The sequence below is a fragment of the Cupriavidus sp. KK10 genome, from assembly GCF_018223725.1.
In the GTDB taxonomy this organism is placed as follows: Bacteria; Pseudomonadota; Gammaproteobacteria; order Burkholderiales; family Burkholderiaceae; genus Cupriavidus; species Cupriavidus necator.
Map to the genome: position 1 here is coordinate 3038196 of NZ_CP073677.1, position 57392 is coordinate 3095587.

Sequence of the window (57392 nt, forward strand, 5' to 3'; positions counted from 1 at the left end):
ACAGGAGCAACGACAATGAGCGCCGCAGACGTCTCTTCCCCGCGCGCCGACGATTTCCAGACGTGGGACAACCCGCTCGGGATCCAGGGCTACGAGTTCATCGAATTTGCCTCGCCCGACCCGGCCGCGCTGGGTCGCACCCTTGAACGTTTCGGCTTCGCCGCCATCGCCCGTCACCGCCACAAGGCCGTGAAGCTGTACCGGCAGGGCGAGATGAATTTCATCGTCGATGCCGAGCCGGATTCGTTCGCGACGCGCTATGCCAGCGAGTACGGCCTGTCGATCTGCGCCATCGGCATCCGCGTGAACGATGCCGCGGCCGCCTTTACCCGCGCGCTGGAAGCTGGCGCATGGCCCTTCGAGGGCGGCACCGTGGGGCCGATGGAGCTCAATATCCCCGCCATCCAGGGCATCGGCCAGTCGATCCTCTACTTCATCGACCGCTGGCGCGGCAAGGAAGGCCGGCCAGGTGACGTGGGCGATATCTCGATCTACGACGTCGATTTTCGCCCGTTGCCGCAGCCCGACAATGCGCCGGACGCGGGGCTGCTGCGCGTCGACCACCTGACCCAGGCCGTCGAGCAAGGCCATCTCGAGGAATGGCTGGACTTCTACCGCAAGGTGCTGGGCTTCCGCGAGCTCCAGCCAGCCAGCGCGGCGCATGCGCTGGTGTCGCCGTGCGGGCGCATTCGCATTCCGCTGTACGAGAAGGGAACGACGCGCCATGACCAGATGCGCCACTACCTGTCGGACCAGCACGGCGAGGGCATCCAGCATATTGCGCTGGCCAGCGCCGACATACTCGCCAGCACTGCTGCGCTGGCCGGCAACGGCGTGCAGTTTGTGCAGCCGCCGGCGGCCTACTACGATTCCGTCGACACGCGCCTGCCCGGCCATGGCCTGGACCTGGCCGCGCTGCAGCGCTACGGCATCCTGGCCGACGGCGCCATGCGTGCCGATCGCACGCAGGAGCGCTTCCTGCAGGCGTTCGTGAGGCGCGAGGCGGGCGAGTTCTTCTTCGAGATCGTCCAGCGCGACGGACATCAGGGCTTCGGCGAGGGCAACCTGCCAGTGCTGGAAGCGCTGTCGGTACGCTGACACGGCCCCCTTCACCAGCATGCAGCCCAGTCAGACCGCGCCCTGCTAAGCGCGCCAGCTCGCGCTTCCTCGCCGCGTCCCTGAGGCGGCGGGCTCGTCACACTTCCCGCCTTATTCGCCAGCGCCGGTGATCTCTCACCGGCGTCCTGCTTGCCTGCCCGGCCCGGGCGCATCCCGATTTCCCCGTCCTCGCAGCGCGTATCAACGCCCGATAAATGGCGCTTACGATACTTCAATCGCATTCTTGTCTCATTTTTTCATTCGTTTCATTCCATAAATCAAAACTTCCTATTGACCAATCGGAGTCTTCCGCCTACATTTCCCCCAACAAGCAATTTTCCGGAACGTCCTGTTCCACTTTATAAGACCCTCATCAGGAGACAACGCCATGCGCGACCTCGATACCACCTCGAATCCCGCCGTTTCCGGTGGCTCGGCCGCCGCGAAGGAGAGCCAGGTCCCGGCCGGCCCGCAGACCATGACCCCGTCGGAAGCCTTCGTTGAAACGCTGGCCGCCAATGGCGTGACCGACATGTTCGGCATCATGGGCTCGGCCTTCATGGATGCGATGGACATCTTCGCGCCGGCGGGCATCCGCCTGATCCCGGTGGTGCACGAACAAGGCGCGGGCCACATGGCCGACGGCTACGCCCGCGTGTCGGGCCGCCACGGAGTGGTGATCGGCCAGAACGGCCCCGGCATCTCCAACTGCGTGACCTCGATCGCCGCTGCCTACTGGGCCCACAGCCCGGTGGTGATCGTCACGCCCGAGGCCGGCACCATGGGCATCGGCCTGGGCGGCTTCCAGGAAGCCAACCAGCTGCCGATGTTCCAGGAGTTCACCAAGTACCAGGGTCATGTCACCAACCCGGCACGCATGGCCGAGTTCACCGCCCGCTGCTTCGACCGCGCCACCGCGGAAATGGGCCCGACCCAGCTGAACATTCCGCGTGACCACTTCTACGGCAAGGTCAACGTCGAGATCCCGCAGCCGCGCCGCCTCGACCGCGGCCCCGGCGGCGAGCAGAGCCTGAACGAAGCGGCCGAGTTGCTGGCCAACGCCAAGTTCCCGGTGATCATCTCGGGCGGCGGCGTGGTGATGGCCGATGCGATCGAAGAGTGCAAGGCCCTGGCCGAGCGCCTGGGCGCGCCGGTGGTCAACAGCTACCTGCACAACGACTCGTTCCCCGCCAGCCATCCGCTGTGGTGCGGCCCGCTGGGCTACCAGGGCTCGAAGGCTGCCATGAAGCTGATCTCGCGCGCCGACGTGGTGATCGCGCTGGGCTCGCGCCTGGGACCGTTCGGCACGCTGCCGCAGCACGGCATGGACTACTGGCCCAAGAACGCCAAGATCATCCAGATCGACGCCGACCACAAGATGCTGGGCCTGGTGAAGAAGATCTCGGTGGGCATCTGCGGCGATGCCAAGGCTGCCGCGGTCGCGCTGAGCCAGCGCCTGGCCGGCCGCACGCTGGCCTGCGACGCGACCCGCGACGCCCGCGCCACCGACATCGCCAGCGAGAAAGCCGCGTGGGAGCAGGAGCTGGACAACTGGACCCATGAGCGCGACCCGTATAGCCTGGACATGATCGAAGAGCAGAAGCAGGAGCGCACGCCCGGCGGCGGCCAGTACCTGCATCCGCGGCAGGTGCTGCGCGAGCTGGAAAAGGCCATGCCGGAAGACGTGATGGTGTCCACCGACATCGGCAACATCAACTCGGTGGCCAACAGCTACCTGCGCTTCGAGAAGCCGCGCAGCTTCTTCGCGGCGATGAGCTGGGGCAACTGCGGCTATGCCTTCCCGACCATCATCGGCGCCAAGGTCGCGGCACCGCACCGCCCGGCCGTGTCGTACGCCGGTGACGGCGCCTGGGGCATGAGCCTGATGGAAACCATGACCTGCGTGCGCCACAATATCCCGGTGACCGCGGTGGTGTTCCACAACCGCCAGTGGGGCGCGGAGAAGAAGAACCAGGTGGACTTCTACAACCGCCGCTTCGTCGCGGGCGAGCTGGACAACCAGAGCTTTGCCGAAATCGCCAAGGCGATGGGTGCCGAAGGCATCGTGGTGGATCGGCTGGAAGATGTCGGCCCGGCACTCAAGCGTGCCATCGACCTGCAGATGAATCATGGCAAGACCACGATCATCGAGATCATGTGCACGCGTGAGCTGGGCGACCCGTTCCGCCGCGATGCGCTGGCCAAGCCGGTGCGTTACCTGGACAAGTACAAGGACTACGTCTGAGTCTGAGCCTGTACAGGCGCCCCGCTTGCGATCGGTTTGCTCCCTCTCCCGCTTGCGGGAGAGGGTTGGGGTGAGGGCGGGGATCTCCACGAAGTTCCGCCTGGTGGCATGCCACCGCCCCCCCCTGCCCCTCTCCCGCACGCGGGAGAGGGGAGCACACCGCAAGCATGACAAGGGCTCCGGCCCTTTTTTCCGTTTCTGAAGCCAACCATCATGAAAGCCATCCTCCGCATCATCGACCGCGCCCGCGCCGCGCCTCGCCGCATCGTGCTGTGCGAGGCCGAAGACACGCGCATCCTGCAGGCCGCGCAGCGCGCCACGCAGGAAGGCATCGCGCGCATCGTGCTGGTCGGCAACACGCGCCAGATCAACGCCGCCGCGGCCATCCACGGCATCGGGCTGGACGGCATGACGCTGGTCGACCCGGCCACCTCGGCGCTCGCGCCCTCGTTCGCGCAGCAGCTCTTTGCGCTGCGCCAGAAGAAAGGCATGACGCTCGATGAAGCCAAGCGCGCCGTGCTCGATCCGCTGTGCTTCGCCAACCTGATGGTGCGCCTCGGCCACGCCGACGGCTCGGTGGCGGGCGCCGACCACACCACCGCCGACGTAGTGCGCAACGCGATCCAGCTGATCGGGCTCGCACCCGGCTTCCGGCTGGTGTCGAGCTTCTTCCTGATGATGCTGTGCGAGCCTTTCCACACGCTCAAGGGCGGGCTGATCTTCTCCGACTGCGGGCTGGTGGTGGATCCGGATGCCGATGCGCTTGCCGGTATCGCCATGGCTGCGGCCGACAGCGCACGCACGTTGCTGATGGAAGAGCCACGCGTGGCCATGCTGTCGTTCTCGACCAGCGGCAGCGCCAGCCATGCGGCGGTGGACAAGGTGGTGTCCGCCACCGAGCGCGTGCGCGCGCAACGCCCGGGCCTGGCCATCGATGGCGACGTGCAGCTCGATGCCGCCATCGTCGCCGAGATCGCCGCGCGCAAGGTCGCGCATTCGCAGGTGAACGGCCACGCCAACGTGCTGGTGTTCCCCAGCCTGGAAGCCGGCAATATCGGCTACAAGCTGGCCGAGCGGGTCGGTGGCGCCAAGGCCATCGGGCCGATGCTGCAGGGGCTGAACAAGCCCGCCAACGACCTCTCGCGCGGCTGCAGCGCGGACGATGTGTTCCATGTCATCGCCGTCACCGTGGTCCAGGCGCAAGCCACCGCGGAACAGGCCGGCAAGGGCGAGCAGGCGGCGGCATGAAGGCAGAACTGTTGTTGCCGCTGCTGGGCCTGCAGGCCCTGCTCGGCGCAGGCACCTATTTCCAGACGGTGACCGGCTTTGGCCTTGGCATGATCGTGATGGGCGTCACCAGCGGACTTGGGCTGGCGCCCGTGGCCACCGTGGCCGCGGTGGTGAGCCTGGTCACGCTGGCCAACAGCGCCTGCGCGCTGCCAGGCAAGCTGCAGCATATCGACTGGCGCGCCGTCGCCGCGGCGGCCATCGGCATCCTGCCGTCGGTAGTGGTCGGCGTGCTGGTGCTGGAGTACCTGAGTTCCAGCGCAGCCACCCTGCTGCAGCTGCTGCTGGGCGCCGTGATCCTGTATGGCGGCCTCAGCGCCGCGCTCAAGCCCGCGCCGCTGGCGCAACGCTCCGGCGACGGCACCTTCTTTGTCAGCGGGGTATTCGGCGGACTGCTGAGCGGCATGTTCGGCGTCTCCGGCCCGCCGCTGATTTTCCAGTTCTACCGGCAGCCGATGAAGCCGGTTGAAATCCGTTGCGCGCTGATTCTGGTCTTTACCGTGACCTCCACCGTGCGCACGCTGTTCTCGGCCTGGCAGGGGCAGCTCGATGCCGCCGTGTGCGTGCAGGCCGCCATTGCCGTGCCGGTGGTGGTGATCGCCACGTTGCTGGGGCGGCGTTTTCCGCCGCCGTTCTCGCCGGCCACGACGCGCAGGGTGGCGTTCGGGGTGTTGATCGGGATCGGGGCCAGCCTGATGCTGCCGGCGATTTCGGCGTGGGTGCTCTAAGGGCGCGCGCGCCCTTAGAGCCGGGACCGGCCTCAGGCGATTGAGCCTGCGGGCTGCGCCAGCGGCGCGGTCTCTTCCTTCTCCCCGCCGCCGCCCGCCTGCCCCAGGTCCATACCGGTAGTCTCGGGCAGCAGCACCGCGGCGACCACTACCATCGCGTAGCCGACTCCCGCCACGATGGCGATCGCGCTCGGCAGCGAGGTGTGCCCCGTACTCAGCCACCCAACCGACAGCGGAAACAGCGAGCCGATCACCCGGCCGGCGTTATACGAAACGCCATACCCCGTTGCCCGGATATCGTTGGGATAAGACTCGGAGATGGTCGCGCCGATGCCCGCGAACACGCCCTGCATCAGTATGCCGAGCGGGAAGCCAAGGAACAGCATCGACGTATTCGACACCGGGATCACCATATAGACCAGCGCGGCCACGAACGCCCCGACCGCGAAGGCGATGTAGGTCAGCCGCCGGCCCCAGCGGTCGGTGGCGTAGGCGCCCGCCACGTAGCCGATCAGTGAGCCGATGATGGTGACCGCCAGGTAAGAACTGGTGCCGAACACCGACAGGCCGCGCTCGGTCTTGAGGAAGGTCGGCAACCACGTAGCGATGGCGTAGTACGCGCCCAGCATCCCGCCCGACAGCAGGCTGCACAGCAAGGTCTTGGACAGCAGGGGCCCACGGAACAGCCGGCCCAGGCCTGCCAGCGCCGCCCCCTGCCGGCCGGCCGCCCGGCTCTTCAGGAAGATTTCCGGCTCTTCCAGGTTGCGGCGCAGGTAGATCACCACCAGCGCCGGCAGGATGCCGAGGAAGAAGCAGACCCGCCACGCCGTCTCCGCCGGCAGCACGCTGAAGGCGATCGCGTACACGATGGCGGCCGCGCCCCAGCCGAAGGAATAGCTGCTGGCGGTAAAGCCCGAGTATTTGCCGCGATGGGCCGGGTTGCGGATCATCTCCGTCACCAGCACCATGCACAGCGACGACTCCCCGCCAAACCCCAGGCCCTGGATCATGCGGAACAGCATCAGCTGCTCCGGCGACTGCGCCAGCCCGCACAGGAAGCAGGCCCCCGCGAACACCACGATGGTCCAGCGCAGCACCCGCACGCGCCCGTAGCGGTCTGCCAGGATGCCGGCGCCGATCGCGCCCACCAGCGACGACACCAGCGTCCAGGTGACGATGGCGCCCGCTGTCGACTTGCTCATGCCCCATTGCCCGAGCAGCGTGGAGATAAGAAACGAATAGATCATGAAGTCGAAGACATCGACCGCATGCCCAAGGAACGCGCCATAGAAGCCCTTGCGCTCCATGCGCGACAAATCACGGAACCAGTCGAACATGATCCCTCCCTGTGGTGTGTGTAGTGTGTGTGGTGTTGTGGCTTAGTTGTTGTGGTCCGCCGGCAAGACAGACGGCCGCGGCGGCGGCCGGAACGCGTAGCCCGCGTCTTCCAGCAGGCTGGCAAAGCGCAGCGCGGTGAGATCCCGGTAGCGGCCGGCGACGATCTGCACGCCGACCGGCAGGCCATTGGTGCCCGGCCCGATCGGCGCCACCGCCGAAGGCAGCCCGCACAGCCCGGAATGGCCGGCCCAGAACAATTGCGTGGTCATCGGCTGCGCGCGGCCGTTGACGGTGAGGCTGCGCTGCCAGGGCTCGCCGGCCTCGTCCAGCGCGAAGGCCGTGGTGGCTGCGGCCGGGCACAGCAGCACGTCATAGGTAGAGAAGAACCGCCGCCACGCGGTGGCAAAGCGTTCGCGGGCCACCTGCAGGCGCAGCCAGTCGCGATGGCTCAGGGTCGCGCCGGTGTACTGGAGGGTGGCGTAGGAATGGTCGTCTGCGGCGGCTGTGGCGGTGCGGTTCAACGCATCGGTATAGGCCGCATCGTCCATGTGCACCGCGGTGGTCGCGCGCAGTAGCGTCACGTAGACGTGCCACAGTTCGGCCGCATCGAAATCCGGCCGCACATGCCAGTCCACGCGCGCGCCCTGCCCGGCCAGCCAGCAGCCCAGTTTTTCGATTCGCGCGGCGACCTCGCCGTCGGCTTCAGCCTGCGCATGGGTGGGCAACACCGCGACGCGGAAGTCGGCCAGCCGTCGGTGCGGACACTCTGGCAGATCAAGGCGGTAGGGCAGCGCCTCGTCGCCGTGCGGGCCGGCAATGGCGCGCAACACCGGTTCCAGGTCGCGCGCGCTGCGGGCCAAGGGGCCGGCGACATTGATGTCCTGTTCGCCGAAGCGCGCCGGCCCCACCCCGTGGCCTGCCAGCGGCACCAGGCCATGGCTGGGCTTGAGCGAGAAGATGCCGCAGTAGTGGGCCGGATTGCGCAGCGAGGAGCCGATATCGGAGCCCACATCGAAATATGACAGGCCGGCGCACACCGCCGCCGCGCTGCCGCCGGACGAGCCGCCCGGCGTGCGCGACGGATCGTGCGGATTGCGGGTGGTGCAGTAGATGGCGTTGTAGCTTTGCCAGTCACGCAGGCCGAGCGGAACGTTGGTCTTGCCGAGCAGGACGGCGCCGGCATTGCGCAGGCGCTGCACTACTGCGGCGTCGCGCTTGGCTGCATGGCCCTGCATGGCCGGATTGCCGCAAGTGGTCGGCCAGCCGGCGACGTCGAACGACTCCTTGACCGAGAACGGCACGCCATCGAGCACGCCGCGCGCTTGCCCTGCCCGGCGCCGCCGGTCGCTTTCCAGCGCGGCGGAGCGGGCGGCATCGAAATCTGACAGCACCAGCGCATTGATGATGCCGTGCCAGTCGTGCCACGCGGCTTCGCAGCCATCCACCAGTTCTACCGCGGAGACTTCGCCGGCGGCGAGCCGCTGTGCCACCTCCCACAACGGCGGAAAACGGCCGGGAGCCCGGTCGGACAGGTTCACATCGACTCCTTGTCATTATCCGAGCCGGCAGCGGCGCGGTGGGGGCGTATAGGACAGGCTTCGGGAAGTACTGCGAATGCGTTGGTATACTATATTCCGTATTGAACGGAGCGCAAGCGAAAGTGTCATGCGCGAGCGCGCTGAAGCACGCCAGCGGTTGAAAAGCGTAGAAGGGGAAGGGTCGGCAGGCAGAACGCCTGCTAGGAGGCAGCGGCGGCGTGCTGACGCCGCCGGGTCAGTCAGGCTGGATCAGCAGTGGCCACGGCGTGGGGCGCGGCCGCCCAGCGCCAGGAAGAAGCGGCCGATATCGCGCAGGCGCAGCGGCAGCAGCGGCGTGGCATGGCGGACGGCATTGCGCGCGGCAAAGTGGTGCAACAGTTGCTGGCCGACGGGTTGCGAAAGATAGCGTTGCTCAGGCGACTGCATGGTAAATCCCTATTGATCTGGAATGCCTACAGTATACCTAAATTGGTGCAATGCGCCATGGCGGCGCATGCAATGCCCAGTTGCCGGGCATGCAACGACATGCTGGAAACGGGAGAGGAAAAACCCGGGGCCCGACGCCCTCAGGCCGCCTCTGCCCTGCCCTGCCCGTCCACCGGCAAGTCTGCCGCCTTGGCGGCACTGTAGACATGGCGCGCGGCCAGCAAGGCGGCAAGGTCGGCATCCCCGGCGATGACTGCCTGCAGGATCTGGGCGTGTTCATCCCAGTTCTGGCGGGCGCGAACCACGTTGGCCGGGCCGAACAGCACCGCGGTGCGCTCGCGCAGCGAACGCATCATTTCCTGCAGCACGCTGTTGGCGGCTATGGTGCCGAGCACCTCATGGAAGCGGGTATTGAGGGCGAGCAACTCATCCGCGCGGCCCTGCGCGGCGGCATCCATGCCCTGGCGCAGCACGGTCTCCAGCTCAGCGACCAGCGCCGGGTCGCGGCGCTGCGCGGCGAGCTTGGCGTTGAGCCCTTCCAGCGTCGCGCGCACCTCCACCATCTCGCGCGCGATCACTGGCGACAGGCTGGCCACGGTTGCGCCGCGGCGCGGCTCGATCACCACCAGGCCTTCGCTGGCCAGCGCGCGCAGCGCCTCGCGCACCGGGATGCGCGACACGCCCAGTTCGGCGGACAGCTTGTTTTCCACCAGCCGTTCGCCTGGCGCGTACTTCCCGTTCAGGATGCCTTCACGCAGCTTGTCGGTGACAAGGGCGAACAGCGGCGAGTGGCTGGCACCGAGGCTCAGCGGCTCGGCGGGCGCGGCAGGAGATGGAGTGAGAGACATGGGTCGGCAAAGGCGTAAGCGGAAAGGCTGGCGTCATTGTATACCAGCCGTTCCCTGTATACCGCCATGTCTTAACAATGCTGGAAGGTGAAGCTGTCCGCATAAATGTGGTCGGTGCTTGCGCCGCTCGCCAGGAAAGCGGCGCGCGCGTCTCGGATCATATTGGGAGAACCGCACAAATAGATGGCGTGCTCGCTCAGGTCACCCAGGTCAGCCAGCGCCGCATCGTGCACGTAACCGCGCCGGCCTTGCCATCCTGCGCCGGCACGGGACAGCACCGGTACGTACTGGAAGTCATACAGCCGTTCGCCCCAGGCGGGGATATCGGTGTGCAGGTACAGGTCTTCCGGCTTCCGCATGCCCCAGTAGAGCGACACCGGCGGGCAGTCGGGATCGTCCATCAGCGATTCGAGGATGGCCTTGATCGGCGCCAGCCCGGTGCCGGTGGCCACCATCAGCAGTGGCCGGTAATCCCTGGCGCGGTAGAAGAAGCTGCCGAGCGGCAGTTCGACGTCAACGGCGTCGCCCGCTTTCATTTGCGGCAGGATGCCGTCGGTGAAGGCGCCGCCCGGGATGCGCCGCACATGCAGGTCGACGTGTCCGTCGCGCGGCACCGAGGCCATCGAGAAGCTGCGCGCGCGCCCGTCCTCGCTCAGCAGCTTCAGGTACTGGCCTGGGCGGTAGTCGAGCGCGCCCGTGTCCGGCACTTCCAGTTCGATATGCAATACGTCAGCCGACAACGGCCGCACCGCCTGCACTAGCGCCCGATAACGCGCCGGCTCGGCGCACGCCTCATCCTCGCGCGCCGTGCTGATGACCAGGTCGCCCAGCGGCTGCGCCTGGCAGGCCAGCGCAAAGCCGGCGGCGGCCTCGTCCGGTGCGAGCCCGAACGGCTCCTCGTCATACCGCACCTGCCCGTCAAGCAGCCGGATGCGGCAGGTGCCGCAGCCACCCAGCTGGCAGTCGTGGGGCAAGGCGATACTGGCGCGCCCGGCGGCCTGCAGCAGGGTCTCGCCGCGTTCGACAAAAAAGACCTGCTGCGTTTCGGCGATCTGGATGCGGTACGACATGGAACCTCCTACTTCTTGATATCGGCCTGCACCAGCACCTTGAGGTCCTGCGGCGCCAGCAGCTCGGCCAGCGCCTGCAGCGCGGCCAGCCCGGCCTGCGTGTCCTGCTCGCCGTTGCCGCCGGACAGGCCGATGCCGCCGATCACCTCGTCGTTGACCACGATCGGGAAGCCGCCCACGAACGCGGCGAACTTGCCCTCGAAGCTCCACTGGATGCCGAAGGCCTCGTTGCCCGGCAGCGCCGGCCCGTTGGGCGGCGTGGTGAACAGGTGCGTGGAGCGCTTGTGGCCCGCGGCCGTGAACGCCTTGTTCCATGCGATCTGCGGCCCGGTGATGCGGGCGCCGTCCATGCGCTCGAGCGCGAGCGGGTAGCCGCCCTCGTCGACCACGCAGATCGACTCCAGCACGCCGATTTCCTCCGAGCGCCGGATCGCGGCGGCAACCATATGGCGCGCTTCGCGCAGTTCCAGCTTGATGGCTTTCTTCATGTCTCTATGACTCCTTGTGACGGCGGGCTCAGGCGCCGCGGTAGACCGTCTTGACCTGCGTATAGAACTCCAGCCCGGTGCGCCCCGACTCGCGGAAGGTCGAGGTGCTCGAGCGCTTCACCCCGCCGAACGGCGCGTTGACCAGGTTGCCGGTGGTGGTGCGGTTGACCTTGACCGTGCCCGCCTCGATGTCCGTGGCGAAGTGGTGGATGTAGCGCGGGTTGCTGGTGACGATCGCAGCCGCCAGCCCGTACTCGGTGTCGTTGGCTTTGGCGATAGCGTCGGCGTAGTCCGTGAAGCCCAGGATGGCGATCACCGGCCCGAAGATCTCCTCGCGCGCGATCCGCATCTGCTGCGTCACGTCGGTGAACACCGTCGGCGCCACGTAGTAGCCCTTGTCGAAGTCGCCGCCGGTCAGGCGCGCGCCGCCACACAGCAGCGTTGCCTCGGACTTGCCGATATCGATATAGCGCAGCACCGTTTCCAGCTGCTTGTGCGAAGCCAGCGGCCCCAGGTCCATCCCGGCTGTCATGCCGCTACCGACCTTGAGCGTGGCGACCTTTGCCAGCAGGCGTTCGGTGTACGCCGCCTTGACCGACTCGGCCACCAGCACGCGGCTGGTCCCGGTGCACGCCTGGCCCGACAGCGAGAAGCCGCCCTTGATGGTCAGGTCGACGGCGCGATCGAGGTCGGCGTCTTCCATCACGATCAGCGGATTCTTGCCGCCCAGCTCCATCTGCGTGCGCGTGGTCAGCGGCACGGCGCGGTGGATCTGCTCGCCGGCACGCGACGAGCCGGTGAACGAGATGGCACGCACGGCCGGCGCCTCGGTGATGGCCGCGCCGATTTCCGCCGCGCTGCCGGTGATGAAATTCAGCACGCCCTTGGGCAGGCCGGCCTTGACCAGCACCTCGGCCAGCCGATAGCCCGACAGCGGTGCCTCGGACGACGGCTTGAACACCACCGTGTTGCCGGTCACCAGCGCGGGGGCGATCTTGCGGGCCGGGATCGATACCGGGAAATTCCACGGCGCGATCACCGTCACCACGCCCAGCGGCTCACGCTGGCTGTAGACGAGCTGGTCGGGGTCGTCGTTCGGGTACACCTCGCCGGTGAAGGTCTGCCCTTCCACTGCATAGAAGCGCAGCGTCTGGGCCGAGCGCAGCACCTCGTCGCGGGCCAGCGTCAGCGCCTTGCCTTCCTCGCGGGTCAGCTCGGCGGCGATGCTGTCGGCGTTGGCCTCGAGATGGTCGGCGGCACGGTTGAGAATGGCGGCGCGCTTGCCGACCGGGGTCTTTTTCCAGCCGGCGAACGCAGCCGCCGCGGCGGCGACGGCCGCCTGCGCGTCCACCGCGGAAGACGCCTGGAAGCGCCCCACGATGTCGGCGGTGTCGGCCGGGTTGACGTTGTCGAAGGTGCGGCCCGACTGGCAGGCCGCCCATTCGCCGTCGATATGGTTGAGGAATACGGTCATCGTCGATCCGGTTGCGCTGCGGCGCTCAGGCGGCCATGTCGAGTTCGGGCAGCGGCAGCTCTTTCTCGACGTAGTCGTGATAGAGCGCCGTCGTGTACAGCAGCCGCATCTGCGCGCCGATCTCGCAGATCTTCAGGCAGCGCTGCTGCAGTTCCGGCGTGTTGGCGTGCTCCAGCACGATCTGGTAGCCGCGCTCGCCGTGGATCTCGTCCGAGACGATATGCAGGTCGAAGAATTCGACTTCCTCGTCGGTGAACTGGTACTTGTCGCGCAGCGTGGGGGTCTGCTTGCGGTAGATCGAAGGCACCTGCGACTCCAGCCCGACCACCAGGCCGGCTACCGCGACGATGGGGTCTTCACGCATGGCCACCGCATAGCACCAGCTCTGCAGGCCACGGGTGGTGGGCGACATGTTGTCCGGGTCGATCACGCGCTCGCGGGTGGTGCCGCAGGCTTCAGCGAAGCGGATCAGCAGGTCGGTATGGCGGTCGCCGCCGATCTCTTCCTCATACATATTGGCGAGCAGGAAATCCTTGGCTTCGGTATAGCGGTCCGGGGTGCGAGCGTAGATGTAGCCCAAGTAATCCGCGAACGGGCCGACGTAGTGATAGTGGTTCTCGGCCCAGCGTGCGAGATGGGCGCGGGTCAGCTTGCCGCTGGCCCAGGCCACGCTGAACGGCGCCTTGTTGGCGCTCTTGCCTTTGATGGCTTCTTCGAGGGCGGCACGGAATTCTTCGCGGTTCATCAGTTCGGCCATGGCGGAGGCTCCTGGTTGGCGATGTGGGGCGATTGAGTGGGTTGGATGCCGGGGTCGCTTCGTAAATCGATCAGCCCTTGCATTGTTGTATACTATATACAGTGAGGCAGCGACGACAAGGGCTTCGTTGACTAATCACGTAAGTGTTTACCCGTCGGTGGCGCGTGCGATGGCGCTCAGGCGACGCGACGCTCCGCCGCGCCGGCGATGCGGGACCAGGCGAAGCCCGCCAGCGCCACGTCCTCCAGCCCCACGCCGACTGACTTGTAGATCACGATGTCGTCGTCTCGCTGGCGCGGCGACACCTTGCCCAGGACCACGTCGCCCAGTTCGACGATCTTCTCGCGCGGAAGGGCCTGCGGATCGGCCAGCACGATGTCGCCCGCCTCGCGCACGGACTGCGGGCGCCACTCGACCACAATGGCAGCGGCGCGGCGCAGCGCGCTGTCGTCCAGTTCACGCGTATGCGGCAGGCTGGAACCAATGGCGGCGACAAAGGCGCCAGGTCGGAGCGACGCGCCCGCGAACAGCGGCGTGGTCGCGCGCGAGGCGGTGACGACGATATCGGCCTCCGCCACGGCAGCATCGGGCTCCGCCAGTGTGACCGGGATGCCGCACAGCGCCGACAGCCGCGCCGGCATGCCTTCATCGGCGTGCGGATCGGACACCAGGATGCGCGCCAGCCCGAGCGTCTCGCTGAGCTGGCGCGCGTGCTGCACACCCTGCATGCCGGCGCCGAACAGCGCCAGCGTGCGCGCGCCGGGCCGGGCCAGCCGCTGCGCCGCCAGCGTGGTACAGGCGGCCGTGCGCAGGCGCGTGATGGCGCCGGCGTCGAACGACGCGAGCGGCCGGCCGTCGTCGGTCGAGAAGATCAGGATGACAAAGGAGAACTGGCCGTTGATGGTGGTGTAGACCTTGGCGCCCGCCACACCCTGCTGCGGGATCACCGCGCCCAGCGTGGACAGCTTGACGCCTCCCGCCTCGGTGCGAATGCGCTCCTGCATCGCGGCGTCGCCGCGCCCGAAGCTGGAAAACGCTGCTTCCATGACTTGCCGGGCATCCTCCGGACTGACGTGGGCATCGACCATCTCATCTGTGATGTGCTGCATGGGAACTCCGCTGATTGGATTGGCAGGGAAAGACAGGAAAACGCGCGGGCAACCGCGCGCAGAAATCGTCAGGCAAACGCCGTGCGTCCGAGCACGCCAAGCGCCCCGGCTGCGCACAGTCCCAGCAACAGGCGGCGCACGACGCCGGGCGAGACGTGCCCACGCAGGCGGTTCGAGAGCGCGAAGCCGGCCAGCAGGAACGGCGCAAGCGCCGCTGCCAGCATCAGCTGCGGCAGGCCGAAGCGCCCCGCCAGCGCGAGCATGGCCAGCGACAGCACTGCGCCGCCGGACAGGATGGTGCCCATGGTCGCGCGCATCGGCGCCGGCGCCATGTGCTGCATGACCAGCGCGAACGGCGGCGCGCCGGCCGAGGTGATGGTGCCCATGAAGCCCGACAGGGTGCCGGCAATGGCCACGTTGCGCGAACTCGGCAGCAGGCGCCAGCCCAGCAGGCTCAGCGCCACGGCGGCGAGTATCGACACCGAGAACAGCACCCCCAGCGGGCCCGGCGCCAGCCACGCCAGGGTCAGCACCGCCGCCGCCCCGCCGAGCGCGCGCCCGATCAGGGCGAAGCCTGCGATGCGCCACGCGATCGCCTCCCGCTCGCGCAGCGCGCCCATTAAAGAGAGACAGCAGCCCATCGCCAGCAGCGGTCCCGGCACGAGGTCGGGAAAGAAGATTGCGCCCAGCGGCGCCGACAGCATCGCGAAGCCGATCCCGCCCACGCCTTGCAGGCAGGCGCCCACGAGAATGAGTGCCCCCATCCATAGATATGTGGGGACGGAGAGTCCGGCTGGAAGCAGGGAGAGCAAGGTGGCGGGCAAGGCAGAGGCCATGGCGGCAGGTCGTAAAAGCGGCTTGGAAGGCGCGAAGGAAGCGCGTCGGACGGACGGCCTCTTGGGGGCATGCCTCCTGCAAGTCGCCGCACACGGTATACAGTCTACATGTCGCAGCGCAGTCGGGCAAACTTGCCGATCCGCCTGTGCACCACTTAAAGGACGCTTCGCATCGCCGCAAGCCCAATAAATGTGCGGCGTTCGGGCAACTTGCACCACTCCGGTATAGGCGTAAGTCCGGATGAAAAACCTGTTGTCGCGAGATGGCACTGGAATATAGTATACCGACACTGGGTTCCAGAACTGGTACGGAACCCGGGGCCCCACAACCCCTCCGCCCCCAGGGAGTCTTCATGTCACAACAAGTCGTGATCGGTGCCGCGCACTGGATCTATCTGTCAGGGGTAGCAGTCATCGTGCTGACGATGATCCTGCGCGCCAATGTTGTCGTCCCTTCCATCATCGGCACCGCCCTGGTCGTCTTTGCCCTCACCGGCAGTCCGGTCTCCGCACTGGGCGGGGTGTTCTCCGCGAGCCTGGTTGCCGCCAAGGAACTGTTCAATATCTTCCTGGTGATCGCGTTCATGACGGCGCTGCTCAATGCGCTCAAGACGCTGCGCTCCGACATCCGCATGGTCGAGCCCTTCCGCGTAGTGATGAAGAACGGGCATTCGGCGTTCTTTATCCTGGCGGGCATCACTTACGTCATCTCGCTGTTCTTCTGGCCCACGCCCGCGGTGCCGCTGGTCTCGGCAATCCTGCTGCCGGCCGCCATCGCTGCGGGGCTGCCGCCGCTGGCAGGCGCGATGGCCATCGCCATCGCCGGCCAGGGCATGGCGCTGTCATCGGACTACGTGATCGGCGTCGCGCCCGGCATCAGCGCCAAGGCGGCCGGCGCGGCGGTGAGCGCCGCGGTGGTGGCCGATCGCGCGCTGGCGCTGTCGATCATCACCGGCACGATTGCGCTGTGCCTGGCCTATCTGTCGATGCGCAAGCATATCGTCCCCGCCTGCGGCACCCTGCTCGACCGCTGGCAGGCGCGCGCCGGCGGCAGCGCCGAGGCGCTGGAAGGCGGCGGCACCTTCGACAAGGCCGAGATCGCCAGGGGCACCGCCCACGCCGAGCCGCTGGCCAGCGACAGCAATATCGAGGCAAGCCTGGCGATGGTGGCCCGGCGCCGGGTGAAGTGGTCGAAATGCTTCGCGATCGTCACGCCCATCGCCTTCCTCGCCGTGGTCGCCGTCATGGTGCTGCCCAAGCTCGGCGCTGGCGTGCAGGACCTCAAGGGCGGCGATGCGGCCGCGTTGGTCGGCGGCGTCGCTGCGGTGCTGATGATGCTGGCGACGCTGGCCGCGGAAGGCCCGCGCCGCATGCTCGACGTATGCCCGGAGCACATCACCGACGGCTTTGTCTTCGCCTTCAAGGCGATGGGCTCGGTGCTGCCGATCGCGGGCTTTTTCTTCATCGGCGCCGGCGAAACCGCCGCGCAGATCCTGGGCCTGCCGCCGGGCAAGGCGCCGAGCCTGCTGTTCGAACTGATCCAGGCCTACCAGCACATGATCCCGGACAACCACGTGCTGGTCGCCTTCGGGGTGCTGCTGGTCGGCATGATCACCGGCATCGACGGCTCCGGTTTCGCAGGCCTGCCGCTGACCGGCACGCTGGCCGGCGCGCTCGGCCCGGTGGTCGGCTTCGACCCTGCCACGCTGGCCGCGGTGGGCCAGATGGGCGCGGTCTGGACCGGCGGCGGCACGCTGGTGGCGTGGTCGTCGCTGATCGCGGTGGCCGGCTTCGCCCGCGTGCCGGTGCTGGACGCGGTGCGCGCGCTGCTGATCCCGGTGCTGATCGGGCTGGCCTGCTCCACCGTGGCCGCGATGGTGTTGTGGTCGTAGGCGGCCGCAAACAACAGCCAGGTCCCACCGATTTCTTCGACTATTCATGATGCCGGGCGGCCAGCCCGGCAGGAACCGCGCCATGCCGACAGTCACTTTCCACAAGCAGGGCCAGACCTTCGTCGACGAGGTCAAGTCCCAGACCAACCTGGTCGTCCGCGCCGGGATCCGCCAGTTCCCCTACCCCAACCTGCGCTATGAGTGCGGCATGGGCAAGTGCTCCAAATGCGCCTGCCGCGTGATCGCCGGCGCCGAACACCTGCCGCCGCCCAACTGGAAAGAGAAGAAGCAACTCGGCGAGCGGCTCGAACAGGGCTACCGGCTGGCCTGCCAGCTCTGGATCGAGCATGACATCGAACTGGCCCAGGACGACCTGCCCGCCCAGGCACCTGCCATCGTGGCCACGGCCGGCGCGGATGCCTGACATGTTCGTCCTTCTCACCAGCCGCCCCGGCCAGTTCCGCACCGAGCCCACTGCGGGCATGACCGCGGTCGAGGCATACGACTACGTCTTCTATGGCAAGCGCACCGCGCGCTTTGTCATCGCGGAACTGGCCGCCGATACCAAGGTGCGGGTCCTGGAAGAAACGCCGCCCGGCATCGTCAACCTGGTGTCGACCAAGTTCCTCGACAAGTACGCCACGCTTGAGGCCGCCCGCGTCGCGCTGCGCGAGCTGGCCAGCTTCGGCAGCATGGACATCGCCCTGGTGCCCGCCCCGGTCGCCATCGCAGGCGCTCCTGGCTACTAACGCCTGACCTTCAGTCAATCTTCGCCATGATCCAGATCACCTTCCTCACCAACCACGGCAAGACGGTCAGCGCACCGGTCAACAGCAATCTGCTGCGCGTGTCGCTGCGCGAGCAGGGCGGCATCCCTTTCAAGTGCGGCGGCGGCCTGTGCGGCACCTGCAAATGCCGCATCGAAAAGGGCCACGAGCATACGGACGCGGTCAAGCCGAAGGAAAAGAAACTGCTGACCGAAGAGGAGCTGGCGACGGGGTTCCGGCTGGCCTGCCAGACTTTTATCGATGGGAATATCGCGGTGTCATGGCAGCCCAGGGAGACGGTGCGCGGGTGAGCGGGCGCTGAGGAGAGTGCGCCTTCGGCTGGTATGACTTCCTGGCCGTGTCCGCGTACCAGCGTTTCGAACGCTAGTCTTCCCGCTACCGCCGCCTCGCCCCCACCAGCCCCGCCACCTCATCCAGCATCGCCATATCCACCGGCTGCGACAGGTCCAGCGCCAGCGTGTGCCGGTAGTAGGGGCTCAGGTCCAGCCCAACCCCCAGCCCCAGCACTTCCACATCTCGCAGCGTCGCATGCCGGGCCACCACCGCCTTCAGGTGGTTGTCGAGGTAGCAGGCGTCGTTGGCCTGCCCGGTCGCGGTATCCATGGGACTGCCGTCGGACACCACCACCAGGATGCGGCGGGCCTTGCCGCTGGCGTGCAGGCGCGCGCAGGCCCACTCCACCGCCTCGCCGTCCACGCCTTCGCGGAACAGGTCGGCCTTGAGCAGGGCGGCGATGTCGGTGCGCGCGCGCCGCCAGCTGCGTTGCGCGTCCTTGAACACCATATGGCAAGTCTCGTTGAGCCGGCCGGGGTGCTGCGGGCGGCCGCGCGCAAGCCAGTCGGCACGGGCGCGGCCGCCGTTCCAGGCGTTGGTGGTAAAGCCGAGCACCTCGGTGGCAACGCCGGCCTGGTCGAGCGCGCGGGTGAGCATGTCGATCAGCAGCGTGAGCGGCTCGGCCTGCGCCTTCATCGAGCCTGAGCAGTCGATCAGGAATCCGACCACGCAGTCGGCGTGGGCCTTGTGCGCTTCCAGGCGGAAGAGCCGGCGCTCGGAAGGGGAGCAGACCAGCTGCGCCAGGCGGCGGCCGTCGATGCGGCCGCTTTCCTCGCCGAAGGACCAGCCGTCCACGCGCGGCTGCGACAACGCGGCGCGCAGCCGGCGCGCCAGCCGGGCCATGTTCACGCCCGCGCGCGCGATGCGTGCGTCGAGCCGCGTGCGGTACTCGTCCAGCAAGGCGCGGCGCACCAGCGTGGCGGCGCGCACTTCGCGGTCGTAGCGGGTGGTGAAGACGCGGTAGCCGTCGGTGGCCTCGGCCAGTACGCGGCTGTGGCCGCTGTCGGCCAGCGCAAAGTCTTCCGCAGGCGGTTCGTCGAAATCCAGCCACAGCGCAAACCCGGCGCGCGCGGCCGAGGCTGAGTTGTCGTCGTCTTCGCCGGCAAGCGGGGCTTCCGCACGGATCATCTGCGCCACCGCGCGCGCCAGCGCCAGTGCGTGCGCGGCGTAGGCGGCCTGGTCGTGGCGTTGCGCGCGCAGGCCGGCCAGCGCGGTGCCCAGCACCGGCACGATGGCGGCGCGCGTGGCTTCGATCAGGTCTTCGGTCTCTTCCAGCACCGGCTCCCCCGTCAGGCGCGACCACGACACCTGCGCCACGGTATAGAGCAGGATGCCGAGGTGCCCCTCGGTCAGCCCGGAACGATGGAAGGCCCGCGACCACGCCATGAAGCGGTGGCGCAGGTTGGCCGCCACGCCGGCCATGCCGCGCGGCAGGCGGGTCTCGCAACGCAGCTGCTCCAGCAGTTCGAAGACCAGGCGCTCGACCGGATCGGCCGGGCACAGCTGCCGATGCAGCACGGCGTCGGAATGCGCCTGGCGCAGGGCGGCACCATCGGCCGCGCCGCGCAGGCAGGTGGCCGTGTCGGTCTCCAGGTCCGTGCGCAAGTGCGGCGCATGCTGCGGCACCGGGCGCATCGCGCGCCAGAGCTGGCCGTCGCGGAAATGCAGCGCCGCATCGCCGGTGATCGCGCGCACCGCGGCGCCGGACAGCTCATCCTGCCGCTGGCGCCGGCGCAACTGCTGCGCGACCGTGGCCGCGCTCATCGCGCGGGCTCCGATTCTGCGCTGACGCCGGCGGCTTCACCCGGCAGGTGGCCGAAGCAGCGCTGGTAATACTCGGCCACCACCGGCCGCTCGGCTTCGTCGCACTTGTTCAGGAAGGTCAGGCGGAAGGCGAGCGCGGGGTCGCGGAAGATCTGGCAGTTCTCGGCCCAGCTGATCACCGTGCGCGGCGACATCAGCGCCGACACATCGCCGGCGGCAAACCCGCGGCGCGTGAGCCCGGCCAGCGCCACCATCGCATCGACCAGCGCGCGCCCGGCGTCGTTGTCCAGTTCCGGCACGCGCGCCAGCACGATGCCGGCTTCTTCTTCATGCGGCAGGTAGTCCAGCGTGGCCACCACATTCCAGCGGTCGATCTGCGCGTGGTTGAGCAGCTGGGTGCCGTGGTAGAGGCCGTTGACGTTGCCCAGGCCCGCGGTATTGGATGTCGCAAACAACCGGAACGACGGATGCGGGCGGATCACGCGGTTCTGGTCCAGCAGCGTGAACTTGCCGTCACGCTCCAGGATGCGCTGGATCACGAACATCACATCGGGCCGGCCTGCGTCGTATTCGTCGAAGATCAGCGCCACCGGACGCTGCAGCGCCCACGGCACGATGCCTTCCTGGAATTCGGTGACCTGGCGCCCGTCGCGCACCACGATGGCGTCCTTGCCGACCAGGTCCAGCCGGCTGATATGCCCGTCCAGGTTGACACGCACGCAGGGCCAGTTCAGCCGCGCGGCGACTTGCTCGATATGGGTCGACTTGCCGCTGCCGTGCAGGCCCTGCACCATCACGCGCCGGTCGCGCATGAAGCCGGACAGGATTGCCAGCGTCACCTCGGGCTGGAAGCGGTAGGCCGGATCGATCTCCGGCACGTGGTCGTCGCGCTGGCTGAAGGCCGCCACCATCAGGCCGGAATCGATGCCGAACGTGCTGCGCACCGGAATCATCCGGTCGGGCTTGCCAAACTGGTCTTGCGTCACCTCATGCTCCTTGTTGCTTGCTGCCATGCCATCGGCACTGCGGCAAGCGGAGCAATCCGCGTGACGCCGTGCGCGCTATTCGTCCTCTTCCGCGCCGCCCTGCCAGCTGCCGGCGCTGTCGGCTTCGATAGCCGCCAGCGCGCCCGCCGCACGCTGCAGCGCGGGCAGCAATTGCAGCACCTTGTCGCGCGTCACGCGCATCACCGGAGCCTGCAGCGCCAGCCCCAGGTTGGACTTGCCGCCATCCGCGGCCGGCACCAGCACGCCGATGCAGACCAGCCCCGGCAGGAACTCTTCATCGTCCATCGCGTAGCCGTCGCGCTTCACGCGCTCCAGTTCGGCTTCCAGCTGCGCGTGGTCGGTCAGCGTGTTCTGCGTGTAGCGTTCCAGCTCCACGTTGGCCAGCAGCCGCTGGCGCTGCGCCGGCGCCAGTTGCGCCAGGAACAGCTTGCCCGTGGCCGAACAGTGCGCCGGCACGCGCGAGCCCGGATGCAGGTAGAAGCGCAGCGGCGCCGCCGTTTCCACGCGATCCAGGTACAGCACCTCGCCGCCGGAGAACGCGGTCAGGTTGCAGCTCTCGCCCACCTCTTCCACCAGCCGGCGCAGCACCATGTGGCGCGCACCGTGCGAGGTGCTGTTGAGCAACAGGTTCTCCGCCAGCCGGCGCAGCCGCAGGCCGGTGCCGTATTGCCGCCCGTCGCCGTTGCGCTGGATCAGGCCCGCGGCCTCGAGCTGCTGCAGCATGCGGTGCAGCGTGGGCTTGGGCAGGCCGGTTTCTTCCACCAGCGCCTGCAGGTTGAAGGACTGGTCCTTCTCCGCGATGACTTCGAGCAGGCCGAACAAACGCAGTGCCGGCGTGTCCCCATCCGGCTTGGCGTCACTTTTGGCGAGGCGCATATCGTTCATGCCTGGCTCCATCATAGGTAAGTTTCATTTTCAGAGTCAAATCATATCAATTATCGAAACTTCTGGTTGACCTTCCCCGGCGAACGGCCTACATTCCAGTGAAAGAACAATTTTTCGGAACTTCTGGTTCCAGTTTTTTAAGCGATCACCGGAGACAAGTCGACATGTACGGATAGGCCATCCCTGCCCGGGATTGCAAATACTGAACGACCACGGCCCCAGGCTGGCAATTACTGCCCTGCCACCTATACCAAGAGAAGCCGTGGCGCCTGCCTTAAACGCTGTACTGGCTGCAACGCAGTACCGACAGCAAGCGCAGCACAGGAGACACAACATGATCCAACAACCAGAGTCCGGCAACGGGCTATCCCACGGCCTGAAGCAACGCCACATGACCATGATCGCCCTGGGTGGCGTGATCGGCGCAGGCCTCTTTGTCGGCAGCGGCGTCGTCATCAAATCCGCCGGCCCGGCCGCGGTCCTTTCCTTCCTGATCACCGGGCTGCTGGTGGTGCTGGTGATGCGCATGCTGGGCGAGATGGCCTGCGCCATGCCCGGCAGCGGCGGTTTCTATGAGTATGCACGCGAAGCCTGGCGCGACCGCCCGGCAGTGGGCAACCTGGCCGGCTTCCTGACCGGCTGGATGTACTGGTATTTCTGGGTCATCGTGGTGGCGCTGGAAGCCGTGGCCGGTGCCGACCTGGTGCGCTACTGGCTGCCCGACGTGCCCAACTGGATCATCAGCCTGGTGCTGCTGGTGATGCTGACGCTGACCAACCTGGTATCGGTCAAGTCCTTCGGCGAGTTCGAGTTCTGGTTCGCATCGATCAAGGTGGCCGCGATCATAGTGTTCCTGTTCATCGCCGGCGTCTATGTGCTGGGCCTGGCCCCCGGGTCCCATGGCATGGAGGTGGCCAACCTGACCGCCAACGGCGGCTTCATGCCGCACGGCATTGTCCCGGTGCTGACCGGCGCGGTAGCCGCCACCGGCTTCTACTTCGGCGCCGAGATCGTCACCATCGCCGCTGCCGAGACCGCCGAGCCGCAGAAGGCGGTGGCCAAGGCCACCAGCTCGGTGATCACGCGCGTGCTGGTGTTCTATGTGGGTTCAATCCTGCTGGTAGTCTGCCTGGTGCCGTGGAACTCCACCAGCATCGCCACGCCGTACGTCAGCGCGCTGAACGTGATGGGCGTGCCGGCGGCCGCGCAGATCATGAACGCGATCGTGCTGACCGCGGTGCTGTCGGCGCTCAACTCGGGCCTGTATGCCTCGTCGCGCATGCTGTTCGCGCTGACCCGCCGTGGCGACGCCCCCAAGTCGCTGGCCCGCGTGAGCCGCAACGGCGTGCCGGTGCGCGCCATCCTGGTGGCAACCCTGTTCGGCTACGGTGCGGTGGTGATGTCCTATGTCTCGCCGGATACGGTCTTTGCCTTCCTGGTGAATTCGTACGGTACGGTGGCGATCTTCGTCTACATCCTGATCGCGATCTCGCAGCTGCGCCTGCGTTCCCGCCTGGAGCGCGAAGCGCCGGGCCAGCTGCGCGTGCGCATGTGGTGCTACCCGTACCTCACCTACGTGGCGATCGTCGGCATGATCGGCATCGTGGTGGCGATGGCTTTCATCCCCGACCAGCGCACGCCGCTTGCGCTGGGTGTGGTGAGCCTGGGCATCCTGCTGGTGGCCTACGCCGCGCGGCAACTGTTTCGAGGTAGCGCGGATCCGGTAGTGCCGCTGGCGGAGATGCCACGCCCGGACCTGCACGAGTATTGATGACTGACCATGACTGACGTGGCGCGCCGGTGCAGTATGCTGGCGCGCTTCGCCGTCAAGGCAACGCCCCCTGCCCCATGAGCCTGAAGTCTCCCACCACCCTCTGGTCCCAGCTGTTCCAGCAGCATACCCACTCGGGTCTGAGCCTGCAGGGCAAGATCCGCCAGATGCTGGTCTCGGCCATCCTTGACGAGCAGTTGCCGCAGGGCGAGCCGCTGCCCAGCAGCCGCGAGCTGTCGGCGCAGCTGCGCGTGGCGCGCAATACGGTGGTGCTGGCCTACCAGCAGCTGGTCGATGAAGGCTACCTGGTGGCGCGCGAGCGCAGCGGCTACTTCGTCAACCCGGAGATCCTGGGCACGCGCGTGAGCGGCGTGGCCTCGCTGCGCGGCGAGGCGGTGCCCGCCCGCTCGGGCGAGCCGGACTGGGAGCGGCGCTTTGTGTTCCGCCCCACGCAGCAGCGCAATATCGTCAAGCGCGCCAACTGGCGCGACTATCCCTACCCCTTCATCTACGGCCAGTACGACCCGGTGCTGTTCCCCACCGCGGACTGGCGCGAATGCTGCCTGAAGGCGCTCAGCGTGCTCGACATCCACGACTGGGCCCAGGACATGATCCTGCGCGACGACGAATCCCTGGTGCAGCAGATCCGCACCCGCGTGCTGCCGCGCCGCGGCGTGTGGGCCGGCGCCGACGAGATCGTGGTGACCGTGGGCGCGCAACAGGCGCTGTACCTGCTGGCCGACCTGCTGGTCAGCCCCGACACGCCGGTGGGCATCGAGGATCCCGGCTATCCTGACGCACGCAATATCTTTGGCTCGCACACCTCCCACCTGGTGCCGCTACCGGTCGACGGCGACGGCCTGACCCTGTCTGACGCACAGCGCGCCTGCGACTACGTCTACGTGACCCCGGGCCACCAGTGCCCCACCACCGTCACCATGCCGCTGGCGCGCCGCCAGGCCCTGCTGCGCCAGGCCGAGGAAGCTGACTTCGTGCTGATCGAGGACGACTACGAAAGCGAAAGCCGCTTCGAAGGCGACCCCACCCCCACGCTCAAAAGCCTGGACCGCAGCAACCGCGTGATCTATGTCGGCAGCCTGTCCAAGAGCCTGGCGCCGGGGCTGCGCATCGGCTATATCGTCGGGCCGGCGACACTGATCGCCGAGCTGCGCGGCGCGCGGCGGCTGATGCTGCGGCACCCGTCGGCCTATATCCAGCGCGCGTTCTCGCTGTTCCTGTCGCTGGGCCACTATGACGCGCACCTGCGCCGGCTGGCGGCCGCGCACCGCGAGCGCGCCGAAGCGGTGCTGGCGGCGCTGGCCACGCATATGCCTGACTTCCGCGCGGTGCCGATCGCCGGCGGCGCCTCATGCTGGATCGAGGGGCCACCATGGCTCGATGCCGATGCGCTGGCGCGGCTGGCCGAGCTGCAGGGCGTGCTGATCGAGCCCGGCAGCGTCTTCTTCATGGCCGAGCCCGCGCCGCGCAACGGCTTCCGGCTGGGCTACTCGTCGATCTCGCTGGACCGCATCGAGCCCGGCATCCGCGTGCTGGCGGGCGTGGCGCGTGAGCTGCAGGCCACCGCCAGCGGCACCACAACCATCGCCGCCGTCACTTCCCGGGTCCGTCCCGCGGCCTGAGCCGGCCCGCGGCGGTGTCTCCCGCCGCTGGCCCAAGCGATTGTCCCGAACTGGCGCTACAGCGCCGCGCGTGGCTTCCCTATCCTCGAGTCATGGCCAGTTCCCCACGGACCGGCAGACAACACTCAGGAGACCAACCCATGTCCAAGGACAACACCGCCACCGGCATCGAACTGCTGCAGGCCTTCAACGACGCTTGGAACCGCCACGACATCGAGGCCCTGATGCGCTTCATGGCCGATGACTGTGCCTTCCACGGCGTGGCCGGGCCCGACCTGCTGGGCCGCAGCTTTATCGGCCGCGAGGCAGTGCGCGAAGGCTTCCAGCTGGCCTGGCAGACCTTCCCCGACGCGCAGTGGGTCGATGGCGACCACTTTGTCGTGGGCGACCGCGGCGTGAGCGAATCCACCTTCCGCGGCACCCGTGCCGACGGCGCCCGGATCGAGGCGCGCATGGTGGACGTGTTCACCTTCCGCGACGGCAAGATCGCGGTCAAGAACGCGTACCGCAAGGATCGCCCGCCCGTCGTAGCGCCCGCAGCCTGACCGAGGAGACGCGCCATGCAAGCCGTAGCCCCCCGCAGCAGCCTCCTTGCCGGTGAGCAGTCCACCGCGCCCACCCGGCCGTACGACCCCGCCTACGATCCCCTGCACACCCCCACCCCCGGTCACGGCCGCGAATACGCGCCCACCTACTGGATCGGCACCGCGGGCGAACCGCCTGCCGACGACGGCCCGATCACGCATGACATCGACGTCGATGTGGCCATCATCGGCTCGGGCTTCACCGGCCTGACCTGCGCCATCTTCCTGGCACAGGAATATGGCATCAAGGCCACCGTGCTCGAAGCCAACCGCGTCAGCTGGGGCTGCAGCACACGCAACGGCGGCCAGGCGCAATGCGCGTCCGGGCGGCTCAAGCGCTCGCAGTGGATCCAGCGCTACGGCCTGGACACCGCGCTGCGCCTACATGAAGAAATCTGCGACGGTATGGAGACCTTCAAGGGCCTGATCCAGGACATCAACTGCGACCCGCAGCCTGGCGGCCACCTGTATATCGCGCACCGCGCCAAGGTGATGCCGGCGCTGGAGAAGGAAGCCAAGCTCCTGCGCGAAGTCTTCAAGTACGACGCACGGATCATGGACGCCGACACCGTGCGGCGCGAGTATGTCGACGACAAGGAAGCCGCGGGCGCCATGCATGAGCCCGAAGGCATCGGCATCCACGCCGGCAAGCTCGCCTTCGGCTACCTGCGCCGCGCGCGCGAGCTGGGCGCCAAGGTGCATCCGTCCAGCCCGGTGACCGGCTGGGAAACGCGCAACGGCGTGCACTACCTGCGCACCCCCGGCGGCATCGTGCGCGCTCGCGCCGTGGGCGTGGCCACCGGCGGCTATACCTCGCAAACGCTGCACCGCGAGCTGAAGAACCGGCTGTTCCCGATCCTGTCGAACTCCATCGTCACGCGCCCGCTCACGGCCAGCGAACTGGCCGCGTGCAACTTCCGCACCACGCAGGTCATCACTGACACCCGCATCCTGCGCCACTACTACCGCCTGATGCCGGACGGCCGCCTGCAGATCGGCAGCCGCAGCGCCATCACCGGCAACGACGCGCCGCAGGAGCAGTACAAGCAAAAGCTGATCGGCGACATGCACCGCAAGTTCCCTGCGCTGCAGGGGATCCAGGTCGATTACTCGTGGTGGGGCTGGGTCGATGTCAGCCACGACATGATGCCGCGCATCACCCAGCCGGATCCGGCCCAGTCGATCTACTACGCCATGGGCTACGGCGGCAATGGCGTGATGTACTCCGCGCAGGCTGGCAAGCGGCTGGCGGCGTTGATTGCTGGTAAGGCGTCGGCGCTACCGGAGTTGCCGATCTTTCGCTCGCCGCTACCGTTCCCGAATGTGCGGGAGATGGTGGAGTCGCAGATGTTTGCGCCGTTCCGAAGGATGGGGCAGCGGGTGCTTTACCACTGGTATCACTTGAAGGATGACGTGCTTTGAGGAATGTGGTCGGGCGGCTGCATCGAGGACGCCGGCAACGCGATAGCAGGCCTTCGCGCACTGCCGGTTTGCTCCCCTCTCCCATTTATGGGAGAGGGGAGCAAACCGGCAGCGCCTCCCATCCTTGTCGGACCCCCACCGACACCCAAACCGGACCCCGCCGCCTCCACAGCCAGCACAGCGCCGCAGTATGATTCCCAAGTCTCCCGCCCCGGGAGCATCGCGGCCGCCCGCTGGCCGCAGTGCATCAGGAGGCACGCTTGGACCCAGCCCGGCCCCCGCAGGCTGAACCCGCCCCCGCCGGCGACCTGATCGTCGCCCGCCCGGAGGGCCTGTATTGCCCACCGGGCGACTTTTATATCGATCCCTGGCGCCCGGTCGAGCGCGCCGTCATCACCCATGCCCACTCTGACCACGCCCGTTTCGGCCACGCCCATTACCTGTGTGCGGAACCCGGCCGCGGCGTATTGCTGGCGCGCCTGCCCGGCATCGACCTCAATACCCTGCCCTACGGCAAGCGCATCCGCCACCACGGCGTCACGCTGAGCCTGCATCCGGCCGGCCATGTGCTGGGCTCGGCCCAGTTGCGCGTGGAATACGGCGGGCAGGTCTGGGTCGCCTCCGGCGACTACAAGCTCGAAGCCGACGGCACCTGCGACCCGTTCGAGCCGGTGCCGTGCGATACCTTCATCACCGAAAGCACCTTCGGCCTGCCGATCTACCGTTGGCCGCCGCAGGCCGCGCTGATGGCGGAGATCTTCCACTGGTGGCAAACCAACGCGCAGGCCGGCCGCGCCAGCATCGTCTACGCCTACACCTTCGGCAAGGCCCAGCGCATCCTGCACGGCCTGCTGCGCCATGCCGGCGCCGACGGCATGCCGGGCCCGGTGATCGTGCACGGCGCGCTGACCACGCTCAATGCGGCCTATGCCGAAGCCGGCGTGGCGCTGCCGCCGATGGCACTGGCTTCAGATTTGCCGCCGCGGAGCCCGCTGCTGCACCAGGCGCTGGTGGTGGCGCCGCCTTCGGCGCAGCGCTCACCATGGCTGCGGCGCTTTGGCGATGCGTCCGACGCCTTTGCCAGCGGCTGGATGCAGTTGCGCGGCACGCGCCGGCGCCGCGGTGTCGATCGCGGCTTTGCGCTGTCCGATCACGCGGACTGGCCGGGACTGCTCAGCGCCATCGAGGGAACTGGAGCCGGGCGCATCATCGTGACCCACGGCAATGTGCCGGTGATGGTGCGCTACCTGAACGAACGCGGCTGGCAGGCACAGGCGTTCGAGACCGAATACGGCGACGACGACGAATCCGCGCGCAACGAAGCGCAGTCGGCGGACACCGAAGAGAAGCCAGACGCCGGCAACGAAGAGCCCGCGCCATGAAAGCCTTCGCCGACCTCTACGCCGCGCTCGACGGCACCACCTCGACCAAGGCCCGCCTCGCCGCGCTGATCGACTACCTGCGCGTGGCGCCGCCGGAAGACGCCGCCTGGGCGGTCTATTTCCTCGCCGGCGGCAAGCCGCGCCAGATCGTGCCGGTCTCGCTGCTGCGCGAACTGGCGCGCCAAGCCGCCGAGCTGCCCGACTGGCTGTTCGAGGAAAGCTACCAGGCCGTCGGCGATCTCGCCGAGACCATCGCCCTGCTGCTGCCCGAGCCAATGGACGCCGACCACGCCGGCCTGGCCGAATGGGTCGAACAGCGGCTACTGCCGCTGCGCGGCCTGCCGCCCGAAGCGCTGATGCCGCGTCTCGATGCGCTGTGGCGGCCGCTCGACGCGCACGGCCGGCTGGTCCTGTTCAAGCTGATCACCGGCGCCTTCCGCGTGGGCGTATCGCGGCTGCTAGTGACGCGCGCGCTCGGTGAAGTGGCCGGTATCGACCCCAAGCGCGTGGCCGAGCGCATGGTCGGCTACACCGACCTGTCCGCGCGTCCCGATGCCGCGCACTTCCTGGCACTGATCGCACCGGAAGGCGACGACCACCGCGAACTGCGCGGGGGCGGCCAGCCCTACCCATTCTTCCTCGCGCATCCGCTGCAGGCGCCGCTCGAAGAGTTCGATAGCGTCTTGGGCACCACGGAAAACTGGCTGGTCGAATGGAAATGGGACGGCATCCGCGCACAACTGGTCCGTCGCGGCGGCCAGGCCTGGCTGTGGTCGCGTGGCGAGGAACTGATCACCGAACGCTTTCCGGAAATCCTGGAAGCGGCCGGGCAACTGCCGGACGGCACCGTGCTCGACGGCGAGATCGTGGTCTGGCAACAGGGCCGCGTGCAGCCCTTCGCGCTGCTGCAGCAGCGCATCGGCCGCAAGACGCTGAGCGCGAAGCTGCTGCGCGAGGCGCCTGCCATCCTGATGGCCTATGACCTGCTCGAATGGCACGGCGCTGACTGGCGCACCCGACCAGAGGCCGAGCGTCGCGCGCGACTGGAACAAGTGGTGGCGGACTACGTCCACCCTTCGCTCGAACTCAGCCCGCTGGTGGAGGCCGAGAGCTGGGAACACTTCGCGCGGCTGCGCGATGCCTCACGCGAACTCGGCGTCGAAGGTTTCATGCTGAAGGCCGCCAGCGCGGCCTACGGCGCGGGCCGCACCAAGGACGTAGGCATCTGGTGGAAGTGGAAGATCGACCCCTACTCGGTCGATGCGGTGCTGGTCTACGCGCAGCGCGGGCACGGCCGCCGCGCCAGCCTCTATACCGACTTTACCTTCGCGGTCTGGAACGCCCCGCCCGGCACGCCCGGCCGCGCGCTGGTGCCGTTCGCCAAGGCATATTCCGGCCTGACCGATGAAGAGATGCGCGCGGTCGACGCGATCGTGCGCCGGACCACGGTAGAGAAATTCGGCCCGGTGCGCAGCGTGGAGCCCACGCAGGTATTCGAGCTCGGCTTCGAGGGCATCGCCCGCAGCGGCCGGCACAAGAGCGGCATTGCGGTGCGCTTTCCGCGCATGCTGCGCTGGCGCACCGACAAGCCAATCGAAGAAGCCGATACGCTGGCCACGCTGGAAGCGATGCTGCCGGGCGCCGCCGCGCCGCGGGAGGATGCGGCATGAGTCCGCCGCGCGCCGCGCGCAAGCCGGCGGAAGACACCGCTACCGAACCTCTGGCCGTCGCGCAGGGCCTGTCGGCGCTGTTCGACGCGCGCGGCTGGCAACCATTCGCCTTCCAGCGCGAGGTGTGGACCGCGATCGCGCGCGGCCAGAGCGGGCTGCTGCATGCCACCACCGGTACCGGCAAGACTTATGCGGCATGGCTGGGCGCGCTGATGGCGTTCGGCACGACGCGCGCGGCGCCGTCCCACGACAAACCCGCGCCGCCGCTGACGGTGCTGTGGCTCACGCCGATGCGCGCCCTCGCCGCCGACACCACGCGCGCCTTGCAGGCGCCGCTGGCCGAGCTGGACCTCGACTGGACCGTGGCGCTGCGCACCGGCGATACCGGCAGCGCCGAGCGCGCCGCACAGCAGCGTCGGCTGCCGACCACGCTGGTCACCACGCCCGAAAGCCTGACGCTGATGCTGACACGCGCCGATGCCCAGGAGACCCTGCGGCGCGTGCGCATGGTGGTGGTCGACGAATGGCACGAACTGCTCGGCAACAAGCGCGGCGTGCAGGTGCAGCTGGCGCTGGCGCGGCTGCGGCAGTGGCAGCCGGCGCTGATGGTGTGGGGGCTGTCGGCCACGCTCGGCAACCTGCCGCATGCGGCCGACGTGCTTCTGTCCGGCGTGCCCGAGGAGCAGCGCGTGCTGGTGCACGGGCATACGCCCAAGAAACTGGTGATCGACACGCTGCTGCCCAACAACGCCAGCCGCTTCCCGTTTGCCGGCCACCTGGGCCTGTCGATGCTTCCTCATGTCGTTGAAGAGCTGGCGCACAGCGGCACCACGCTGGTGTTCCTCAACACCCGCTCCCAGGCCGAGCTGTGGTACCAGGCGCTGCTCGACGCGCGCCCGGACTGGGCCGGCGAGATCGCGCTGCACCACGGCTCGCTTGATCGTGGCGTGCGTGAATGGGTCGAACTGAACCTGAAGAACGGGATGTTGCGCGCGGTGGTATGCACCTCCAGCCTCGACCTTGGCGTGGACTTCCTGCCGGTTGAGCGCGTGCTGCAAGTCGGCTCGCCCAAGGGCGTGGCGCGGCTGCTGCAGCGTGCGGGCCGCTCCGGCCACGCGCCGGGCCGCGCTTCGCGCGTGACGGTGGTACCCACGCACAGCCTGGAACTGGTCGAAGCGGTGGCCGCGCGGCATGCGGTACAGGCCGGCCGCATCGAAGCGCGCGAGTCGCCCGACAAGCCGCTCGACGTGCTGGTGCAGCACCTGGTGACGGTGGCGCTCGGCGGCGGCTTCCGCCCGGAAGCGCTGCTGGCCGAGGTGCGCTCGGCGTGGGCCTCCCGCAACCTGACTGACGAGGAGTGGCAGTGGTGCCTGGACTTTGTGCGCCAGGGCGGCGCCACGCTGTCGGCCTATCCGGACTTCCGCCGCGCGGTGCCGGACGAGGCAGGCGTCTGGCGCGTGCCGGACGTGGGGCTGGCGCGGCGCCACCGCATGAGCGTGGGCACAATCGTCAGCGACGCCACCATGCAGGTGCGCTACTGGAGCCGCGCGGGCAGCGGCGGCGCCTCGCTCGGCTCGGTCGAGGAAGGCTTTATCGCACGGCTGGCGCCGGGCGACTGCTTCCTGTTCGGCGGGCGCTTGCTGGAACTGGTGCGGGTGCAGGAGATGACCGCCTACGTGCGGCGCGCTACCGGCAAGCGCCCGGTGGTGCCACGCTGGAATGGCGGCAAGATGCCGATGTCGACCGAACTGGCCGAAGCCGTGATTGATACGCTTGAAGCCGCCGCCGCGGGCCGGCTCGATCCGCGCACCACGCCGGAGCTGCCGCTGATCCAGCCGCTGGTGGATCTGCAGGCGCAATGGTCGGCCCTGCCCACCCGCCAGACGTTGCTGGCCGAATCGCTGCACTCGCGTGAGGGCTGGCATCTGTTCCTGTACCCGTTCGCCGGCCGCTCGGTCCATCTGGGGCTGGGCAGCCTGCTGGCGTGGCGGCTGGGGCAGAAGGTACCGGCCACGTTCTCGGTCGCGGTCAACGACTACGGGCTCGAGTTGCTGGCGTCGGCGCCGCTGGACTGGGCCCACTGGCTGCCGCAGGTGCTGGCCGAGGAGCGCCAGCGCGACCTGGCCGCCGACGTACTGGGCAGCCTCAATGCGGGCGAGCTGTCGCTGCGGCGCTTCCGCGAGATCGCGCGCATTGCCGGGCTGATCTTCCAGGGCTATCCCGGCGCACCCAAGAGCGCGCGCCAGTTGCAGGCCTCGTCGAGCCTGTTCTACGAGGTGTTCCGCAAGCACGACCCCCGCAACCTGCTGCTGGGCCAGGCCGAGCGCGAGGTGCTGATGCAGGAGCTGGATGCGCACCGGCTCGCCGATACGCTGGAGCGCCTGTCGGCGCTGAAGCTCGACCTGCATGAACTGAAGCGGCCCACGCCGCTGTCCTTCCCGCTGGTGGTGGAATTTCTGCGCGAGAAGCTGAGCACCGAGAAGCTGGCCGACCGCATCGCCCGCATGCTGGCCGACCTGGAACTGGCGGCAGGTCCGGAGCCAGGCGAAGCGGAAAGCATGCCGGCCGAGGCAGTGGCGCAAGCCGCCAGATTCGGCATGGCCGACCACGCCGGCCCGTCCGGGCGCACGCCGCGCAAGCCGCGCCGCGTGCGCAAGCCTTCGAAGCCGTTGCCGCTGCTATGAAACCGGATGCCCGCACATTGGAAGCGCACGGCGCGTTCGCCGTGACGGCCGTCGGCGAGACGTTGTGGCTGCTGCCCGAGCATGCGATCTGGTGGCCTGCGGCAGGCATGCTGATGGTGGCGGATGTCCATTTCGGCAAGGCCGCGGCGTTCCGTGCGCTGGGGCAGCCGGTGCCGCACGGCACCACCGGCGACAACCTGGCGCTGCTGACACGGCTGACCCGGCAACTGCCAGTGGATGAGCTGGTCTTCCTCGGCGACTTCCTGCACGCGCGTGCCGCCCGTACGCAGGCGGTGCTACGGGCGCTGGACGACTGGCGTCACAGCCTGCTGCCGCAGGTCTGCTGCACGCTGGTGCGCGGCAACCATGATGCGCGCGCCGGCGACCCGCCTGAGTCCCTCGACATCTCCGTGGTGACCGAGCCCGCCGTGGCGGGCCCCTTCGCGCTATGTCATATGCCCGGCGCTTCTGCACAGGGCTATGTACTGGCCGGCCACCTGCATCCGGCCTGCCGCCTGCGCGGCGCTGGCGCAGACAGCCTGCGCCTGCCCTGCTTCCTGTTCGGCCCGCACGGCGCCATTCTGCCCGCCTTTGGTGCCTTCACCGGCCACGCCACCGTTCGGCCGCAACCGGACGAGCACGCCTATGTGGTCGGCGGCGGCCGGGTCTGGCCTGTTGGGCCTGCCAGACGTCCGGCTCAGAACAGCGTATAGCCACCGTCGATCACAAAGGTATCCCCCGTGTGGTATGCGGAAGCCGGGCTCATCAGGTAGACCGCGATGCCGGCGAAGTCGCTGCCCTCGCCCCAGCGGCGCATCGGCACGCGCTTGTGCACCATTTCCTGGAAGACATCGTTGCCCTGGGCCACGCTGGTCATCTCGGTCTTGATCCAGCCCGGCAGGATAGAGTGCGCGCGGATGCCCTTGCGCGCGTACTCCACCGCCAGCCCCCGCATCATCGAGATCACGCCACCCTTGGTGGCAGCATAGTGCTCGGAGCGCGGCGCGCCTTCAATGGCCGCGACCGAGGCCGTGCTGCACAGCACGCCGCCCTCGCCCTGCACCAGCATCTGCCGCACCGCGGCGCGCAGCGTGAAGAAGGCACCGTCCAGGTTGACGCGCATGGTCCTGCGCCAGGCCTCGGTCGGCATCTGGTCGAACGGCCCCTTGTTGCCGCTGCCCACGCCGGCATTGGCAAAGCAGCCATCAATGCGCCCCAGCGCCGCCACCGTGCGCTCCATTGCAGCATCGACCGCCTCCTCGTCGCCGACGTCGCAAAGCTCAGTATGCACCTTGCGCCCATGCTGGGCCAGGCGGTCGGCGGCGGCAGCGTTCTTGGCGGCATTCGTGCCCCAGATCGCGATATCGGCGCCGGCCGCGGCCAGCCCTTCGGCAATGCCCAGGCCGATGCCGCCGTTGCCGCCGGTCACCAGTGCCACTTTGCCGCTCAGGTCGAATGGATGCCTTGTCATGTGATTGTCTCCTTGGGTGGTGGGACATTCTTCACATGGCAAAGCGTTCAAGGCGTCGTCGGAATGGATGAAATCGCCGAGGCAGGTGACGGGCGCCAGGCAGGCCATTGCCACCGGATCGGCGGGACGGCCAGCCGGTGAATGCGCATTTGACGTCCTTATATGAACACCGCCCGGATGCCAAGGTAAATTGAAGGGCTTTGGCTTGTAGGTATGGGTTGCTGTCTTATATCCGACCTTGCTGCAGGAACGTGCCTGCGGGCCTTGATGGAATCAGCCGGGAGCGTCCCCATCTCCCACGACGGGCTGTAAGCCGCTTGGATGTCATCGGGTTTGCGTTCCCGCGGTCCGACCTAGTTTGCCATCACACCTTATCTCCTTACCCTGTGCAACCCTGAAGGTATTCGTTTGTGCCCTACTGTGGTCGTGCTTTCGCTACGCAGGCCGTGCGCTGACATAGCCGGGTTCATAGACGCGGCGATGGGCAAGCAATGCCCAGGCGGTGCGCGCCATCTTGTTGGCTAGCGCGACGATGGCAACATTGGTCGGGCGCCTGACCAGCAGGGCCTCAGCCCAGCACGGGCGCCGCTTCGAGCGGGTCAGCACGATGCGTGCGCCATGGGTCAGCAGTTTGCGCAAATAGGGATCGCCACGTTTGCTGATATGGCCGAGGTGAACCTTGCCGCCGGTGCCACTCTGGGTTGGTACCAGGCCCAGGCTGGCCGCGAAGGCTCTGCCTGAGCGGTAAGCCTGGGGAGATCCCATGGTGGCAACCAGGGCCGTGGCGGTGATCGGGCCAATTCCCGGAATCGCATCCACACATTGGGCGGCAGGCTCGGCTTTTAGCCATGCAGCGATCTCTTGCTCGGCCGCGAGGATTTCAGCGTCCAACTGCCTGAGTCGCTGTAACTGGCGCGACAACAGTCGCCACAAGGGAGCCGGGATGGTTTGCTCGATCTCGCTCAGTCGGGTGACAAACTGCGCCATGGCTGCCTTGCGACCAAGCACGAAGTGCAGGCCGTATTCGCCCAGCAAGCCGCGAATCTGATTCACTTGCCGCGTGCGGCTGTCGACTAGTTCCGAGCGAATTCGGTGCAATCCAAGTAAGGCTTGCTGTGCCTCAGTCTTTACCGGTATCGGTCGCATCCCAGGTTGCTGCGCGGCTGTCCAGATCGCGCGCGCGTCGGCCGCATCGGTCTTGTTGGTCCGCACGAACGGTCGCACGTACTTTGGGTGGAGCAGGATGGCTTCATGGCCCAGGCTGATAATCTTTCTTGCCCACCAGTGCGCGCCGCCACACGCCTCCAGTACGAACTTGCCGGGGGTGCGATTGCTCAGAAAGGAAATCAGTTGGGTCTTGCTGAGGCGCCGGCTGTGCGTCTCGCCCGTCTCTGGGTCGACCCAGTAGAGTTGGAAGATCGACTTTGCAAGATCCAGCCCATATGTCGTAGCATTCATTTGGGCTTACCTCAAGTGATGGTTCGGATCTTCACTTTGGCACATCGATGCCGTCGGTCAAGCGAGAGACCCTCATCGTGGAACCCCCGCTAGCGTTACTGACGGGCGGTGTTCATTCCATCTCCCCTGCCTAAAGGCCTGAGCTTTACCCACATCCTATGGACCTGAACTGAAGATGCGGAACATTTCGGTAATCTCGTGGAGGACGAAGAAGCCTCGCCAGATAACCGTGGCGCCAGGCGGAGGATCACTGCGGCGATTCAGGTAGCCACCCAGCGTGGCGATCCACAGTACTGCCTGATTCAGCGATGGCACTTTGTCCGGTGGCCGGGTGGTTCGGTGTACGCGGCAATACAGAGCCTGCCATTCGATGGGCTGAAGGACTACCTCGCAGGGCAACTCGCCATCAGGGCGAGCCAGTAGAGTCGTGTACAGAATGCGCCAGGCGATTACGGCAAACAGGGAGGTGGCCCGCACGAAGCGTTCCAGTGTACCGAATTGGCGGGCCTCGATACGGCAGCCACTCTTGAGCACACGGTGCCAGGTCTCGATGGTCCAGCGCCGCGCATACCACTGAAGCCGCTCAAGAGCCTGCTCAGGCGAGTGCGTGGGCACCGAACTGAGTAGCATCCATTCGAGCGGCTCGATACCGGCGGGCGGTTCGTCCTCGATGACATGCACAGCGAAGACATTCTGCTCGGGCAAGCCAGCCCGCGTCTGAGGTGGTTGCAGGCGAACGGGCGCGTATCGCAGCGTCAGGCGGGCCGTGCGTAGGGTGCGTGCACCTCTGGCCGGAATCAGCAACTCGGTGTAACCTGCCGCAGGGGTGTCCAACACCGCTTGCCAGAGATAGCGCTGGGGATGGCGGGCACAGCGATTCCATGCTGCGCGCACCAGCCAGTCCACTCCGTCTGGTCGCTCGGCAGCAAACAGTTCATACACATCGCTTTCGCGATCTCCGATCCCTACCAGTTGGGTCTGTGCACAGCGCGACTTCAGTCGCAGACAGATGGGCAAGACCCTCGATCCACTTAGCGCTTTCTTTCTCGTGGACGGGTCGGGACTTGCGCTGCGCAGCACTACCTTTGGTTGCTTCAGCGCGTGTCCACGTCTTCATGCCCAGCACCCCAAGCGGCAGCCCCTCTGGACTGACTGCCAGCAGGCTGTGCATCAGGAAACCACGCTCATTGCCACCGGTACAGCGACCTAAGCCCTCTGTGGCGTGCAGGTGCGTCAGATTGAATTCGGTCGTATCCTGTATTGCCAGCACCACTGGCAACTGTTCCATGCGGTGCAACGTCTGTGCAATATGCGGCGCCAGCACGCCGTTGGTATCGACCTGATCGTTATCGAAGAAGCGGTAGGCCGCCTTCAGTTCAGCTGGTGACAGGGCCTGGGGGAGCGAAGTGTGTGGACTGATGGCCAGCTGCCGGGCCAGCGCGACCAGTCGCTGCGACAGGCGAGCATCGCCGAGACTCGCCTCTGCGAATTCTTCGCTAGCCCAGTCTGCCGTGTCGTCTCTGATCGCCAATCCGCTGCAACAACATAAATAGGATGGGCGAAAGTTAACACCGCTCAATCCAGTTTACAACCGGATTTGTGGGTAATCCTCAGGCCTAAAGGCAGGGGATTCCCACACCTGGCGATGCACGTCCGCATCGGAGAATGTTTAACGCAGCATTGGTATCACGGTCATGCACGACACCACATCTACTGCAGGTCCACTCTCTTATTCGCAGTCCTGCGATACCTTTCGGCCGCGTCGTGCTGTCCTTCGAACCGCACGCCGAACAGGACTGGGTAGAACCGCTTTCGTTCACTTCCTCAAACGTGGCTCCGTGCGCAATCGCTTTGTAGCGGAGCTTGTCCCGGAAGGACGACCAGGATGCGTCGTAGACGCTCTTCGCCATCTTGGTTTTGGCGAGTTTCAAAGCCGACACGTTGCCGACCGCGATGTAATCGAAGCGCCGGACGAGCTCGAGCGCAAGCTTGTGCTGGAAGTCGGCGCGGGCATTCGCCACCTTGGCATGCAGCTTGGCAATATGCCGCTTGTGCTTTCGCGCACGCTGCGCCTTCGCCAGTCGTTCGGCGGCATGCCGGCCAAACCGGTCATTGGGGAGCTTCTCGCCGGTCGAAAGCGTCGCGAAGTCCTTCAAACCAAGATCGATGCCGACGCCAGTTTGAATCGGGCGTGCCGGCATATCAGCAACTTCTATCACGATGTTGAGAAACCAGTTCCCGCGCGAATCCTGCGCAAAGTTGCTGCCGTCCCTGACCTTGCCTTCGGGCAACAGGCGACTATTGAAAACGCGGAAGGTATGCCCGGCAAAGCGAAACGCCTCGCCCTCTCGTTTCAAATCGCGGCCCTTCATGGGCACCCATCCAAGGCTCTTCCTACCGCGGTATCGCAAGTAAGGACGGCGATGCTGGCTGCGCGATTTCGCGTACTGCTCGCATGTCGCGTTGACCGTGCCGGAATGGATGCCGAGTTCCTTGCTGCTGCCCGTGGTCAGCACGTTCAGATCGAACCCGCTCGGCCACGTCTTCCCCCATTTGAGCGCGTGCTTCTGCGTGTCATTGCAGAAGTTCCAGACGTAGTTCACCGCGCGGCTCTGCTTGTTGAGCAGGCCGTTGAGCGACTTCACCCGGTAGCGGTAGACACGAATCATGCCGCTCATTCTAACGTGGGAATGCCGCCTCTCGGCGGCGCTCCTTTCACTCCCCGCCTTGAATGGCGAGGTTTCTCGGAGCAAATCTGATGAACGAACTGGGCGTCAAGGGATTAGGTGAAATCGCGTTAGTGGGCGTGGCGCCGGCCGTGGCCAACGCTGTGTTCCACGCAACCGGAAAGCGCGTGTGGGAGCTGCCGATCCGCATCGAGCATCTGGTCGAGCAATAGTCCGCGCACGGGCCTGCCCTTGCTGTTTTCGTGATCCCGGACTGGCGTTATGATGGCCGCATTCCCAACCTCTGGTTGCCAGTCATGGACAAGGCCCGTGTCCTCACCCTCTTCCTCGGCGTGGTGCGCGCCGGCAGCTTCCATCGCGCCGCGGTGGAGGCTGGCGTCACCCCGCAGGCCGCCAGCAAGGCCGTGCGCACGCTGGAGGACCATCTCGGCGTGCGGCTGCTGCACCGGACCACGCGCAAGCTCAGCCTGACGGAAGAAGGCGCACGCCTGTTCGAGCTGGCCGCGCCGGGCATGCGCCAGCTCGACGAAGCGCTCGAGCAGGTCCGCAGCAGCAAAAGCGACGACGACGGCCTGATCCGCCTGACCGCTCCGCCGTCGCTCGGCAGCCGCGTGCTGATCCCGCTGGTGCGCGGCTTTCGCGAACAATACCCCGGCATCGCCTTCGATGTGGTGCTGAGCGACCTCTTCACCGACCTGGTCGAAGCCAAGATCGATGTCGGCTTCCGCGTCGGCACCAGCCCCGGCCAGAACCTGGTGGCGCGGCGGCTGTGCGACCTGCCGCTGGTCATCTGCGCGGCGCTGGATTACCTGGCGCGGCACGGCGAGCCGGCCACCCTCGACGACCTGCTGCAGCACCAGTGCACGGGCTTCCGCCGCCCCGCCACCGGGCGCATGGTGCCGTGGGAGCTGCAGGTGGACGGCGACCTGATCTACCAGGAGGTGCCTGCCGTGGCGAGCTTCAATGACGTGGAAACCGAGGTCGAAGCGGTGCGCGCCGGCATGGGCATCGGCCAGCTGCCCGCCTACATGATCCACGCCGACCTTGTCAGCGGGCGGCTGAAGGCGATCCTGCCGGGGTACAGCAGCAGCAATATCGGCATGTACATGTACTACCCGCATCGCAGCCAGATGCCGGTGCGGGTCCGGCGCTTCATCGACTTTGTGGTGGAGGCGGGCCGGGGCGCGGAGCAGTCGCTGTCGCGCCTGGTCGGGATCGTGCCCTGAGCCTGCTACCCCGCACTAGCAACCGTAAGTTGCTAGTGAAGCGCCATTCCACTCCCTAGTGCGACGTCCGCTCCACGCCTAGATTGGTCTCAACGGCGGCTGCACGGCGCCATCCCCGGAACCACACCGGGATATGCGCAGCACCCACCGTCCGCCTCATTCTTCGATGACCAGTCTCCAGGAGCGACATCATGATTGCCCAACTCGCACGCACCCTTGTTCCCGCCGCCATCTCGCTGGTGGTCGCCGTCTCCCCCCAGAACGCCAATGCCGCGCCAGCCGGCAACAGCGCGCCCGCCAGCGTGGCAGCGCGCACGCATGACGTGTTCACCGACGGCCAGCGGCAGGGCAGTTTCGACACCTTCTCCGAAGGCGCGCATAACCGTGGCGCCGCCGCGCTCGTTGCCGGCCTCGACCGCGGCGAGGTCTCGGCCACTCCGCGGCGAAAGTTCGATCCGTACACCGATGGTGCCCGTGCGGTCGAAGGCGATCCGCGCCCGCGCGGCACGGCGTTGAATGGCGCATCGGCGTGGGTGTGATCGCCCGCTCCGAAGTCGAGGCAACGCGGCAGCGCAAGACCTGAACGGCTGACTCCGGCCCCAGACAAAGCGCCTTTCCAGACATCTCATTCTGGCCCTTCGCTTGACTTTTTCTCAACCGAAAACGCCGGAAATATCGTTTGTCGCGCAGGCCGACGACGACAACTATTACGCCAAGGCCAACCCACAGGAGACAGCCATGTCAGACCAGCCCTATCCGCTCTGGAGCGCGGAACCCGTTCCCCACCTGCTTGCCTCGCGTGATCGTGCCACCGGCGAGTGGATCTTCCCGGCGCTGCCCGCCGACTCGCCGCTGGCGGACGGCCACGAAACCGTCGCCATCACCGGCACGGGCGTGCTCTACAGCTTCACCGTGATCCACCCCGCGCCCAAAAGCGGGCAGCCGCCGTATGCGCTGGGTTATGTCGACTTCGTCGGCCCGGTGCGCATCTTCGGCCGCCTGCAGGGCACGGCGCGTCCGGTCATCGGCGAACGCTACGCGCAGCGGCATGACGCCGGGCTGGGCTATGTCTTCGAGGCCGTCACAGCCTGAACGATCGAGAAAAGGAAAGGTAAGCAAGATGCAAGACATCTATATCCACGGCGGCGCGATGACGCCGTTCGGCCGCCACCCCGGCGTGCTGGCGCCGGAACTGGCGCAACAGGCGATCCTCAAGGCGCTGGCCGATGCCGAGGTGCCGGCCGGGCGCATCCAGGCGGTCTACTGCGCCAACGTGCTGGGCGGCATGATTCTCGGCCAGCTGATCGTGCGCGACCTGGGGCTCAAGGGCATCCCGGTCTACAACGTCGAGAACGCCTGCGCCAGCGGCGCCACCGGCGTGCACCTGGCACGGCACGCGCTGCTGGCCGGGCAATACGACACGGTGCTGGTCTTCGGCATCGAGCAGCTGACCGCGCTCGGCGGCGGCACCATCCCGCTGCAGCGCAATGACCAAAAGACCGAGCTCTATGCGAAGTCGGGCATGGTGCTGCCCGCGGTGTATGCGATGCGCGGCACGCGTTTTCTGCACGAGCGCGACGCCAATCCTGCCGACCTCGCCGAAGTGGCCGTGAAGAACCGCTACCACGGCTCGCTGAACCCGTATGCCCAGCAGCGCAAGACCACCACGGTCGAGGAAGTGCTGGCCTCGCGCATGATTGCCGACCCGCTGACGCTGCTGCAGTGCTGCCCGTCGCAGGTCGATGGCGCGGCGGCGGTGGTGCTGAGCACGCGCCGCCCGGCGCAGGCGCGGCCGGTGAAGGTGCTCTCGTCGGTAGTGGTGTCGGGCATGCGAGAGGAGGCCGACGACGACATTCTCGATGCCGAGATCACCGCGCGCGCTGCGCGCCAGGCCTATGAACAGGCCGGTCTCGGCCCGCAGGACGTCGACGTGGTCGAGCTGCACGACGCCTTCACCATCGCCGAACTGCTCTACTACGAAGCCCTCGGCCTGGCACCGCGCGGCGACGCCGTGCCCCTGCTCAAATCCGGCGCGACGCGCCTGGGCGGGCGCGTGCCGGTCAACCCGAGCGGCGGCCTGCTGGCCAAGGGCCATCCGCTGGGCGCCACCGGCGTGGCGCAGATGGTCGAGATCCTGTGGCAGCTGCAAGGCCGCGCCGGCGAACGCCAGGTGGCGGATGCGCGCATCGGCCTGACGCAATGCACCGGCGGCGGCATCGCGGGCGTGGACCACGCCGCCTCTTCCGTCCATTTGCTGGGAGTCTGAGATGGGCACGCAACGCTTCGATCCTTCCCATGTAGCCGTGGTCACTGGCGCCGCGCGCGGCATCGGCCTGGGCATCGCCACGCAACTGGCCCGCCAGGGGCTGGCCGTGGCCCTGCTCGACCGCGACGCGGCCGCGCTCGATGCCGCCGTCGGCGCGCTGGTCGCCGAGGGCTTCAACGCCATTGGCGCCAGCGTCGACCTGACCGACTCGGCAGCGGTCAACGACGCCTTCGCGCAAGTGCAGGCGCGGAGCGGCCGCGTCGACTACCTGGTCAACAACGCCGGCGCGGTCCGCGACATGCGTTTCCTGAAGATGACCGACGAGGACTGGGACCTGGTCATCGATACCAACCTGCGCTCGCAGTTCCTGTGCTGCCGCGCGGCGCTGCCGGGCATGGTCGAGCGCGGCTACGGGCGCGTGGTCAATATCTCGTCCCGGGCCTGGCTCGGCGGTTTCGGGCAAGCCAACTACTCCGCAGCCAAGGGTGGTGTGGTCAGCCTGACGCGCTCGCTGGCGATCGAGTTCGCGGCCAAGGGCATCACCGTCAATGCGGTGGCGCCGGGCATCGTCGATACCCCGCTGTTCCGCGGCTTTACGCCCGAGGTGCAGGCACGGCTGCAAAAGTCGGTCCCGGTGCAGCGCATCGGCACCGCCGACGACATCGCCAACGCGGTCAGCTTCTTCCTCGATCCGCAGTCGTCGTACGTGACCGGGCAGACGCTCTATGTCTGCGGCGGGCGCAGCCTGTCGTCGCCGAGCGTATAAGGAGGCCGCCATGACCGTACGACTCCACACCGAAGGCGCGGTCGCCGTGCTGACGATCGACCGGCCCGAGGCGCTCAATGCGCTGGACGTGACCGCGCTGCGCGAACTGCGCGCGCATCTCACCGAAGTGCGCGACCGCGACGACCTGCGCGTGGCCGTCCTGACCGGCGCCGGCACGCGCGCCTTCTGCGCAGGCGCCGACCTGAAGGGCACGCGCAGTTCGCCCGCCACCTACCCGGAAGCGCTGTTCCGCGCGCCGGAGCAGGCGGCCGACCTCGGCCTCTATATCCGGCTGATGGACCTGACCGACCTGAGCCTGTGCAAGCCGCTGATCGCTGCCGTCAACGGGCATTGCCTCGGGGCCGGGCTGGAGATCGCGCTGCAATGCGATGTGCGGATTGCGTCGGAGCGGGCGAGCTTCGGCCTGCCCGAAGCCGCGGTCGGATCGATCCCCGCCGTTTCCGGCCTGCATCGCCTGCTCAAGGCCGTGCCGGCGGCGCATGCGATGCAGATGGTGCTGACCGGCGAGCGGATCGATGCGGTGCAGGCCGCGCGCATTGGCCTGGTCACCGAGTCGGTGGCGCCAGCCGCGCTGCTCGACCGTGCGCTGACCATCGCCACCTGCATCGCCGCCAATGCACCGCTGGCGGTTCAGGCAGTCAAGCGGCTGTCGCGCCAGACCAGCCACCTCAGCGAAGCCGATGCGCAGCAGCTGACTGAACTCTACTGGGGCGTGCTGCGCGATACCGCCGACCGGACCGAAGGCCGGCAGGCATTTGCCGAGAAGCGCCAGCCCCGCTACACGGGCCGCTGAGCGTTTGAAAACACACACACACAGGAGACAAAGCATGACTCGCATTACCCGATTCGCACGCCTGGCGCTGGCCGGCATGCTGGCAGCCACCGCCCTGGGCGCGGCGGCACAGGCGCCCTTCCCCACGCAGAAGCCGATCACCCTGGTAGTGCCGTTCGCCCCCGGCGGCGGCAACGACATCCTGGCGCGGCTGATTGCGCCCAAGATGGGCCAGTTGCTGGGCCAGACCATCGTCATCGAGAACAAGCCCGGCGCGGGCGGCAACCTTGGCGCCGACTACGTCGCCCATGCGGCGCCGGACGGCTATACGCTGGTGATCGCGTCGAGCCAGGTGACGATGAACCCCTTCCTCGGCACCAAGATTCCGTTCAGCATCGAACGCGACTTCGAGCCGGTGGGGCGGATCGCGTCGGTGCCAATCATGCTGGTCGCCAACCCCAACCAGCCGTTCCGCACGCTGCAGGACTTTATCCAGTACACCCGCGCCAACCCCGGCAAGCTCAGCTATAGCAGCCCGGGCAACGGCACGCCGCAACACCTCGCCGGTGAAGTCTTTGCCAAGCTCAACAAGACCGAACTGCTGCACGTGCCCTATCGCGGCACCGGGCCGTCGATCACCGACCTGATGGGCGGCCAGGTGCAGATCTCCTTCGCCACCTTTGCCTCGGCGATCCAGTACGTGCGCGCCGGCAAGCTGCGCGCGCTCGGCATCGCCGGCAAGACGCGCACCGCGCTGATGCCGGACCTGCCGACCTTTGCGGAAGCCGGCATGGCCGGCTACGACGCCGAGCTGTGGTACAGCCTGCTGGCGCCGGCGCGGACGCCCAAGCCGGTGGTCGACAAGATCAACGCCGCGCTGGTGGCGGCGCTGAAATCGCCTGATGTGGCGGAGCAGATGGGCAAGCAGGGCTTCGAGCCGCAGGCATCATCGCCGGCCGAGCTGAAGGCGTATATCGGCAAGGAGATGGCGCGCTGGCAGCGCCTGATCCGGGACAACGGCATCAAGGTGGCGCTATGAACACGCATACCGAAAGCCATGTCCTGCCCGCCACGGACAACCCGCTGCTGGACTACCTCGGCATCCGCCTGGCCAGCGTCGGCGACGGCCGCTGCACCTTCGAGCTCGATCTCGAGCCGCGCCACCTGAACCGCCAGGGCAGCGTGCAGGGCGGCGTGACTGCCACGCTGCTCGACGCAGCCTGCGGGTACGCCGGGCTGCCCGCCCGCCGTGACGGCGCGCTCGGCCACGCGGTCACTGTCATGCTGACGATCAGCTACCTCAGCAAGGCCAGCACGGGCCGGCTGCGCGCCACGGCGCAGGTCACCCGTGCCGGCATGAGCCTGTACTTCGCCTCGGCGGAGCTGACCACCGATGCCGGCGTGCTGGTGGCCACCGCGCAAGGCACATTCAAACGATCCCGCACCCTTCCGGAGGCATGACATGTTGCGCGACGCACTGGACGGCCTGACCGTCATCGACTTCACGCAGATCGGCGCCGGGCCGACCTGCACCATGCTGCTGGCCGACATGGGCGCCAGGGTCATCAAGGTGGAGCCGCCCGGCGGCGAACTGGGCCGCGGTCTGGGACCGGGCTGGCTCGGCGACGACAGCGCGCTGTTCCACGGCTTCAACCGCAACAAGCTGGGCGTGGCGCTCGACCTCAAGTCCGCTGACGGCGTGGCCGTGGCACGCCGCCTGATCGCGGGCGCCGACATCGTGGTGGAAAGCATGCGCCCGGGCGTGATGGAGCGCCTCGGCCTCGGCCATGCGCAACTGGCCAACGCGCACCCCGCGCTGATCTACTGCTCGATCTCCGCCTACGGGCAGGAAGGGCCGCATGCGCATCGCGCCGGCGTCGACGGCATCATGCAGGCCGATTCCGGCCTGATGAGCCTGATCGGCCTGCCCGACGGCGAGCCGTGCAAGGTGCAGGCGCCGGTGGTCGACGTGACGACCGGTTACGTGGCCTGCGTGGGCGTGCTGGCGAAGCTCGCGCAGCGGGCGCGCGACGGCCTGGGCGGCCATCTCGACGTCAACCTGCTCAATGCGGCGCTGGCGCTGCAGCAGTCGTCCATCACCAGCTATTGCGCCGACGGGAAACTGCCGGAACGCGTGGGCAGCGCGGCACCCTACTCCGCGCCCAACCAGGCCTTCCGCACCGCCGATGGCTGGGTCATGGTGGCCGCCTATATGCCCGAGCGCTGGCGCCGGCTGTGCGATGTAGTGGGCCGGCCCGAACTGGCCGACGATCCGCGTTTTGCCACCTCGCCGCTGCGCGTCGCCAATCGCGCGGCAATGGTGGAGGCGCTGACCAGTGTCTTCATCACCAGCACGACCGACACATGGCTGGCGTTGCTCCAGGACGCCGACATTCTGTGCGCCCCCGTGGCGACCTACGAGGACGTCATGGCGCATCCGCAGGTGGCTGCCAACCGCATGGTGCAGCGCGTCCGGCACGACACCCTGGGCGAGATCCGGATGCCGGGATTCCCAATCAACAGCGCTCAGGAGAACGCATTGCCATCGCGGCCGGCACCGGCTTGCGGGCAGCATACGCAGGCGGTGCTGGGCGAGCTTGGCTACAGCCGCGACGAAATCGCCGCGCTGTCGTCACGGGGCGCTATCCACTGCGGCGATATCGAGGAGAAGCGACACGTGGTCGCGGCGGCATCGTGAGCGCGCTCAACCCTGAGCGTCAAACTGCGCCAGCAACCACTGCCGGAACACCGCCATGCTCGCGCTTTCCTTGCGATCGGCGGGCGTCAGCAGGTAGTAGGTGAAATCGCCCATGTCCACGGTCTGGCGGAATGGCGCCACTAGCCGGCCGGCGTCGAGATCCGCCGCCACCAGGAAGCGCTGCGCGATGGCAAAGCCCTGCCCTTCGACCGCGGCCGCATAGGCCATGGCCGAGCTCTGGTAGGTCATGCCGCTGTGCGCATCGACCTGCCCCTCCGCGCGCGCGGCCTTGAGCCAGTGGGCCCAGTCGTCGGGCCGCGCGATCGAGTGCAGCAGGGTCTGGTGCTGCAGGTCAGCGGGCTTCTTCACCTTCGGCCCGCCCTCCAGCAGCCCTGGGCTGCATACCGGCACCAGGATGTTCGACACCAGCCGGTAGGTATTCACGCCGCTCCACTTGCCGTCGCCCAGCCGGATCGCGCCGTCGATGTCTTCCTTGCGGAAGTCGACCGGATCGAGCGACGCCGTCAGCAGCACCTCGATGCCGGGATTGGCGGCATGGAAGCTCGACAGCCGCGGGATCAGCCAGCGCATGGCAAAGGTGGTGTAGGCGCGCACCTTCAGCTGCTTGCGCTTGGCGCGCTTGCTCAATCGCCGCGTGGCCTCGCGCAGGTCGTCCATCGCCTTGGTCACGGCGCGGTAGTAGTCCTCGCCGGTGCGGGTCAGCGAGATCTGCCGGTGGCCGCGATGCAGCAGCTGCACGCCCAGCCCCTCCTCCAGCGCGCGGATCTGGCGGCTGACGGCGCCGGGCGTGACGTGCAGCTCCTCGGCAGCCGTGGTGATGCTGAGGTGCCGTGCGGCCGCCTCGAAAGCGCGCAAGGCGTTCAGTGGGGGCAGTTTGTCCATGCCGGCGAGTCTGCCACACGGTTGAGGTTTGCTCAATCGACGCGCTGGCTTTTCATTCACAACTAGTAGTTGTTATTGAAACTCGATTACGCCGCCTAGTGTTGCGGGCATCGCCAGCCTAAATTTGTCTCCGTGGCCCCCGCCATCAGACATCGCAGTCAAACCGAGCACCCTGAAAGGAGATTCACCATGTCCGCCAACACCACCAGCACCACTGTCAACGCCACCAGCAAGGTCTGGTTCATTACCGGCGCTTCGCGCGGCTTCGGCCTGGAACTGACCCGTGCCGCGCTGGCACGTGGCGACCGGGTCGTCGCCACCGCGCGCCGCCCGGAAACGATCACCGCCGCACTGGGCGAACACGCCAACCTGCTGGGCGTGGCGCTGGACGTCACCAGCGAAGCCCAGGCCATCGCCGCCGCCGGGGCCGCCGTGGCCCGCTTCGGCCGCATCGACGTGCTGGTCAACAACGCTGGCTACGGCCTGCTCGGCGCGGTCGAAGAGGCCTCCGCGCAGGAAGTCGAGCAGCAGTTCGCCACCAACGTGTTCGGCGTGCTCACCGTGACGCGTGCCGTGCTGCCGCAGATGCGCCGGCAGCGCAGCGGCCGCATCCTCAACATCTCGTCGATCGGTGGCTACGCGGCGTACCCTGGCTGGGGCGTCTACGGCGCCACCAAGTTCGCGGTCGAGGGCCTGACCGAAGCGCTTGACGCGGAACTGTCGCCGCTGGGCATCCGCGCCACCGTGGTCGAGCCGGGCTTCTTCCGCACCGACTTCCTCGATGCCAGCTCGCTCGTGCGCGTGCGCACCGAGATCCCGGCCTACGCGGAAACGGTCGGCGCAATGCGCGAGCACATGACTTCGGCGAACCACCAGCAGCCCGGCGACCCGGCCAAGCTGGCGGCAGCGCTGCTGACGCTAGCGGACAGCGAAACCCCGCCAGTGCGCCTGCCGCTGGGCTCGGACACGGTCTACCGCATCGCCGAGAAGAACCGCAAGGTGGAAAGCGAACTAGCCGCGTGGCAGGCGCTGGCGGTGTCGACCGACCACGACGACGTGCGCCGCTGATCTTTGCTGCGGCGCACCAGCGCACGGTTTGCTGCAGTGCAGGCAAGCCGTGCGACCCGCGAAACAAAGGCCGGCCGAGCGCCGACCTCGCCACTTGCGGGCCATCTTGCGTCCGGCATTGCACGGTGTCGGGCATCCGCGTATGTCGCTTCCGGCGAATTTCGCCAATAATGCCCTGAGAGTCATTGCCGGACGAACCGAGAGCCAACATGCACGATAGTCCCGATGCCATCCGCACCGTCGCCCTGCTCGGGCACGCGGGGTGCGGCAAGACCTCGCTGGCCGAGGCACTGTTGTACAAGGGCGGTGCCGTGCACACGCCCGGCAGCATCGAACGCGGTTCCACGGTGTGCGACAGCGATCCGTTGGAGCGCAAGTACAAACGCTCGCTGACGTCCGCGGTCGCCCACCTGCACTACCGCGACACCCGCATCTACCTGGTTGACACCCCCGGCTACCCGGACTTCTCCGGGCTGGCGATCAGCGCACTGGCGGCGGTGGAAACCGCCGCCATCGTCATCAATGCGCAGACCGGCATCGAGATGACCACGCGCCGGGCCATGGCCTGGGCGCAGGCGCGCCAGCTGTGCCGGATGATCATCATCAACGGCATCGACGGCGACAAAGTCGACCTGCCCGCGCTGCTGACGGAGATCCAGGAGGCCTTCGGCAAGGAATGCCTGCCGATCAACCTGCCGGCCGACAACGGCAGCAAGGTGGTTGACTGCTTCTTCAATCCGGCCGGCGAGTCGGATTTTTTATCTGTGCCCTCCGCGCACGATGCGCTGATCGACCAGGTCATCGAGATCGATCCCGAGCTGATGGAGCTGTACCTGGAACAAGGCGAGGCGATCACGCCGGAGCAGCTGCACGCGCCGTTCGAGCGCGCGCTGCGCGAAGGACACCTGGTGCCGATCTGCTTTACCTCGGCGGCGACCGGCGCCGGCATCACCGAGCTGCTGGATGTGTTCGTGCGGCTGCTGCCCAATCCCACCGAGGGCAATCCGCCACTGTTCTATCGCGATACGGGTGAAGGCAGCGAGAACCGCAAGGCCGTGCGCGCGGAGCCCGTGCCGGACAAGCATGTGCTGGCGCACGTCTTCAAGATGGTCGTCGATCCCTATGTCGGCAAGCTGGCGGTGTTCCGCATCCACCAGGGCACGATCACGCGCGACAGCCAGCTCTATATCGGCGAAGGACGCCAGCCGTTCAAGGTGGCGCACCTGCTGCGGCTGCAAGGCAAGGAGACACAGGAAGTGCCACGCGCCGGGCCGGGCGATATCTGCGCGGTGGCCAAGATCGATGAACTCGGCTTCGATGCCGTGCTGCACGATGCCACCGAGGACGGCGATATCCACCTGACGCCGCTGGAATTCCCCACGCCGATCTACGGACTGGCGATCGAGCCGGCACGCCGCGGCAACGAGCAGCGGCTGGCGGAGGTACTGCACAAGCTGAGCGCCGAAGACCCGTGCCTGCGCGTGGAGCATCCGGCCGGCACCAACGAGACCGTCGTGTTCGGCCTGGGTGAGTTCCACCTGCGCTGCGCGCTGGAGCGGCTGACCGAGCAATACAAGGTGGAGGTGGTGACGCGCCCGCCCAAGATCGCCTACCGCGAAACCATCGGCGGCAAGGCCGAGGGCCACCACCGGCACAAGAAGCAGACCGGTGGCGCGGGGCAGTTCGGCGAAGTGATGCTGCGCGTGGAGCCGCTGTCGCGCGGCGAGGGCTTCGACTTCGTCGATGCGGTCAAGGGTGGCGCGATTCCCGGCCAGTTCATTCCCGCCGTGGAAAAAGGCATCCGCCAGGTGCTGGACAGCGGCCCGCTGGCGGGCTTCCCGATGCAGGACGTGCGCGTGACCGTGTTCGACGGCAAGAGCCATCCGGTCGATTCCAAGGAAGTCGCGTTCGCGACCGCCGGACGCAAGGCGTTTATCGACGCGGTGCTCAAGGCCAGGCCCAGCGTGCTGGAGCCGATCGTCGATATCGAGGTGACGGCGCCGGGCACCGCCATGGGCGACATCATCGGCGACCTCTCCACCAAGCGCGGCCAGGTCCATGGCACGCGCACCGCGGCCGGCAACGCCGTGATCGTGGCCGGCCAGGTGCCGCTGTCCGAGCTCAATGACTACCAGTCACGGCTGAACAGCATCACCGGCGGCCACGGCAGCTATACCATCCAGTTCAGCCACTACGACAACGTGCCGCCGGCGCAGCAGGACAAGATGGCATCGAAGCACAAGGCGCAGCAGGATACGGATTGAGGGGTTCGCGCCCGCGGCTGCATCTAGTACGTTTCCAGATGCAGCCGCCCTTCCCGCTTCAAGCCTTCAGCCAGCGCCTCCCACTGCAGCCCCGCCTGCTGCGCTACGTCCCGCAGCGCCAGCACCACGCCCTCTTCCATGCTCTTGAGCCCGCACACATAGAAGTACGTGTCAGGGCTCGCCAGCAGTGCCGTCAGGTCCGCCGCGCGCTCGCGCATCAGGTCCTGCACATAGCGCTTGGGCTGCCCCGGCGTGCGCGAGAACGCAAGGTTGATGTCGATGAAATCCTTGGGCAGGTTCTGCAGCGGGCCGAAATAAGGCAGCTCCTCCTGCGTGCGCGCGCCGAAGAACAGCATCAGCTTGCCGCCATCGAACTTGCCGGCCTTGCGCAGGCGCCGGCGCCATTCGGTCATGGCGCGCATCGGCGCGCTGCCGGTGCCCGTGCAGATCATCACGATGTTGGAGCGCGGGTGGTTGGGCATCAGGAAGCTGGCGCCGAACGGTCCGATCACTTCCACCTTGTCGCCGACCCTCAGGTCGCACATGTAGTTGGAGGCCACGCCGCGCACCGAATTGCCGTCATGGTCCTGCAGCACGCGCTTGATCGTCAGCGACAGGTTGTTGTAGCCGGGACGCTCGCCGTTGCGCGGACTGGCGATCGAGTACTGGCGCGCATGGTGTGGACGACCGCTGGCTTCAGTGCCCGGCGGCACGATGCCGATGGACTGGCCTTCCAGCACCGGGAATGGTGTCGCGCCAAAGTCCAGCACGATGTGATGCGTGTCGTATTCGCGGCCGACTTCAGTCACGCGCACATTGCCGGTCACGGTAGCGGTGATGGTCTGGTTGGCGGACTTGGCGCCGTACAGGTTGGTGTAGGCATGCGCTGCGGACCACGGCGGCACGGTGGCGCCGTGGCGGGCGCTGTTGACGGCGTCTTCACCGGTGCCGGCCAGCGGCGACGTGGCGGGAATCTCCGGCGCGGCGGTCTGCATCTCGGCGCCGGGTGCCAGGTCGGCCAGCTGCTCGGGCGTCAGTTCTTCCGGCAGCGTGTCCCAGGTGAGTTGCTCTTCGATGCTGTAGGCGCGCAGCTTCGGCATGGCGCGCCAGTTGTCGATCGAGCCCGTCGGGCACGGGGAAATGCAGGCCATGCACAGGTTGCACTTGTCGGCATCGACCACGTAGTTGCGCGAGTCGTGCGTGATCGCGCCCACCGGGCAGGTCGCTTCGCAGGTGTTGCAGCGGATGCAGATCTCGGGATCGATCAGGTGCTGCTTGATGACTTGAATTTCTGCCATGTCCATGGCGGTCTCCACAGAATCAGGGGCGTTCGGGGTGAGGGTCGTTGTTGCAGCGGCGCTTCATGGACGCGCCAGCCCTCTCCCCCGGCCCCTCTCCCGCAAGCGGGAGAGGGGAGCAAACAGGGAGCAATGGGTAAGACCGTGGCTCAATTGAAGCGCACGTATTCGAAATCCACCGGCTGGCGGTTGATGCCCATCACCGGCGGCGCGATCCAGTTGGCGAACTTGCCCGGCTCGACCACGCGGCCCATCAGGCTGGCGACAAAGGCGCGGTCGCCTTCGCTGGGCAGCCACTGGTCGCGGAAGTCGCGCCATTCGGCATCGGAGATCACGCGGCCGTCCGGCGAAACCTTGACGCCGGCCAGCGCGCCGATATTGCGGTGGAAAGCCTTGTGCGGGACCTTCAGGCGGAACGGGATGCCGGCCTTCTCGATGACCTTGTTCCAGCGCTCCACGCCGCCCATGCTGTCCTTGATGTAGTCATCGCGCAGCACTTCATTGAGTGCGTTGAGCATCGGCACTTCCTTCTCGGTCAGCTGGCCGTTCTGCGCCTGCAGGATGCGGTAGGTCTGGCCCTTGAGCACGTGGTCGTCCATGCGCTTGCCTTCTTCGTAGCGGCCCTTGAGGCCGGTGCTGTAGAAGGTGGCGGCGTTGCTCGACTCATCGGCGCCGAACAGGTCGATGGTGACGCTGTAGTGGAAGTTCAGGTAGCGCTGCAGCGTCGGCAGGTCGATCACGCCGGCCGCGCGCAGCTTCGCGGGCTCGTCGGTCTTGAGTTCGCTCATCACCTGGCAGGTGCGCTGGATCACGCGCGACACGCCCGATTCGCCCACGAACATGTGGTGCGCTTCCTCGGTCAGCATGAACTTCGTGGTGCGTGCCAGCGGATCGAAGGCGCTTTCGGCGAGCGCGCACAGCTGGAACTTGCCGTCGCGGTCGGTGAAGTAGGTGAACATGAAGAACGACAGCCAGTCCGGGGTCTGCTCGTTGAACGCCTGCAGGATGCGGGGGTTGTCCTGCTGGCCGCTGCGGCGCTCCAGCAGCGCTTCACCTTCCTCGCGCCCGTCGCGGCCGAAGTACTTGTGCAGCAGGTAGACCATGGCCCACAGGTGGCGGCCCTCCTCCACGTTCACCTGGAACAGGTTGCGCAGGTCGTACATGCTGGGCGCGGTCAGGCCCAGGTGGCGCTGCTGCTCGACCGACGCCGGCTCGGTATCGCCCTGCGTCACGATGATGCGGCGCAGGTTGGCGCGGTATTCGCCCGGCACGTCCTGCCACGCATCCTCACCCTTGTGGTCGCCGAAATGGATCTTGCGGTTGGCCTCGGCCGGGTTCAGGAAGATGCCCCAGCGGTAGTCCGGCATCTTGACGTGGCCGAAGTGGGCCCAGCCCTGCGGATCGACGCTGATCGCGGTGCGCAGGTAAATGTCATGCTGGTGCGAGCCTTCCGGGCCCATGTCGTTCCACCAACTCAGGTAGTTCGGTTGCCACTGCTCAAGCGCGCGCTGCAGGGTGCGGTCTTCGCTCAGGTTGACGTTGTTGGGGATCTTGTCGCTGTAGTTGATGCCGGACATGGAGGTCTCCTTCAAAGAACGATTCGGTTGTCGTGTAAGGCTGGATCAGACGCGGTTCCAGTCGAAGGCGGCCTTGTCGCCCTTGCCGTAGACCTTGAGCGCACCCTTTTCGCCCACTGCGTTGGGGCGCTGGAAGATCCAGTTCTGCCACGCGGTCAGGCGGCCAAAGATGCGGGTGAACATGTTTTCCTGGCCGTTGAAGCGCAGATTGGCTTCCATGCCGGTCAGCGCATCGGGCGACATCGCCACGCGTTCTTCCAGCGCGATGCGCACTTCATCGGTCCAGTCGATGTCGTCGGGGTTGGCGGTGACCAGGCCGAGCGCATAGGCGGCATCGGCATCGAGCGGCTGGCCGGCCTTGGCGCGCACCGCGTCCAGCGCGGGCTGCTCGTCGTAGAAGCGGCGGCCCAGGCGGCTCTGGCCGGTGGCCATCGGGTAGAGGCCGAAGTTGACTTCCGCCACGGTGATCTTCGGTGCGCGCTCCTCGTCGTCCGGCAAGGCCAGGTGGTAGCTGCGGTCGCAGGCCAGCGCCAGTTCCAGGAAGGTGCCGGCAAAGCACGATTGCGGCTCGATCAGCGCGAACAGGCTGCGCGACGACACATCCAGGCGGCTCAGCATGCGGCGCAGCAGGCCGATGGTCTCGCGCACCAGCCAGTGGTCCTTGTGCGCCAGCAGCGTGGCGTCGGTGGCCAGCACCGCGGCGGCGTCGCCGCTGGTCTTGATCAGCCAGGTGCCGATGTCCAGTTCATTGGTGCGCATCGACAGGATCGCGTCTTCCAGTTCGCGCGCCAGTTGCAGCGGGTACCAGGCGGCGCCGGCTTCAACGATGTCATCGATGTTCTGCGGCTGCGTGCCCGTCGGCGCCTTGACCGTAAAGGTGGCGGTGCGGCCGGCGCGGTCGATCCCGATCGTCACATGCGTGTAGCGCAGCGCATCGGCTTCGATGGTGCGCTCGATCGGGGCAAGTGGCACGCCCTTGCCGTCGGCCGGGCGGTCGCTCTGCGCTGCCAGCGCCAGCGCGCGCTCCTGCACTTTCTGCGCGAACACGGCGGGCTTGGCAATGTCGTCGACCAGGCGCCAGTCCTTGGCACGCTGGCCGCGCACGCCTTCGGTGGTGGTGCAGAAGATGTCGGCCAGGTCATGGCGCACGTGGCGCTTGTCGGTCACGCGGGTCAGGCCGCCAGTGCCGGGCAGCACGCCCAGCAGCGGCACTTCCGGCAGGCTCACGGCCGACGAGCGGTCGTCCACCAGCAGGATCTCGTCACAGGCCAGCGCCAGTTCATAGCCGCCGCCGGCGCAGGCGCCGTTGACCGCGGCCAGGAACTTCAGGCCGCTGTGCTGCGAGGAATCCTCGATGCCGTTGCGGGTCTCGTTGGTGAACTTGCAGAAATTGACCTTCCACGCATGGCTGCTGACGCCCAGCATGAAGATGTTGGCGCCGGAGCAGAACACCTTGTCCTTGCCGCTGGTGACGACCACGGTGCGCACTTCCGGGTGCTCGAAGCGGACGCGGTTGAGCGCGTCGTTCAGTTCGATATCGACGCCGAGGTCGTAGCTGTTGAGCTTGAGCTTGTAGCCGGGGCGCAGGCCGGCGTTCTCGTCGATGTCCACCGCGAGCGTGGCGACGGGGCCGTCGAACGTCAGCTTCAGGTGCTTGTATTGGGTGGGGGCGGTCTGGTAGTCGACGCGGGGGGCGGTGGTCACGGCGGTGTCTCCTCTGCGAAACTGCACTATTTTGCACGAACAGGAATCTGGTGAGACGAACTATAGTTCATCAAGCAGAATTTCTGCAAGCAATATTGTGCAGATTTCTCAAGAGGTGCCGGTCACGGCCCGATGCCGCGTTATTGCGCCTCAGCCGTCACAACGGCATGCGCAGGGCCTGGCGTACCAGTTCGCGCAGCGCGGCAAATGTGGGTTCCAGCGGCTGCGCGCTGGTGTCCAGCGAGAACTCCGCCTTGGAATAGAAGGCCGCGCGCCCGGCCAGGATATGGCGCAAGTCCTCCATGGCCTCCTTGCTGGCCGCCATCGGCCGGAAGTCGCCCTGCTCGCGCACCCGCTCCATATGGTCTTCCGGCTCCGCCTGCAGCCAGACCGTGGTGCAGTGGGCCAGCAGCAGGTTGAAGGTGGCCGGATCAGAGACCAGGCCGCCGGGCGTGGCGATCACGGCCTCGGGATAGATCTGGATGGCTTCTTCCAGCGCGCGCCGCTCGTAGCGGCGGTAGGCATTCATGCCATACAGGCCCTGGATCTCCGAGATGCTGCAGCCGGCAAACTTCTCGATCTCGCGGCTCAGCTCGACAAAGGGGAAATCCAGGTCTTCGGCCAGCATCCCGCCCAGCGTGGTCTTGCCGGCGCCGCGCAGCCCGATCAGCGCCACGCGCGGGCTGCGCGCGGCCTGGCCGGCATTGTCGCCACCCGTGCCGAGCATCTCGCCCACGGCAACGCGCACGCGCCGCAGCGTGGCTTCGTCGCGGTGCTCCAGCAGCTCGCGCAACAGGATCCATTCAGGCGACGACGTGGTGACGTCGCCCAGCAACCCGGCCAGCGAGCACTGCAGCGCATCGGCAATGTGCTGCAGCACCAGGATGGAAGCGTTGCCGCTGCCGTATTCCAGGTTGGCCAGGTGCCGCTCCGACACGCCGGCGGCCTGTGCGGCGGCCTTTCGGGTCAGGCCGCGGCAGGAGCGCAGCTCGCGCACACGCTCGCCGAGCGTGACCAGGAACGGGTTCTTCTCGGTGCCGTTGGCAGCGCTTGCATCTGAATCATGGTGCAGGTCGGCTTCCGGGGTTAACCCAGCTTTATGCAATATAGTGCTTGACATGATTTCTGTGCGGCTCTATTTTTCGTACATGCACAATAATGCATGAAGCCAGTGATAGCAACTGGCGAATCAGACGGAGCCCCTCACCATGTCCCCCACAGAATTCCGCAGCCAGATCGCGCAGCTCACCGCGCAACTGGCAGGCCGCCCGCTGGATACCGCACTCGATGCCTGGCTCAATGCCGAACACGGCGCCGGCAGCCCCACCTACCAGCAACTGAAGGACGCATGCCAGGCCGGCGTGGCCGAAGGCTGGCTGTGCGACCGCGAAGGCGGCGGCATCCGCTATGGCCGCATCTTCAAGCCTGCCGACGACCTGCACGGCTTTTCCGTCGACGTGGTCGACATGCAGGACATTGCCGGCCCGCATCACACCCATCCCAACGGCGAGATCGACCTGATCATGCCGCTCGAGGGCGAGGCACAGTTCGACGGCCGCCCCGCCGGCTGGCTGGTGTGCCCGCCGGGCAGCGCCCGCCGCCCCACCGTCAGCAACGGCCGCGCGCTGGTGCTCTACCTGCTGCCGGAAGGCCGCATCGACTTCACGCGCTGAGATCCCCCATGACCGAATTGCTATCCAACTACCTCGGCGGCAAGTGGCAGGCCGGCAGCGGTGCCGGCACGCCCTTGTTCGATCCGGTGCTGGGCGACGAACTGGTGCGCGTGGACGCCACCGGGCTGGACCTCGCGGCCGGCTTCGCCTTTGCCCGCGAACAAGGCGGCGCTGCCCTGCGCGCGTTGACCTATCGCCAGCGCGCCGCGTTGCTGGCCGACATCGTCAAGGTGCTGCAGGCCAATCGCGATGCCTATTACGACATCGCCACGGCCAACAGCGGCACCGTCAGGAACGACTCCGCGGTCGACATCGATGGCGGCATCTTCACGCTGGGCACTTACGCAAAGCTGGGCGATACGCTCGGCGACCGGCACTACCTGCTGGATGGCGAGGCCGCGCGGCTGGGCAAGGACCCGTTGTTCCAGTCCCGGCACGTGCTGGTGCCCACGCGCGGTGTGGCGCTCTTTATCAAT

50 protein-coding genes and 2 pseudogenes (1 of these 52 only partly in view) are annotated in these 57392 nt (G+C 67.3%); 30 read left to right on the forward strand and 22 right to left on the reverse strand.

What is annotated here, in order from left to right; translation table 11 throughout:
- Positions 1-15: 15 nt before the first annotated feature.
- The 4 genes from KB879_RS14385 to KB879_RS14400 all read left to right on the forward strand — a co-directional run bounded on the left by KB879_RS14385 (position 16) and on the right by KB879_RS14400 (position 5358).
- The gene (locus KB879_RS14385) at positions 16-1098 is read left to right on the forward strand and encodes a 4-hydroxyphenylpyruvate dioxygenase family protein (RefSeq protein ID WP_153956273.1); all 1083 of its coding nucleotides are present in this window, start codon (positions 16-18) and stop codon (positions 1096-1098) included.
- 478 nt (positions 1099-1576) lie between these two features.
- On the forward strand, positions 1577-3343 hold the full coding sequence (gene xsc, locus KB879_RS14390) for a sulfoacetaldehyde acetyltransferase (RefSeq protein ID WP_153956276.1): 1767 nt from the start codon (positions 1577-1579) through the stop codon (positions 3341-3343).
- Between the two features lie 213 nt (positions 3344-3556).
- Positions 3557-4591 carry a phosphate acetyltransferase gene (gene pta, locus KB879_RS14395; RefSeq protein WP_211981876.1) on the forward strand — a complete coding sequence of 345 codons (1035 nt, stop codon included), beginning with the start codon at positions 3557-3559 and terminating at the stop codon, positions 4589-4591.
- Positions 4588-5358 (forward strand): sulfite exporter TauE/SafE family protein, encoded by a 771-nt coding sequence (locus tag KB879_RS14400; RefSeq protein ID WP_011617520.1) that lies wholly within the window; start codon positions 4588-4590, stop codon positions 5356-5358. Before pta ends, KB879_RS14400 begins: the two co-directional genes overlap by 4 nt.
- Before the next feature lie 32 nt (positions 5359-5390).
- Here the strand turns inward: KB879_RS14400 and KB879_RS14405 are convergent, their stop codons facing one another.
- The 10 genes from KB879_RS14405 to KB879_RS14450 form a co-directional block, all read right to left on the reverse strand.
- On the reverse strand, positions 5391-6695 hold the full coding sequence (locus KB879_RS14405) for an MFS transporter (RefSeq protein WP_013953471.1): 1305 nt from the start codon (positions 6693-6695) through the stop codon (positions 5391-5393).
- A gap of 42 nt (positions 6696-6737) precedes the next feature.
- On the reverse strand, positions 6738-8234 hold the full coding sequence (locus KB879_RS14410) for an amidase (RefSeq protein WP_211981877.1): 1497 nt from the start codon (positions 8232-8234) through the stop codon (positions 6738-6740).
- A gap of 249 nt (positions 8235-8483) precedes the next feature.
- On the reverse strand, positions 8484-8660 hold the full coding sequence (locus KB879_RS14415; RefSeq protein ID WP_010810355.1) for a hypothetical protein: 177 nt from the start codon (positions 8658-8660) through the stop codon (positions 8484-8486).
- A gap of 140 nt (positions 8661-8800) precedes the next feature.
- On the reverse strand, positions 8801-9508 hold the full coding sequence (locus tag KB879_RS14420) for a GntR family transcriptional regulator (RefSeq protein WP_022539212.1): 708 nt from the start codon (positions 9506-9508) through the stop codon (positions 8801-8803).
- Positions 9509-9579: 71 nt separating this feature from the next.
- A complete protein-coding gene (locus tag KB879_RS14425) occupies positions 9580-10578 on the reverse strand; it encodes a 2Fe-2S iron-sulfur cluster-binding protein (protein WP_013953474.1) in 999 nt (332 codons plus the stop codon).
- An 8-nt stretch (positions 10579-10586) separates the two neighbouring features.
- Positions 10587-11066 (reverse strand): heme-binding protein, encoded by a 480-nt coding sequence (locus tag KB879_RS14430; protein WP_013953475.1) that lies wholly within the window; start codon positions 11064-11066, stop codon positions 10587-10589.
- A gap of 28 nt (positions 11067-11094) precedes the next feature.
- Complete coding sequence (locus KB879_RS14435; protein WP_211981878.1) at positions 11095-12540, reverse strand: aldehyde dehydrogenase family protein; 1446 nt, start codon at positions 12538-12540, stop codon at positions 11095-11097.
- Between the two features lie 25 nt (positions 12541-12565).
- Positions 12566-13297 carry a TenA family transcriptional regulator gene (locus KB879_RS14440; protein ID WP_013953477.1) on the reverse strand — a complete coding sequence of 244 codons (732 nt, stop codon included), beginning with the start codon at positions 13295-13297 and terminating at the stop codon, positions 12566-12568.
- Between the two features lie 176 nt (positions 13298-13473).
- The gene (locus KB879_RS14445; protein WP_211981879.1) at positions 13474-14406 is read right to left on the reverse strand and encodes an ornithine cyclodeaminase family protein; all 933 of its coding nucleotides are present in this window, start codon (positions 14404-14406) and stop codon (positions 13474-13476) included.
- A gap of 68 nt (positions 14407-14474) precedes the next feature.
- Positions 14475-15170: a sulfite exporter TauE/SafE family protein gene (locus KB879_RS14450; protein ID WP_049800648.1), complete on the reverse strand. Its 696-nt coding sequence runs from the start codon at positions 15168-15170 to the stop codon at positions 14475-14477.
- 425 nt (positions 15171-15595) lie between these two features.
- On the opposite strand from KB879_RS14450, the gene KB879_RS14455 reads away from it, so the two are divergent.
- From KB879_RS14455 to KB879_RS14470, 4 genes are all read left to right on the forward strand, one after another.
- Entirely contained in the window at positions 15596-17134 is a 1539-nt protein-coding gene (locus KB879_RS14455) for a hypothetical protein (protein WP_013953480.1), read from the forward strand.
- A gap of 82 nt (positions 17135-17216) precedes the next feature.
- Positions 17217-17558 carry a 2Fe-2S iron-sulfur cluster-binding protein gene (locus KB879_RS14460; protein WP_013953481.1) on the forward strand — a complete coding sequence of 114 codons (342 nt, stop codon included), beginning with the start codon at positions 17217-17219 and terminating at the stop codon, positions 17556-17558.
- A gap of 1 nt (position 17559) precedes the next feature.
- Complete coding sequence (locus KB879_RS14465; protein ID WP_013953482.1) at positions 17560-17883, forward strand: hypothetical protein; 324 nt, start codon at positions 17560-17562, stop codon at positions 17881-17883.
- A 26-nt stretch (positions 17884-17909) separates the two neighbouring features.
- Positions 17910-18212: a 2Fe-2S iron-sulfur cluster-binding protein gene (locus KB879_RS14470; RefSeq protein ID WP_013953483.1), complete on the forward strand. Its 303-nt coding sequence runs from the start codon at positions 17910-17912 to the stop codon at positions 18210-18212.
- 85 nt (positions 18213-18297) lie between these two features.
- Here the strand turns inward: KB879_RS14470 and KB879_RS14475 are convergent, their stop codons facing one another.
- From KB879_RS14475 to KB879_RS14485, 3 genes are read right to left on the reverse strand one after another with little or no spacing between them, the layout of a single operon-like run.
- A complete protein-coding gene (locus KB879_RS14475) occupies positions 18298-20019 on the reverse strand; it encodes a cobaltochelatase (protein WP_013953484.1) in 1722 nt (573 codons plus the stop codon).
- Positions 20016-21032, reverse strand: coding sequence for an AAA family ATPase (locus tag KB879_RS14480; protein ID WP_211981881.1), 1017 nt, complete (start codon positions 21030-21032; stop codon positions 20016-20018). The genes KB879_RS14475 and KB879_RS14480 overlap by 4 nt, the downstream gene beginning before the upstream one ends.
- 48 nt (positions 21033-21080) lie before the next feature.
- The gene (locus KB879_RS14485; protein WP_013953486.1) at positions 21081-21911 is read right to left on the reverse strand and encodes an IclR family transcriptional regulator; all 831 of its coding nucleotides are present in this window, start codon (positions 21909-21911) and stop codon (positions 21081-21083) included.
- 334 nt (positions 21912-22245) lie between these two features.
- Here KB879_RS14485 and KB879_RS14490 point away from each other — a divergent pair, with 334 nt between their 5' ends.
- The 8 genes from KB879_RS14490 (at position 22246) to pdeM (ending at position 33777) form a co-directional block, all read left to right on the forward strand.
- Positions 22246-23682, forward strand: a complete 1437-nt coding sequence (locus KB879_RS14490; protein WP_013953487.1) for an amino acid permease — start codon at positions 22246-22248, stop codon at positions 23680-23682.
- A gap of 77 nt (positions 23683-23759) precedes the next feature.
- Positions 23760-25322, forward strand: coding sequence for a PLP-dependent aminotransferase family protein (locus KB879_RS14495; RefSeq protein ID WP_013953488.1), 1563 nt, complete (start codon positions 23760-23762; stop codon positions 25320-25322).
- A 140-nt stretch (positions 25323-25462) separates the two neighbouring features.
- A complete protein-coding gene (locus KB879_RS14500; RefSeq protein ID WP_013953489.1) occupies positions 25463-25867 on the forward strand; it encodes a nuclear transport factor 2 family protein in 405 nt (134 codons plus the stop codon).
- Positions 25868-25882: 15 nt separating this feature from the next.
- Positions 25883-27328: an FAD-binding oxidoreductase gene (locus tag KB879_RS14505; RefSeq protein ID WP_013953490.1), complete on the forward strand. Its 1446-nt coding sequence runs from the start codon at positions 25883-25885 to the stop codon at positions 27326-27328.
- A gap of 260 nt (positions 27329-27588) precedes the next feature.
- The gene (locus tag KB879_RS14510) at positions 27589-28710 is read left to right on the forward strand and encodes a ligase-associated DNA damage response exonuclease (protein WP_249221307.1); all 1122 of its coding nucleotides are present in this window, start codon (positions 27589-27591) and stop codon (positions 28708-28710) included.
- Positions 28707-30380 carry an ATP-dependent DNA ligase gene (locus KB879_RS14515; RefSeq protein WP_013953493.1) on the forward strand — a complete coding sequence of 558 codons (1674 nt, stop codon included), beginning with the start codon at positions 28707-28709 and terminating at the stop codon, positions 30378-30380. The genes KB879_RS14510 and KB879_RS14515 overlap by 4 nt, the downstream gene beginning before the upstream one ends.
- Positions 30377-33064: a ligase-associated DNA damage response DEXH box helicase gene (locus KB879_RS14520; protein WP_211981885.1), complete on the forward strand. Its 2688-nt coding sequence runs from the start codon at positions 30377-30379 to the stop codon at positions 33062-33064. Before KB879_RS14515 ends, KB879_RS14520 begins: the two co-directional genes overlap by 4 nt.
- Positions 33061-33777: a ligase-associated DNA damage response endonuclease PdeM gene (gene pdeM, locus KB879_RS14525; protein WP_013953495.1), complete on the forward strand. Its 717-nt coding sequence runs from the start codon at positions 33061-33063 to the stop codon at positions 33775-33777. The genes KB879_RS14520 and pdeM overlap by 4 nt, the downstream gene beginning before the upstream one ends.
- Here the strand turns inward: pdeM and KB879_RS14530 are convergent.
- The 4 genes and pseudogenes from KB879_RS14530 to KB879_RS14545 all read right to left on the reverse strand — a co-directional run bounded on the left by KB879_RS14530 (position 33762) and on the right by KB879_RS14545 (position 38662).
- Complete coding sequence (locus KB879_RS14530; RefSeq protein ID WP_013953496.1) at positions 33762-34535, reverse strand: SDR family NAD(P)-dependent oxidoreductase; 774 nt, start codon at positions 34533-34535, stop codon at positions 33762-33764. The genes pdeM and KB879_RS14530 overlap by 16 nt on opposite strands.
- A 435-nt stretch (positions 34536-34970) precedes the next feature.
- Positions 34971-35993: an IS110 family transposase gene (locus KB879_RS14535; protein ID WP_211981887.1), complete on the reverse strand. Its 1023-nt coding sequence runs from the start codon at positions 35991-35993 to the stop codon at positions 34971-34973.
- 156 nt (positions 35994-36149) lie between these two features.
- A pseudogene (locus tag KB879_RS40380) lies at positions 36150-37572 on the reverse strand (IS4 family transposase).
- A gap of 37 nt (positions 37573-37609) precedes the next feature.
- On the reverse strand, positions 37610-38662 hold the full coding sequence (locus KB879_RS14545; protein WP_041228685.1) for an RNA-guided endonuclease TnpB family protein: 1053 nt from the start codon (positions 38660-38662) through the stop codon (positions 37610-37612).
- 89 nt (positions 38663-38751) lie between these two features.
- On the opposite strand from KB879_RS14545, the pseudogene KB879_RS14550 reads away from it, so the two are divergent.
- The 10 genes and pseudogenes from KB879_RS14550 to KB879_RS14595 form a co-directional block, all read left to right on the forward strand.
- A pseudogene (locus KB879_RS14550) lies at positions 38752-38892 on the forward strand (hypothetical protein); the annotation flags it as partial.
- 84 nt (positions 38893-38976) lie between these two features.
- A complete protein-coding gene (locus tag KB879_RS14555; protein ID WP_041228686.1) occupies positions 38977-39906 on the forward strand; it encodes a LysR family transcriptional regulator in 930 nt (309 codons plus the stop codon).
- 191 nt (positions 39907-40097) lie between these two features.
- Positions 40098-40445, forward strand: coding sequence for a hypothetical protein (locus KB879_RS14560; RefSeq protein WP_013953503.1), 348 nt, complete (start codon positions 40098-40100; stop codon positions 40443-40445).
- A 199-nt stretch (positions 40446-40644) separates the two neighbouring features.
- Positions 40645-40998: a Zn-ribbon domain-containing OB-fold protein gene (locus KB879_RS14565; RefSeq protein ID WP_041228687.1), complete on the forward strand. Its 354-nt coding sequence runs from the start codon at positions 40645-40647 to the stop codon at positions 40996-40998.
- Positions 40999-41026: 28 nt separating this feature from the next.
- The gene (locus KB879_RS14570; RefSeq protein WP_013953505.1) at positions 41027-42172 is read left to right on the forward strand and encodes a thiolase family protein; all 1146 of its coding nucleotides are present in this window, start codon (positions 41027-41029) and stop codon (positions 42170-42172) included.
- Position 42173: 1 nt separating this feature from the next.
- A complete protein-coding gene (locus KB879_RS14575; RefSeq protein WP_013953506.1) occupies positions 42174-42938 on the forward strand; it encodes an SDR family NAD(P)-dependent oxidoreductase in 765 nt (254 codons plus the stop codon).
- Between the two features lie 10 nt (positions 42939-42948).
- Complete coding sequence (locus tag KB879_RS14580) at positions 42949-43752, forward strand: enoyl-CoA hydratase/isomerase family protein (RefSeq protein WP_013953507.1); 804 nt, start codon at positions 42949-42951, stop codon at positions 43750-43752.
- 34 nt (positions 43753-43786) lie between these two features.
- Entirely contained in the window at positions 43787-44770 is a 984-nt protein-coding gene (locus KB879_RS14585) for a tripartite tricarboxylate transporter substrate binding protein (RefSeq protein ID WP_211981889.1), read from the forward strand.
- Positions 44767-45192 carry a PaaI family thioesterase gene (locus KB879_RS14590; RefSeq protein WP_013953509.1) on the forward strand — a complete coding sequence of 142 codons (426 nt, stop codon included), beginning with the start codon at positions 44767-44769 and terminating at the stop codon, positions 45190-45192. Before KB879_RS14585 ends, KB879_RS14590 begins: the two co-directional genes overlap by 4 nt.
- A 1-nt stretch (position 45193) precedes the next feature.
- Positions 45194-46429, forward strand: a complete 1236-nt coding sequence (locus KB879_RS14595) for a CaiB/BaiF CoA-transferase family protein (RefSeq protein ID WP_013953510.1) — start codon at positions 45194-45196, stop codon at positions 46427-46429.
- 6 nt (positions 46430-46435) lie between these two features.
- Here KB879_RS14595 and gcvA read toward each other — a convergent pair whose 3' ends face one another.
- Complete coding sequence (gcvA, locus tag KB879_RS14600) at positions 46436-47332, reverse strand: transcriptional regulator GcvA (protein ID WP_013953511.1); 897 nt, start codon at positions 47330-47332, stop codon at positions 46436-46438.
- A gap of 189 nt (positions 47333-47521) precedes the next feature.
- Here gcvA and KB879_RS14605 point away from each other — a divergent pair, with 189 nt between their 5' ends.
- The gene (locus KB879_RS14605; protein WP_211981890.1) at positions 47522-48400 is read left to right on the forward strand and encodes an oxidoreductase; all 879 of its coding nucleotides are present in this window, start codon (positions 47522-47524) and stop codon (positions 48398-48400) included.
- Between the two features lie 209 nt (positions 48401-48609).
- Positions 48610-50664, forward strand: coding sequence for an elongation factor G (gene fusA, locus KB879_RS14610; protein WP_013953513.1), 2055 nt, complete (start codon positions 48610-48612; stop codon positions 50662-50664).
- A 23-nt stretch (positions 50665-50687) separates the two neighbouring features.
- On the opposite strand, the gene boxA is transcribed toward fusA, so the two are convergent.
- The 4 genes from boxA to KB879_RS14630 form a co-directional block, all read right to left on the reverse strand.
- Positions 50688-51968, reverse strand: coding sequence for a benzoyl-CoA 2,3-epoxidase subunit BoxA (gene boxA / locus KB879_RS14615; RefSeq protein WP_013953514.1), 1281 nt, complete (start codon positions 51966-51968; stop codon positions 50688-50690).
- A gap of 143 nt (positions 51969-52111) precedes the next feature.
- Positions 52112-53539, reverse strand: coding sequence for a benzoyl-CoA 2,3-epoxidase subunit BoxB (gene boxB / locus KB879_RS14620; protein WP_211981892.1), 1428 nt, complete (start codon positions 53537-53539; stop codon positions 52112-52114).
- 45 nt (positions 53540-53584) lie between these two features.
- On the reverse strand, positions 53585-55243 hold the full coding sequence (gene boxC, locus KB879_RS14625; protein ID WP_211981894.1) for a 2,3-epoxybenzoyl-CoA dihydrolase: 1659 nt from the start codon (positions 55241-55243) through the stop codon (positions 53585-53587).
- Positions 55244-55400: 157 nt separating this feature from the next.
- The gene (locus tag KB879_RS14630; protein WP_013953517.1) at positions 55401-56363 is read right to left on the reverse strand and encodes a helix-turn-helix transcriptional regulator; all 963 of its coding nucleotides are present in this window, start codon (positions 56361-56363) and stop codon (positions 55401-55403) included.
- A gap of 88 nt (positions 56364-56451) precedes the next feature.
- Between KB879_RS14630 and KB879_RS14635 the strand changes: the two genes are divergently transcribed.
- Positions 56452-56916, forward strand: a complete 465-nt coding sequence (locus KB879_RS14635) for a DUF4863 family protein (protein WP_211981896.1) — start codon at positions 56452-56454, stop codon at positions 56914-56916.
- A gap of 8 nt (positions 56917-56924) precedes the next feature.
- On the forward strand, positions 56925-57392 hold the beginning of the coding sequence (locus KB879_RS14640) for a 3,4-dehydroadipyl-CoA semialdehyde dehydrogenase (protein WP_041228688.1). 1080 nt of this gene lie beyond the right edge of the window; only the first 468 of its 1548 coding nucleotides appear in the window; it begins with the start codon at positions 56925-56927; its stop codon lies beyond the right edge, outside the window.

Coding starts and splice junctions, on each gene's coding strand:
- KB879_RS14385 (WP_153956273.1), top strand. CDS start 16: ATGAGCGCCGCAGACGTCTCTTCCCCGCGCGCCGACGATTTCCAGACG.
- xsc (WP_153956276.1), top strand. CDS start 1,577: ATGACCCCGTCGGAAGCCTTCGTTGAAACGCTGGCCGCCAATGGCGTG.
- pta (WP_211981876.1), top strand. CDS start 3,557: ATGAAAGCCATCCTCCGCATCATCGACCGCGCCCGCGCCGCGCCTCGC.
- KB879_RS14400 (WP_011617520.1), top strand. CDS start 4,588: ATGAAGGCAGAACTGTTGTTGCCGCTGCTGGGCCTGCAGGCCCTGCTC.
- KB879_RS14405 (WP_013953471.1), bottom strand. CDS start 6,695: ATGTTCGACTGGTTCCGTGATTTGTCGCGCATGGAGCGCAAGGGCTTC.
- KB879_RS14415 (WP_010810355.1), bottom strand. CDS start 8,660: ATGCAGTCGCCTGAGCAACGCTATCTTTCGCAACCCGTCGGCCAGCAA.
- KB879_RS14420 (WP_022539212.1), bottom strand. CDS start 9,508: ATGTCTCTCACTCCATCTCCTGCCGCGCCCGCCGAGCCGCTGAGCCTC.
- KB879_RS14425 (WP_013953474.1), bottom strand. CDS start 10,578: ATGTCGTACCGCATCCAGATCGCCGAAACGCAGCAGGTCTTTTTTGTC.
- KB879_RS14430 (WP_013953475.1), bottom strand. CDS start 11,066: ATGAAGAAAGCCATCAAGCTGGAACTGCGCGAAGCGCGCCATATGGTT.
- KB879_RS14435 (WP_211981878.1), bottom strand. CDS start 12,540: ATGACCGTATTCCTCAACCATATCGACGGCGAATGGGCGGCCTGCCAG.
- KB879_RS14440 (WP_013953477.1), bottom strand. CDS start 13,297: ATGGCCGAACTGATGAACCGCGAAGAATTCCGTGCCGCCCTCGAAGAA.
- KB879_RS14445 (WP_211981879.1), bottom strand. CDS start 14,406: ATGCAGCACATCACAGATGAGATGGTCGATGCCCACGTCAGTCCGGAG.
- KB879_RS14450 (WP_049800648.1), bottom strand. CDS start 15,170: ATGGGGGCACTCATTCTCGTGGGCGCCTGCCTGCAAGGCGTGGGCGGG.
- KB879_RS14455 (WP_013953480.1), top strand. CDS start 15,596: ATGTCACAACAAGTCGTGATCGGTGCCGCGCACTGGATCTATCTGTCA.
- KB879_RS14460 (WP_013953481.1), top strand. CDS start 17,217: ATGCCGACAGTCACTTTCCACAAGCAGGGCCAGACCTTCGTCGACGAG.
- KB879_RS14465 (WP_013953482.1), top strand. CDS start 17,560: ATGTTCGTCCTTCTCACCAGCCGCCCCGGCCAGTTCCGCACCGAGCCC.
- KB879_RS14470 (WP_013953483.1), top strand. CDS start 17,910: ATGATCCAGATCACCTTCCTCACCAACCACGGCAAGACGGTCAGCGCA.
- KB879_RS14475 (WP_013953484.1), bottom strand. CDS start 20,019: ATGAGCGCGGCCACGGTCGCGCAGCAGTTGCGCCGGCGCCAGCGGCAG.
- KB879_RS14480 (WP_211981881.1), bottom strand. CDS start 21,032: ATGGCAGCAAGCAACAAGGAGCATGAGGTGACGCAAGACCAGTTTGGC.
- KB879_RS14485 (WP_013953486.1), bottom strand. CDS start 21,911: ATGAACGATATGCGCCTCGCCAAAAGTGACGCCAAGCCGGATGGGGAC.
- KB879_RS14490 (WP_013953487.1), top strand. CDS start 22,246: ATGATCCAACAACCAGAGTCCGGCAACGGGCTATCCCACGGCCTGAAG.
- KB879_RS14495 (WP_013953488.1), top strand. CDS start 23,760: ATGAGCCTGAAGTCTCCCACCACCCTCTGGTCCCAGCTGTTCCAGCAG.
- KB879_RS14500 (WP_013953489.1), top strand. CDS start 25,463: ATGTCCAAGGACAACACCGCCACCGGCATCGAACTGCTGCAGGCCTTC.
- KB879_RS14505 (WP_013953490.1), top strand. CDS start 25,883: ATGCAAGCCGTAGCCCCCCGCAGCAGCCTCCTTGCCGGTGAGCAGTCC.
- KB879_RS14515 (WP_013953493.1), top strand. CDS start 28,707: ATGAAAGCCTTCGCCGACCTCTACGCCGCGCTCGACGGCACCACCTCG.
- KB879_RS14520 (WP_211981885.1), top strand. CDS start 30,377: ATGAGTCCGCCGCGCGCCGCGCGCAAGCCGGCGGAAGACACCGCTACC.
- pdeM (WP_013953495.1), top strand. CDS start 33,061: ATGAAACCGGATGCCCGCACATTGGAAGCGCACGGCGCGTTCGCCGTG.
- KB879_RS14530 (WP_013953496.1), bottom strand. CDS start 34,535: ATGACAAGGCATCCATTCGACCTGAGCGGCAAAGTGGCACTGGTGACC.
- KB879_RS14535 (WP_211981887.1), bottom strand. CDS start 35,993: ATGAATGCTACGACATATGGGCTGGATCTTGCAAAGTCGATCTTCCAA.
- KB879_RS14545 (WP_041228685.1), bottom strand. CDS start 38,662: ATGATTCGTGTCTACCGCTACCGGGTGAAGTCGCTCAACGGCCTGCTC.
- KB879_RS14555 (WP_041228686.1), top strand. CDS start 38,977: ATGGACAAGGCCCGTGTCCTCACCCTCTTCCTCGGCGTGGTGCGCGCC.
- KB879_RS14560 (WP_013953503.1), top strand. CDS start 40,098: ATGATTGCCCAACTCGCACGCACCCTTGTTCCCGCCGCCATCTCGCTG.
- KB879_RS14565 (WP_041228687.1), top strand. CDS start 40,645: ATGTCAGACCAGCCCTATCCGCTCTGGAGCGCGGAACCCGTTCCCCAC.
- KB879_RS14570 (WP_013953505.1), top strand. CDS start 41,027: ATGCAAGACATCTATATCCACGGCGGCGCGATGACGCCGTTCGGCCGC.
- KB879_RS14575 (WP_013953506.1), top strand. CDS start 42,174: ATGGGCACGCAACGCTTCGATCCTTCCCATGTAGCCGTGGTCACTGGC.
- KB879_RS14580 (WP_013953507.1), top strand. CDS start 42,949: ATGACCGTACGACTCCACACCGAAGGCGCGGTCGCCGTGCTGACGATC.
- KB879_RS14585 (WP_211981889.1), top strand. CDS start 43,787: ATGACTCGCATTACCCGATTCGCACGCCTGGCGCTGGCCGGCATGCTG.
- KB879_RS14590 (WP_013953509.1), top strand. CDS start 44,767: ATGAACACGCATACCGAAAGCCATGTCCTGCCCGCCACGGACAACCCG.
- KB879_RS14595 (WP_013953510.1), top strand. CDS start 45,194: ATGTTGCGCGACGCACTGGACGGCCTGACCGTCATCGACTTCACGCAG.
- gcvA (WP_013953511.1), bottom strand. CDS start 47,332: ATGGACAAACTGCCCCCACTGAACGCCTTGCGCGCTTTCGAGGCGGCC.
- KB879_RS14605 (WP_211981890.1), top strand. CDS start 47,522: ATGTCCGCCAACACCACCAGCACCACTGTCAACGCCACCAGCAAGGTC.
- fusA (WP_013953513.1), top strand. CDS start 48,610: ATGCACGATAGTCCCGATGCCATCCGCACCGTCGCCCTGCTCGGGCAC.
- boxA (WP_013953514.1), bottom strand. CDS start 51,968: ATGGACATGGCAGAAATTCAAGTCATCAAGCAGCACCTGATCGATCCC.
- boxB (WP_211981892.1), bottom strand. CDS start 53,539: ATGTCCGGCATCAACTACAGCGACAAGATCCCCAACAACGTCAACCTG.
- KB879_RS14630 (WP_013953517.1), bottom strand. CDS start 56,363: ATGTCAAGCACTATATTGCATAAAGCTGGGTTAACCCCGGAAGCCGAC.
- KB879_RS14635 (WP_211981896.1), top strand. CDS start 56,452: ATGTCCCCCACAGAATTCCGCAGCCAGATCGCGCAGCTCACCGCGCAA.